The 40676-nt window shown below is 68.4% G+C and carries 34 protein-coding genes; 24 read left to right on the forward strand and 10 right to left on the reverse strand.

All coding sequences use genetic code 11. The features are described from left to right. Window positions 1–117 precede the first annotated feature (117 nt). Entirely contained in the window at window positions 118–468 is a 351-nt protein-coding gene (gene uraH / locus AC07Y4_RS25310; RefSeq protein WP_070061690.1) for a hydroxyisourate hydrolase, read from the reverse strand. 94 nt (window positions 469–562) lie between these two features. Here uraH and AC07Y4_RS25315 point away from each other — a divergent pair, with 94 nt between their 5' ends. The 9 genes from AC07Y4_RS25315 (at window position 563) to AC07Y4_RS25355 (ending at window position 12100) form a co-directional block, all read left to right on the forward strand. Next, a complete protein-coding gene (locus AC07Y4_RS25315; RefSeq protein ID WP_056574067.1) occupies window positions 563–1237 on the forward strand; it encodes a GntR family transcriptional regulator in 675 nt (224 codons plus the stop codon). Between the two features lie 8 nt (window positions 1238–1245). Beyond that, window positions 1246–2208, forward strand: coding sequence for an allantoinase PuuE (puuE, locus tag AC07Y4_RS25320; protein ID WP_062480836.1), 963 nt, complete (start codon window positions 1246–1248; stop codon window positions 2206–2208). After that, window positions 2205–3992, forward strand: a complete 1788-nt coding sequence (gene uraD, locus AC07Y4_RS25325; RefSeq protein ID WP_487850067.1) for a 2-oxo-4-hydroxy-4-carboxy-5-ureidoimidazoline decarboxylase — start codon at window positions 2205–2207, stop codon at window positions 3990–3992. Before puuE ends, uraD begins: the two co-directional genes overlap by 4 nt. A gap of 23 nt (window positions 3993–4015) precedes the next feature. Next, window positions 4016–5242, forward strand: coding sequence for a M20 family metallopeptidase (locus AC07Y4_RS25330; RefSeq protein ID WP_487850066.1), 1227 nt, complete (start codon window positions 4016–4018; stop codon window positions 5240–5242). Window positions 5243–5426: 184 nt separating this feature from the next. Next, on the forward strand, window positions 5427–7121 hold the full coding sequence (locus tag AC07Y4_RS25335) for a CehA/McbA family metallohydrolase domain-containing protein (protein WP_487850065.1): 1695 nt from the start codon (window positions 5427–5429) through the stop codon (window positions 7119–7121). A 221-nt stretch (window positions 7122–7342) separates the two neighbouring features. Next, window positions 7343–8836, forward strand: a complete 1494-nt coding sequence (locus tag AC07Y4_RS25340) for an NCS1 family nucleobase:cation symporter-1 (protein ID WP_487850064.1) — start codon at window positions 7343–7345, stop codon at window positions 8834–8836. A 27-nt stretch (window positions 8837–8863) separates the two neighbouring features. Beyond that, window positions 8864–9601: an aspartate/glutamate racemase family protein gene (locus AC07Y4_RS25345; RefSeq protein WP_487850063.1), complete on the forward strand. Its 738-nt coding sequence runs from the start codon at window positions 8864–8866 to the stop codon at window positions 9599–9601. Window positions 9602–9615: 14 nt separating this feature from the next. Continuing rightward, the gene (locus tag AC07Y4_RS25350) at window positions 9616–10377 is read left to right on the forward strand and encodes a GntR family transcriptional regulator (protein ID WP_095744177.1); all 762 of its coding nucleotides are present in this window, start codon (window positions 9616–9618) and stop codon (window positions 10375–10377) included. A gap of 232 nt (window positions 10378–10609) precedes the next feature. Continuing rightward, on the forward strand, window positions 10610–12100 hold the full coding sequence (locus AC07Y4_RS25355) for a nucleobase:cation symporter-2 family protein (RefSeq protein WP_070061682.1): 1491 nt from the start codon (window positions 10610–10612) through the stop codon (window positions 12098–12100). Between the two features lie 4 nt (window positions 12101–12104). On the opposite strand, the gene AC07Y4_RS25360 is transcribed toward AC07Y4_RS25355, so the two are convergent. Continuing rightward, window positions 12105–12962 carry an aldo/keto reductase gene (locus AC07Y4_RS25360; RefSeq protein ID WP_487850062.1) on the reverse strand — a complete coding sequence of 286 codons (858 nt, stop codon included), beginning with the start codon at window positions 12960–12962 and terminating at the stop codon, window positions 12105–12107. Window positions 12963–13235: 273 nt separating this feature from the next. Between AC07Y4_RS25360 and AC07Y4_RS25365 the strand changes: the two genes are divergently transcribed. The 9 genes from AC07Y4_RS25365 to AC07Y4_RS25405 all read left to right on the forward strand — a co-directional run bounded on the left by AC07Y4_RS25365 (window position 13236) and on the right by AC07Y4_RS25405 (window position 23509). Beyond that, entirely contained in the window at window positions 13236–14327 is a 1092-nt protein-coding gene (locus tag AC07Y4_RS25365; protein WP_070061680.1) for a tartrate dehydrogenase, read from the forward strand. A 197-nt stretch (window positions 14328–14524) separates the two neighbouring features. Beyond that, window positions 14525–15475, forward strand: coding sequence for an ABC transporter permease (locus AC07Y4_RS25370; protein WP_070061679.1), 951 nt, complete (start codon window positions 14525–14527; stop codon window positions 15473–15475). Next, window positions 15472–16356 (forward strand): ABC transporter permease, encoded by an 885-nt coding sequence (locus AC07Y4_RS25375; protein WP_369644307.1) that lies wholly within the window; start codon window positions 15472–15474, stop codon window positions 16354–16356. The genes AC07Y4_RS25370 and AC07Y4_RS25375 overlap by 4 nt, the downstream gene beginning before the upstream one ends. A gap of 6 nt (window positions 16357–16362) precedes the next feature. Then, window positions 16363–17355 carry an ABC transporter ATP-binding protein gene (locus AC07Y4_RS25380; protein WP_070061677.1) on the forward strand — a complete coding sequence of 331 codons (993 nt, stop codon included), beginning with the start codon at window positions 16363–16365 and terminating at the stop codon, window positions 17353–17355. A gap of 8 nt (window positions 17356–17363) precedes the next feature. Beyond that, window positions 17364–18179, forward strand: a complete 816-nt coding sequence (locus tag AC07Y4_RS25385; protein WP_139702719.1) for an ATP-binding cassette domain-containing protein — start codon at window positions 17364–17366, stop codon at window positions 18177–18179. A gap of 52 nt (window positions 18180–18231) precedes the next feature. After that, window positions 18232–19725 (forward strand): ABC transporter substrate-binding protein, encoded by a 1494-nt coding sequence (locus AC07Y4_RS25390; RefSeq protein ID WP_062479362.1) that lies wholly within the window; start codon window positions 18232–18234, stop codon window positions 19723–19725. A gap of 7 nt (window positions 19726–19732) precedes the next feature. After that, complete coding sequence (locus AC07Y4_RS25395; protein WP_487850061.1) at window positions 19733–21133, forward strand: amidase; 1401 nt, start codon at window positions 19733–19735, stop codon at window positions 21131–21133. Between the two features lie 26 nt (window positions 21134–21159). Further along, window positions 21160–22608, forward strand: a complete 1449-nt coding sequence (locus AC07Y4_RS25400) for an aldehyde dehydrogenase family protein (protein ID WP_487850060.1) — start codon at window positions 21160–21162, stop codon at window positions 22606–22608. Between the two features lie 4 nt (window positions 22609–22612). Next, on the forward strand, window positions 22613–23509 hold the full coding sequence (locus tag AC07Y4_RS25405) for an NAD(P)-dependent oxidoreductase (protein ID WP_487850059.1): 897 nt from the start codon (window positions 22613–22615) through the stop codon (window positions 23507–23509). Window positions 23510–23691: 182 nt separating this feature from the next. Here the strand turns inward: AC07Y4_RS25405 and pyrF are convergent, their stop codons facing one another. Genes pyrF through AC07Y4_RS25420 form a run of 3 tightly spaced genes read right to left on the reverse strand, consistent with a single transcriptional unit; the run spans window position 23692 to window position 25350 of the window. Beyond that, window positions 23692–24402 (reverse strand): orotidine-5'-phosphate decarboxylase, encoded by a 711-nt coding sequence (pyrF, locus tag AC07Y4_RS25410; protein ID WP_487850058.1) that lies wholly within the window; start codon window positions 24400–24402, stop codon window positions 23692–23694. A 41-nt stretch (window positions 24403–24443) separates the two neighbouring features. Further along, window positions 24444–24770: an EthD family reductase gene (locus tag AC07Y4_RS25415; RefSeq protein WP_487850057.1), complete on the reverse strand. Its 327-nt coding sequence runs from the start codon at window positions 24768–24770 to the stop codon at window positions 24444–24446. A gap of 37 nt (window positions 24771–24807) precedes the next feature. Continuing rightward, on the reverse strand, window positions 24808–25350 hold the full coding sequence (locus AC07Y4_RS25420) for a carboxymuconolactone decarboxylase family protein (protein ID WP_185993614.1): 543 nt from the start codon (window positions 25348–25350) through the stop codon (window positions 24808–24810). Between the two features lie 58 nt (window positions 25351–25408). Between AC07Y4_RS25420 and AC07Y4_RS25425 the strand changes: the two genes are divergently transcribed. The 3 genes from AC07Y4_RS25425 (at window position 25409) to AC07Y4_RS25435 (ending at window position 28593) form a co-directional block, all read left to right on the forward strand. After that, complete coding sequence (locus AC07Y4_RS25425) at window positions 25409–25732, forward strand: winged helix-turn-helix transcriptional regulator (protein ID WP_070061672.1); 324 nt, start codon at window positions 25409–25411, stop codon at window positions 25730–25732. Between the two features lie 140 nt (window positions 25733–25872). After that, the gene (locus AC07Y4_RS25430) at window positions 25873–26319 is read left to right on the forward strand and encodes a hypothetical protein (RefSeq protein ID WP_487850056.1); all 447 of its coding nucleotides are present in this window, start codon (window positions 25873–25875) and stop codon (window positions 26317–26319) included. Between the two features lie 144 nt (window positions 26320–26463). After that, window positions 26464–28593, forward strand: a complete 2130-nt coding sequence (locus tag AC07Y4_RS25435; RefSeq protein WP_487850055.1) for a tripartite tricarboxylate transporter substrate-binding protein — start codon at window positions 26464–26466, stop codon at window positions 28591–28593. A gap of 18 nt (window positions 28594–28611) precedes the next feature. Here AC07Y4_RS25435 and AC07Y4_RS25440 read toward each other — a convergent pair whose 3' ends face one another. The 4 genes from AC07Y4_RS25440 to AC07Y4_RS25455 form a co-directional block, all read right to left on the reverse strand. Further along, window positions 28612–29007 (reverse strand): hypothetical protein, encoded by a 396-nt coding sequence (locus tag AC07Y4_RS25440; protein ID WP_062479336.1) that lies wholly within the window; start codon window positions 29005–29007, stop codon window positions 28612–28614. 458 nt (window positions 29008–29465) lie between these two features. Continuing rightward, a complete protein-coding gene (locus tag AC07Y4_RS25445; RefSeq protein WP_495275272.1) occupies window positions 29466–35093 on the reverse strand; it encodes an alkaline phosphatase D family protein in 5628 nt (1875 codons plus the stop codon). A 30-nt stretch (window positions 35094–35123) separates the two neighbouring features. Continuing rightward, window positions 35124–36893 carry a hybrid sensor histidine kinase/response regulator gene (locus AC07Y4_RS25450; RefSeq protein ID WP_487850201.1) on the reverse strand — a complete coding sequence of 590 codons (1770 nt, stop codon included), beginning with the start codon at window positions 36891–36893 and terminating at the stop codon, window positions 35124–35126. A gap of 2 nt (window positions 36894–36895) precedes the next feature. Next, window positions 36896–37579, reverse strand: a complete 684-nt coding sequence (locus AC07Y4_RS25455; RefSeq protein WP_487850053.1) for a response regulator — start codon at window positions 37577–37579, stop codon at window positions 36896–36898. A gap of 208 nt (window positions 37580–37787) precedes the next feature. Between AC07Y4_RS25455 and AC07Y4_RS25460 the strand changes: the two genes are divergently transcribed. After that, window positions 37788–39500, forward strand: coding sequence for a phospholipase D-like domain-containing protein (locus tag AC07Y4_RS25460; protein ID WP_487850052.1), 1713 nt, complete (start codon window positions 37788–37790; stop codon window positions 39498–39500). Between the two features lie 168 nt (window positions 39501–39668). Continuing rightward, complete coding sequence (locus AC07Y4_RS25465) at window positions 39669–40049, forward strand: cupin domain-containing protein (protein ID WP_487850051.1); 381 nt, start codon at window positions 39669–39671, stop codon at window positions 40047–40049. A gap of 117 nt (window positions 40050–40166) precedes the next feature. Here AC07Y4_RS25465 and AC07Y4_RS25470 read toward each other — a convergent pair whose 3' ends face one another. Continuing rightward, window positions 40167–40400, reverse strand: coding sequence for an ATP-binding protein (locus AC07Y4_RS25470; RefSeq protein ID WP_082818010.1), 234 nt, complete (start codon window positions 40398–40400; stop codon window positions 40167–40169). Between the two features lie 38 nt (window positions 40401–40438). Here AC07Y4_RS25470 and AC07Y4_RS25475 point away from each other — a divergent pair, with 38 nt between their 5' ends. Next, complete coding sequence (locus AC07Y4_RS25475) at window positions 40439–40639, forward strand: hypothetical protein (RefSeq protein WP_495275273.1); 201 nt, start codon at window positions 40439–40441, stop codon at window positions 40637–40639. The last annotated feature ends 37 nt before the right edge of the window (window positions 40640–40676 follow it).

Here is a 40676-nt window from a genome sequence, read left to right on the forward strand (position 1 = left end):
CTTCCCGCCCGCCCAGCGCCTGGGCGCGGTCACGTGGACCGACACCTGGCTGTGGGACAAGAGCGGACGCTTCCAGCTCGACACCCTGACAGAAGGACAGCAACAAGGGGACTGACCTCAGGAGCCCCGATAGGTGGAGTAGCTCCACGGGCTCACGAGCAAGGGCACGTGGTAGTGCTGGTCGGTGTGCGCCACGCCGAAGTCCAGCGCCACCTTGTTCAGGAAGTTCGGCTCCGGCAGCGTCACGCCGCGGGCCTTGAAATAACCCGCCACGTCGAACACCAGCCGATAGGTGCCGACCTTGATCGAGTTGTTGTCGTAGAGCGGGCCGTCGCTGCGGCCGTCCGAATTCAGCGTGAAGCGCTTCACCAGCGTCGCGGCGTCGCCGTCGGTGGTGTACAGCGCCACCTCCATGCCGGCCGCGGGGCCGCCGTGCATCGTGTCCAGTACGTGAGTGCTCAAGCCCATGGGGCCTCCTTCAAAGGGTGTCGGATCGGTGAGATCGGGGTGCGGGAAATTCCGGTGGACAAAAGTGTATACAGTTACCGGCTTTGGGTCTATCATGAAAAACATGGAGTCCTCCACCACCCGTTCGATCGTCGATGCCCTCACGAAGGCCATCGTCGAGCACCGCCTTCAGCCCGGCACCAAGCTCGCCGAGCAGAAGCTGGCCGATCACTTCGGCGTGTCGCGCACCTTGGTGCGCCAGGCGCTGTTCCAGCTCTCGCAGAACAAGCTGATCCGGCTCGAGCCGGCGCGCGGCGCCTTCGTGGCCGCGCCCGCCGTCGACGAGGCCAAGCAGGTGTTCGCCGTGCGCCGCATGCTCGAGGCCGAGATGACCCGCGCCTTCGTGCGCAGCGTCACGCCCGCCAAGATCAAGGCGCTCAAGGAGCACGTGGCGCTCGAGAAATCGGCCGTCGGCGGCGAAGACGTGTCGGGCCGCACCGAGCTGCTTGGCGACTTCCACGTGCGCATGGCCGAACTCATGGGAAACCAGGTGCTGGCGCAAATATTGGGCGAGCTGATCTCGCGCTGCGCCCTCATCACGCTCATGTACCAGAGCACCAGCGCCGCCGAGCACTCCAACGACGAGCACGCCGACATCGTGAAGGCGCTGGCCGCACGCGACGAGGAACTCGCCGTGCGCCTCATGACCGAGCACCTGGAACACGTCGAGGCCAACCTCACCTTCGACCGCAAGGTCCCGACCAACGACATCTCCCTCGCGCTGTCCTGATCCACACCATGACCGTCTACGACACCACCCTGCCCTACCCGCGCGACCTGATCGGCTACGGCCGCAACCCGCCCCACGCCCGCTGGCCCGGCGGCGCGCGCGTGGCGGTGCAGTTCGTCCTCAACTATGAAGAAGGCGGCGAGAACGCCACGCTGCACGGCGACGCGGGCTCGGAGCAGTTCCTTTCCGAGATGTTCAACCCGGCGAGCTTCCCCGACCGGCACATCAGCATGGAAGGCATCTACGAGTACGGCTCGCGCGCCGGCGTGTGGCGCATCCTGCGCGAGTTCGAAAAGCGCGGCCTGCCGCTCACCGTGTTCGGCGTGGGCATGGCGCTGCAGCGCTACCCCGAGCTCACGGCCGCCTTCAAGGAACTCGGCCACGAGATCGCCTGCCACGGCTGGCGCTGGATCCATTACCAGAACCTCGACGAAGCCACCGAGCGCGAGCACATGCGCCTGGGCATGGAAGCGATCGAAAAGCTCACCGGCGAGCGCGCGCTCGGCTGGTACACCGGCCGCGACAGCCCGCGCACGCGTCGCCTCGTGGCCGACTACGGCGGCTTCGAGTACGACAGCGACTACTACGGCGACGACCTGCCCTTCTGGATGAAGGTGCAAAAGACCGACGGCAGCGTCGTGCCCCAGCTCATCGTGCCCTACACGCTGGACTGCAACGACATGCGCTTTGCGCTGCCGCAGGGCTACTCGCACGCCGACCCGTTCTTTCAATACATGAAGGACACCTTCGACGCGCTGTACGCCGAAGGCGACCCCAACGGCGACGACAGCCCCAAGATGATGAGCATCGGCATGCACTGCCGCCTGCTCGGCCGCCCCGGCCGTATCACGGCGCTGCAGCGCTTCCTCGATCACATCGCCACGCACGACAAGGTCTGGGTCTGCCGCCGCGTCGACATCGCACGCCACTGGAAGCAGGCACACCCCTTCGAAGCCGGAGCCGCATCATGAGCACCCCTCTCCTCACCCTTGCCCAACTCAACGCCGCCGCGCCGGCCGCTGCCGTCGCCATGCTCGACGGCGTGTACGAACACTCGCCCTGGATCGCGCAGCGTGCGCTGGCGCAGCGCCCCTTCCGCTCGCTCGCGCATCTGAAGCACGCGCTGGTGCAGGCGCTGGCCGCGTCGTCGGCCGACGAGCAGATCGGCCTGATCCGCGCCCACCCCGAGCTCGCCGGCAAGGCCATGGTCAGCAAGACGCTCACCGCCGAGTCGACCAACGAGCAGAACAAGGCCGGCCTGACCGACTGCACGCCCGAAGAGTTCGCGCAGATCCAGAAGCTCAACGCCGACTACAACGCCAAGTTCGGCTTCCCGTTCATCCTGGCGGTGCGCGGCCCGCGCGGCACGGGCCTGGCCAAGCGCGAGATCATCGAGACCTTCGCGCGCCGGCTGCACAACCACCCGAGCTTCGAACTTGGCGAGGCGCTGCGCAACATCCACCGCATCGCCGAGATCCGCCTGAACGACAAGTTCGGCGCCGACATCACGCTCGGCAACGACGTGTGGGACTGGCAGGAACAGCTGTCGGCGCACACCGACCCCGGCTATGCCGAGAAGGGCCAGCTCACCGTTACGTACCTGACCGACGCGCACCGCGCCTGCGCCGCGAACATCTCGGGCTGGATGCGCGACTGCGGCTTCGACTCCGTGCACATCGATGCGGTCGGCAACGTGGTCGGCCGCTATGAAGGCGCCAAGCCTGATGCCAAGACCCTGCTCACCGGCTCGCATTACGACACCGTGCGCAACGGCGGCAAGTACGACGGCCGCCTGGGCATCTTCGTGCCCATGGCCTGCGTGCGCGAACTCAAGCGCCAGAACCGCCGCCTGCCCTTCGCCTTCGAAGTCGTCGGCTTCGCCGAAGAAGAAGGCCAGCGCTACAAGGCCACCTTCCTCGGCTCGGGCGCGCTCATCGGCCACTTCGACCCGCGCTGGCTCGACCAGAAGGATGCCGACGGCATCACCATGCGCGAGGCCATGCAGCACGCGGGCCTGAAGGAAGAAGACATTCCGAAGATCCAGCGCGACCCGGCGCGCTACCTCGGCTTTGTCGAGGTGCACATCGAACAGGGCCCCGTGCTCACCGAGCTCGACCTGCCGCTGGGCATCGTCACCTCCATCAACGGCAGCGTGCGCTATGTGGGCGAAGTCATCGGCATGGCCAGCCACGCCGGCACCACGCCCATGGACCGCCGCCGCGACGCCGCCGCCGCCGTGGCCGAACTCATCCTCTACACCGAGCAGCGCGCCGCCAAAGACGGCGACTCGGTCGGCACCGTGGGCATGCTCGAAGTGCCCAGCGGCTCGATCAACGTCGTGCCCGGCCGCTGCAAGTTCAGCCTCGACCTGCGCGCGCCCAACAACGCACAGCGCGACGCGCTGGCCAACGACGTGGTCGCCGCACTGAAGGACATCTGCGAACGCCGCGGCGTGCGCTACGAACTCGAGGAAACCATGCGCGCCGCCGCCGCACCGAGCGAACCCGCCTGGCAGCAGCGCTGGGAACAGGCCGTCGACGCGCTGGGCATTCCGCTTTTCCGCATGCCCAGCGGCGCCGGCCACGACGCGATGAAGCTGCACGAGGTAATGCCGCAGGCCATGCTCTTCGTGCGCGGCATCAACTCGGGCATCAGCCACAACCCGCTCGAGTCGAGCACCAACGACGACATCCAGCTCGCCGTGCAGGCCTTCCAGCTCCTGCTGGACAACCTCGCCGCCGAACAAGCCCACTGACCGACCCCACAAGAACAACCACCATGACCGACTACGCCAAACTCGACGCCTGGATCGACGCCCACTTCGACGAGGAAGTGCAATTCCTGCAGCAACTGGTGCAGGTGCCCACCGACACCCCGCCCGGCAACAACGCACCGCACGCCGAGCGCACCGCCGAGCTGCTGAAGGACTTCGGCCTCGATGCCGAGAAGCACGCCGTGCCCGCGCAGGACGTGAAGGACTACGGCCTCGAATCGATCACCAACCTGATCGTGCGCCGCAAATACGGCAACGGCGGGCGCACCGTGGCGCTCAACGCCCACGGCGACGTGGTGCCGCCCGGTGAAGGCTGGACGCACGACCCGTACGGCGGCGAGATCGTCGATGGCAGCCTGTACGGCCGCGCCGCCGCCGTCAGCAAGAGCGACTTCGCCAGCTTCACCTTCGCGTTGCGTGCGCTCGAGGCCGTGGCCAAGCCCACCCAGGGCAGCATCGAACTGCACTTCACCTACGACGAAGAGTTCGGCGGCATCCTCGGCCCGGGCTGGCTGCTCGAGAAGGGCCTGACCAAGCCCGACCTCATGATCGCGGCCGGCTTCAGCTACGAAGTGGTCACCGCCCACAACGGCTGCCTGCAGATGGAAGTGACCGTGCACGGCAAGATGGCCCACGCCGCCGTGCCCACCACCGGCATCGACGCACTGCAGGGCGCCACCAAGATCCTGAACGCGCTGTACGCGCAGAACACGCTCTACCAGAAGGTCACGTCGAAGGTCGAGGGCATCACGCACCCGTACCTGAACGTGGGCCGCATCGAGGGCGGCACCAACACCAACGTCGTGCCCGGCAAGGTCGTGTTCAAGCTCGACCGCCGCATGATCCCCGAAGAGAACCCGGTCGAAGTCGAGGCCAACATCCGCCAGGTGATCGCCGATGCCGCCGCCGAAAGCGCGGGCATCACGGTCGAGATCAAGCGCATGCTGCTCGCCAACTCGATGAAGCCGCTGGCCGGCAACAAGCCGCTGGTCGACGCGATCCAGAAGCACGGCGGCGAGCTGTTCGGCGAGCCGATCAAGGCCATGGGCACGCCGCTGTACACCGACGTGCGCCTGTACGTCGAAGCCGGGATTCCCGGCGTGATCTACGGCGCCGGCCCGCGCACCGTGCTCGAGTCGCACGCCAAGCGCAGCGACGAGCGCGTGGTGCTCGAAGACCTGCGCCGCGCGACCAAGGTGGTGGCGCGCACGCTCAGCGACCTGCTGGCCTGAGCGCCCTGAACTGCGGCTGAAAGCGCATGCCTTCGGGCGTGAACTTTCATCGCAGTTTCATCGAAGCGTCACGACAGGATTTCAGACTCCGGGGTTCTCCGGCGGATGCGCTTTCACGCCATCGCCTCATTGAAATCCCGATGCGACGGCCAGCCATTCGCTGGCCGTTGCTGTTTGTGTCGCCATGAAAATCCTGCCTCCCGCGCCCCGCTTTCGCACGTCCCTTTTCTCCACCCTCGCGCTCGGCGCGGCCCTGCTGACCGCGTGCGGCGGCGGCTCCGGCGGCGGTGCGCCGTTCGCCGGCCTGCCCATCGCACCGCCGGCCCCTGCACCGGCGCCCTCGCCCGCCGCGCCACCTCCGGCCGCACCCGCCGGCCGCTGGACCGTGGGCGACCTGCATGTCCACACCATCCAGTCGGACGACACGCAGCAGATTTCCACGCTCAACCAGGTGCTCGCCAAGGCCTTCGACACCTTCGGCCTCGACTGGGTCGCGATCTCGGACCACCTGCGCCTGTCTTCCTATGACAACGACGGCCGCAAGCTGCCGGCGCAGATTCCGTTCTCGAAGGGCATGGCCGACTACCAGGTGCCGCGCATCAAGGCGCTGCAGGCCGGCGGCAAGTACACCGACAAGACGATCTTCGCGTCCTTCGAATGGGACATGGCCACGCACGACCACGGCAACGTCGGCATCCTGACCGACAGCCCGATGTCCGACGCGGCACTCAAGGCCGTGAGCCAGTTCGAATACCTGTTCACCAACCGCGACCCCGCGCTGTTCCCGGCCGCCGACGTGGCCGCCTGGAACGCCAAGGACGCACGCGCCTTCACGACGCACGACGACGTGATCAAGGCCATCGCCTGGCTCAAGAAGAACTACCCCGATTCCAGCTACCTGCAGATCAACCACCCCTCGCGCAACACCGGCAAGTACACGGCCGCCCAGCTGCGCGAGATGAACGACACCGCGCCCGACATCGCGTTCCTGCTCGAGGGCATGGTCGGCAACCAGATGGAGCCCGACCGCGGCGGCTACGCCAGCGACTACACGCCGGCCAACCTGCCCTCGCGCACCTACGGCGGCGTCGACTACCTCGTCGCCAAGCTCGGCGGCACCTGGGACGCCCTGCTGTCCGAGGGCCGCCGCATCTGGAACGTGGCCGATTCCGACTACCACTTCACGACCTCGAAAGGCCTGTACAGCAGCGGCTACGCGCCCGGCGAGTACGCCAGGAACCACCTCTGGGGCGACATCAAGGACCCGAAGTCGCTGCTCACTGCGATGCGCTCGGGCAAGCTGTTCGCGGTCAACGGCGGCCTCATCGACGCGCTCGACTTCAAGGTGCAAAGCGCCAAGGGCGCGGGCGAGATGGGCGCCGAAGTGAGCGCCAAACCCGGCGAAGACCTGAAGATCACCATCCGCTTCAAGAGCCCCGAGCGCAACAACTTCGAGTACCAGCTCGGCAGCGGCGTGTACGCCAACGTGAAGCCGGTGGTCGACCACATCGACCTCATCGCGGGCGACGTGACCGGCCGCGAACTCCCGGGCACGCCCGGCTACGCGCGCGACACCAACCCGACGACCCGCGTGGTCAAGCGCTTCACCCGCGCCGACTGGACGCTCGACACCGAAGGCTACTTCGCGGTGACCTACACCGTGAAGGCCGGCAACAACCAGTACTTCCGCCTGCGAGGCACCAACCTGGGCACCGACGTGCCGAACGAAACGGCGGGCGGCGAACCGCTGTTCGATGCACGCACACCCACGCCGGCCGGCGACGACCCGGTCACGCGCTTCAACGCGATCAATGCGCGCAACTACAACGACCTGTGGTTCTATTCGAATCCGGTGTTCGTGAAGGTGGCGGCGCAGTAGGCGGCGCCCCCTCGCCCCGGCCTCCAAGGCGCCATGCCCCTCGCGGGGCATGGCGCTTTTTCTTTGCCCCGGCCCGCCCCGCATCAGGGAATCTACGGATATATGATTCCCCGCATGGTCTTGATTGGGTTCAATTTTTGTATACAAATAACGCACCCATAAAGACGGCGCGAAATTTGCGTCAAAAAGTCCCTCATCCCAACCAAGTACGAGGAAAGACCATGAGCACAGTCGCCAGCCATGCCCCCGCGGGGGCCAGCGAAGCCGGCATCGCGCCGCACGCGGAATCGAACGCCCTCATCAAGCCGGGCTACGACCCGCGCCTGACCAACGAGGACCTCGCCCCGCTCAAGAAGCAGACCTGGGGGCAATACAACATCTTTGCGTTCTGGATGTCCGACGTGCACAGCGTGGGCGGCTACATCACGGCCGGCAGCCTGTTCGCGCTGGGCCTGTCGAGCTGGCAGGTGCTGGTGGCGCTGCTGGTGGGCATCGTCATCGTGCAGGTCTTCTGCAACCTGGTGGCCAAGCCCAGCCAGGTGACGGGCGTGCCCTACCCCGTGGTGTGCCGCGCCTCGTTCGGCGTGCTGGGCGCCAACATCCCGGCCATCATCCGCGGGCTGATCGCGGTGGCCTGGTACGGCGTGCAGACCTACCTGGCCTCGGCGGCCTTCATGGTGCTGGCGCTGCACATGGCACCCGGCCTGGCGCCGTATGCCGACGTGGCGCAGTACGGCTTCGTCGGCCTGTCGGCCCTGGGCTGGGTGGCGTTCATGGTCATGTGGGTGCTGCAGGCCTTCGTGTTCTGGCACGGCATGGAAGCGATCCGCAAGTTCATCGACTGGGCCGGCCCGGCGGTGTACGTGGTGATGGCCGTGCTGTGCGGCTGGCTGGTGTGGAAGGCCGGCTGGAGCAACATCGACCTGAACCTGGGCGGCATCAAGTTCCAGGGCTGGGACGCGCTGCCGGTGATGCTCTCGGCCATCGCGCTGGTGGTGAGCTACTTCAGCGGCCCGATGCTGAACTTCGGCGACTTCTCGCGCTACGGCAAGAGCTTCGACGCGGTGAAGAAGGGCAACTTCTGGGGCCTGCCGGTCAACTTCGTGTTCTTCTCGCTGCTCACCGTGATCACCACGGCCGCCACGTTGCCCGTTTTTGGTGAACTGATCACCGACCCGGTGCACACCGTGGGCAAGATCGACAGCACCACGGCCGTGGTGCTGGGCGCGCTGACCTTCATGATCGCCACCATCGGCATCAACATCGTGGCCAACTTCGTGTCGCCGGCCTTCGACTTCTCGAACGTGGCGCCGCAGCACATCAGCTGGCGCACGGGCGGCATGATCGCCGCGGTGGGCTCGGTGTTTCTCACGCCCTGGAACCTTTACAACAGCCCCGAGGTCATTCACTACACGCTGGACGTGCTGGGCTCGTTCATCGGGCCGCTGTTCGGCATCCTGATTGCCGACTACTACATCGTGCGCAAGCAGCAGATCGACGTCGACGCGCTCTACACCATGAGCAAGCAGGGCAAGTACTGGTACAGCGGCGGCTACAACCCGAAGGCGATCCAGGCGCTGGTGCCCTCGGCCATCGTGCCCATCCTGTGCGTGATGGTGCCGACGTTGCGCGGCGCCGCCAACTATGCGTGGTTCATCGGCATGGGCCTGGGCTTCGTGCTCTACGTGCTCTTGAACCGCAACAACAAGACTTGAAAAACTGACCGAAGAAGGGACCGCGCCGTGCGCATCAAGATCATCAACCCCAACACCACCTGGAGCATGACCGAGAAGATCGGTGCCTGCGCCCGCGCGGTGGCGCACGCCGGCACCGAGATCGTGGCCGTGAGCCCGGCCATGGGGCCGGTCTCCATCGAGAGCCACTACGACGAGGCGCTGGCCGTGCCGGGGTTGCTGCAGGAGATCGCGGCGGGCGAGCGCGACGGCATCGACGGCTACGTGATCGCCTGCTTCGGCGACCCGGGCCTGAAGGCGGCGCGCGAGCTGGCGCGCGGCCCCGTGGTCGGCATCGCCGAGGCGGCGATGCACCTGGCCAGCATGATCGGCAGCCGCTTCAGCGTGGTGACGACGCTGGGCCGCACCATGGGCCAGGCCTGGCACCTGGCCGAGATCTACGGCATGGAGCGCTTCTGCGCCAACGTGCGCGCCTGCGAGCTGCCGGTGCTCGAGCTGGAAGAACCGGGTTCCAACGCCCGCGAGCGCATCGTCGACGAATGCCGGCGCGCGCTGGAAGAAGACGGCTCCGACTGCATCGTGCTCGGCTGCGCCGGCATGACCGACCTGTGCGCGCACATCGAGCAGGTGCTCGGCGTGCCGGTGATCGACGGCGTGGCCGCGGGCACCAAGCTCATCGAATCGCTGGTGGCGCTGAAGCTGCGCACCAGCAAGCGCGGCGAGCTGGCAAGGCCCTTGCCCAAGCCCATGATCGGCGCGCTCGAAGGCTTCACGCTCACGCGCTGAGCCACAATCGGCGGATGCCCCGCGCCAGTTCCAAAACCTCCGTCCCTTCCGCCGCCCCCGTTGCCGCACCGGCCGAGAACGGCGCGGCGCCGGCCGACAAGAACAGTTCCATCGAGAGCATCGCCAACGACATCGCCACCGCGATCGTCGAGAAGCGCCTGCCGCCCGGCACCTGGCTGCGCGAAGAGGCGCTGGGCCGCGTCTACTCGGTGAGCCGCACCAAGGTGCGCGCGGCGCTGCTGATGCTGTCGAAGGACAAGCTCATCGAGATGATTCCCGACAAGGGCGCCTTCGTCTGCCAGCCCACGGTGGACGAGGCGCGCGAGGTGTTCGCCGTGCGCCGCATCCTCGAGCGCGAGGTGGTGCGCCTGTTCATCGCCAACGCGCGGCCGCGCGACTACCAGACGCTCGAGCAGCACATCAAGTTCGAACGCACCGCGCTGCGCCAGAGCACCACCATGGGCACGGTGCGCGAGAAATTGCTGGGCGACTTTCATGTGGCGCTGGCCGAAGCCACCGGCAACCACACGCTGGCCGAGATGGTGCGCGAGCTGGTGGCGCGCAGCTCGCTGATCGCGATGCTCTACCACTCGTCGAACGACCCGCACTGCTCGTCCGACGAACATTCCGACTTCCTGCGCCTGTGCCGCAAGGGCGACGTGGAAGCGGCCGTGACCTGCATGATCGAGCACCTCGAACGCATCGAGGCGAGTCTTGAGCTGGGCACCGAGAAGCCCGACCGCCAGCTCGACCTGGTCAAGGCACTGCTGGCCTGAACCGCTGAGCCCACGCGTCGCTGACGCACCCCACTCCCGATACCTGAGAGCCGGCCGAAACGCCGGAGGCGTCGGCGCGCGCCTCCTACAGCGCTTCTTCGCCGGATTCGGGTTTACCTGAATCCGGATTGCCGCATAAATTGTATACAGTTTCGCGTACACAACTGGTGTGCGCGACGGCTCTGCGACGCGCATCACTGCTCCGTTCCCCTCGCCGCGCCAGGAGACAACGATGACGGCAGATTCCCTTTCCAGCAATGTCCATCCCGTGGACCAGCGCCTGCCTTCGGGCAAGCTCGCGGCCCTCGGCCTGCAGCACGTGCTCGTGATGTACGCAGGCGCCGTCGCGGTGCCGCTCATCGTGGGCCGCGCGCTCAAGCTCTCGCCCGACGAGGTCGCGCTGCTGATCTCGGCCGACCTGTTCTGCTGCGGCATCGCCACGCTGATCCAGGCGCTGGGCGCCACGCAGTGGTTCGGCATCAAGCTGCCCGTGATGATGGGCGTGACCTTCGCCTCGGTGGCGCCCATGGTCGCCATCGCCAACGCCAACCCCGGGCAGAACGGGGCGCAGCTGCTGTTCGGCGCCATCATCGGCGCGGGGGTGATATCGATACTGATCGCGCCGCTGGTGAGCCGCATGCTGCGGTTCTTCCCGCCGGTGGTGACGGGCACGATCATCGCGGTCATCGGCATCAGCCTGATGCGCGTGGGCATCAACTGGATCTTCGGCAACCCCGTGGGCCCGACGGCGCCCGCGCTGGTCGACCCGGTGTACGCCAAGTGGCTGGCCGAAGTCACCTCGCCGGGCAGCTCGATCCCCGCGGTGCCCAAGGGCTTCGCGATCATGCCCACCGTGCCCAACCCCAAGTACGCCGACCTGTCGGGCTTCGGCGTGGCCGCGCTGGTGCTGGTGTCGATCCTGCTCATCGTGAAGTACGCCAAGGGCTTCATCGCCAACATCTCGGTGCTGCTGGGCATCGTGATCGGCGCGGTGGTGGCCTCGCTCACCGGCCTCATGACCTACGAGAAGGTCGGCAAGGCCGCCTGGGTCGACGTCGTGCTGCCCTTCCACTTCGGCATGCCGCTGTTCGACCCGATCCTGATCCTCACGATGACGCTCATCATGATCGTCGTGATGATCGAATCGACCGGCATGTTCCTCGCGCTGGGCGAAATGACCGACCGCAAGATCAGCCAGCAAGACCTGGCCAAGGGCCTGCGCACCGACGGCCTGGGCACGCTCATCGGCGGCATCTTCAACACCTTCCCGTACACCAGCTTCTCGCAGAACGTGGGCCTGGTGGCCGTCACCGGCATCAAGAGCCGTTATGTCTGCGTGGCCGGCGGCGTGATCCTGATCGTGCTGGGCCTGCTGCCGAAAATGGCCGCGCTGGTCGAGTCGCTGCCCACCGTGGTGCTCGGCGGCGCGGGCCTCGTGATGTTCGGCATGGTGGCCGCCACCGGCATCCGCATCCTGTCGGGCGTGGACTTCAAGACCAACCGCCACAACGCCATGATCGTCGCCGTGGCCATCGGCGTCGGCATGATTCCGCTCATCGCCCCCAACTTCAAGCAGTGGATGCCGCACTCGATCCACTCACTGATCGAGTCGGGCATCCTGCTGGCGTCGATCACGGCCGTGCTGCTGAACCTGTTCCTCAACGGTGCGAAGCACGACGAAGAAGCGGTGATCGCGGCGGCCAAGCACGCCGACGCGCACTGATGAACTAGATCATCGCCAACGGCGTCTTGCGCTGGGGCACCGGATAGATCCGGTCCAGCGCCACCAGGGTCGTCGCATCGAGCTGCAGCTCGGCGGCGGCCCTGTTTTCTTTCAGGTGCGCGCTGCGCACCGCCTTCGGAATCGCCGCCACACCGGGGCGCGCGATGACCGCGGCCAGCGCCAGTTGCGCGGCGCTCACGCCGAGGTCGGCCGCCAGGCGGCCCAGTGCCTCGTCGCCCGCCAGCGCGCCCTGGTCGATCGGGCTGTAGGCCATCAGCGGCATGCCGCGTTCGCGCTGCCAGGGCAGCAGGTCGAACTCGGGGCCGCGCTCGCCGAGCGACAGGTACACCTGGTTGGCCGCGCAGGCCGGACCGTTGCCGATGACCTGCGCCAGCTCCTGCATGTCGTCGGTGTCGAAGTTGCTCACGCCCCAATGACCGATGCGGCCGGCCTCCACCAGTTCGTGCATCGCCTCGACCGTGTGCGCCAGCGGGTGGTTGCCGCGCCAGTGCAGCAGGTACAGGTCGATGCGCTCCAGCCCCAGCCGCGCCAGGCTGCGCTCGCAGGCTTGGCCCGTGCCGCGGCGGCTGGCGTTGTGCGGGTAGACCTTGCTGACGATGAAGAGGTCTTCGCGCTGCACATCGCCCGCGCGCAGCGCCTCGGCCACGGCCTGGCCGACCACCGTCTCGGCGCCGCCCTCGCCGTACATCTCGGCCGTGTCGATCAGGCGGTAGCCCAGGCCGATGGCCTCGCGCACCGCGGCCACCTCGGCCGCGCAGCGGGTGGCGTCTTCGCCCATGCGCCAGGTGCCGAGACCGAGAACCGGCATCTCGCCGCCGGTGGGGAGTGGAAGTGTTCGCATGGGCACGATGGTACGCAGGCCCTTTGGGCGGACGCCCGGGTGCGGGTTTTCCGCCCCCGGCGCCTTCTAATTTTTCGAAGCTCAAGTCAGTTCGATGACCATCAATTGCTTATCTTCCGCCGTGTTCTGGCGTTTTGGCCTTCGCTTTTTGTCAATGCCCGGTGGGTGCCAACCCCCATCGCGCGCGCCCCACCCGCTCCTAGAATTTTTTGACGGCCCGGTGTCACAAGCGTCGGCGCTCTTATCGAAACGGTTCAGGAACAGGTTGAGTCAATGCAGCAGAAGCAAAAGCACAGGATTGCCGTCATTCCCGGAGACGGCATCGGCGTCGAAGTCATGCCCGAGGGCCTTCGCGTGCTCGACGCGGTCAGTCGGCGCTTCGGCATCGATTTCGCGTACGACCATTTCGACTGGGGTTCCGACCACTACGTGCGCACCGGCCTGATGATGCCGGCCGACTGGGCCGACAAGATCCAGGGCCACGACGCCATCTACTTCGGTGCCGTGGGCGACCCTGCCAAGGTGCCCGACCACATCGCCGTGTGGGGCCTGCTCATCAAGATCCGCCGCGACTTCGACCAGTACGTCAACCTGCGCCCCGTGCGCCTGATGCCCGGCGTGCCCGGCCCGCTGGCGCACCGCAAGCCCGGCGACATCGACTTCCTCGTGGTGCGCGAGAACACCGAAGGCGAATACACCTCGGTCGGCGGGCGCCTGTTCGAAGGCACGCCGCGCGAGATGGCCATCCAGGAAGCCGTGTTCACCCGCGTGGGCGTGGACCGCATCATCGACTACGCATTCCAGCTCGCCAACCGCCGCAAGCGCAAAAACCTGGTGGCCGCCACCAAGTCGAACGGCATCTCCATCACCATGCCCTACTGGGACGAGCGCCTGGCCGAGATCGCCACGCGCTACCCCGACGTGGCCACCAGCAAGTACCACATCGACATCCTGTGCGCGCACTTCGTGCAGCACCCCGACTGGTTCGACGTGGTCGTGGCCTCCAACCTGTTCGGTGACATCCTCTCCGACCTGGGCCCCGCCTGCACCGGCACCATCGGCATCGCGCCCTCGGCCAACCTGAACCCCGAACGCAAGTTCCCGTCGCTCTTCGAACCCGTGCACGGCTCCGCGCCTGACATCGCAGGCAAGGGCATCGCCAACCCCATCGGCCAGATCTGGTCGGCCGCGCTCATGCTCGACCACCTGGGCGACAACGACCCCGTGTACGCACAGGCCTCGGCGGCCGTGCTCTCGGCGATCGAGACCGTGCTCAGCGAAGGCCCGCGCACGCGCGACATGGGCGGCACCGCCAACACGGTGGACGTGGGCCGCGCGATTGCCGAGTGCATCGCTTCGGCATGACACCTCCCGACCCTCTTTTTCGCAGGAAGCGAAACGCGCTGCGCACACCCGCAGCGTGCCCCCGTGCTCAGGGCACTGGGTGCTTCCCGCAGCGAAATCAAGGAGGAGGCCGCAGGCCGGGGGACATTCGCGGAGGGAAGTACCCGGTGGCCTGGGCACACGCCCCGAACAGCGACAAACAACGGAGCCACTGAACCATGGGCCTGTTCCTGCTCAAGCGCACCTTGACGCTCATCGGCACGCTGATCGGCGCATCCGTCATCGTGTTCCTGGTGCTCGAAATTCTCCCCGGCAACGCCGCGCAGATGCTCATGGGCCCCGACGCCTCGCCCGACGCCGTCGCCGCCCTGGCCACCAAGCTCGGCCTCGACCAGCCCGCGTGGACGCGCTACTGGCACTGGATCGGCGGCCTGCTCACCGGCAACCTCGGTGACAGCTATGCCTACAGCTCGCCCGTCATCGACCTGATCCTGGAACGCCTGGCTCTGACCGTGCCGCTGGCCGTGATGGCGATGGCCCTCACCGTCGTCATCGCCCTGCTCGTGGGCGTGACGGCTGCCGCGCGCCACAACAAGCTCGGCGACGTCGGCCTCATGGGCATGGCCCAGGTCGGCATCGCCATTCCCAACTTCTGGTTCGCCATCCTGCTGATCCTCGTGTTCTCGGTGCAGCTGCAGTGGTTCTCCGCCGGCGGCTTCGAGGGTTGGGGTGAAGGCATCTTCGCGGGGCTCAAGTCCCTGCTGCTGCCCGCGCTGTCGCTCGCAGTGGTGCAGGCCGCCATCCTCGCCCGCATCACACGCTCGGCCGTGCTCGAAGTGATGCGGGAAGACTTCGTGCGCACCGCGCGCGCCAAGGGCGTGTCGCAGCGCATGGTGCTGTGGACCCATGTGCTGCGCAACGCGATGATCCCCGTCATCACCGTCATGGGCATGCAGTTCTCCGAGCTGCTGGCCGGCACCATCGTGGTGGAGAACGTGTTCTACCTGCCCGGACTGGGCCGCCTGATCTTCCAGGCCATCAGCAACCGCGACCTGATCGTGGTGCGCAACTGCGTGATGCTGCTCGCGGCCATGGTCGTCATCGTGAACTTCGTGGTCGACGTGCTCTATGCCGTGATCGACCCGCGCATCAAGGCGAGCGACATATGAGCGCCATCCTCTCCCCTTCCGTGCCCGCATCCGCCGCGCCCCTCGCGCCCGGCTTCTGGCGCCGCGCGGTCAAGCACCGCAGCTTCGTCATCGGCGGTGTGTTCGCCCTGCTGCTGCTGCTGGCGGCCTTGCTCTCCTTCGTCTGGACGCCCTGGTCGCCCTACGCGATGGACATGGCGAACAAGATGCAGGGCCCCTCGGCCACGCACTGGCTCGGCACCGACGCGTTCGGGCGCGACGTGGCTTCGCTGCTGCTCGTGGGTGCGCGTGCGTCCATCCTCGTCGGAGTGATCGCCGTGGGCATCGGCCTCGTGGTCGGCACGGCGCTGGGCCTGCTCGCTGCAGCGAGGCGCGGCTGGGTCGAAGAGGCGGTGATGCGCCTGTCGGACTTCACGCTCGCCTTCCCCGCGATCCTCTCGGCCATCATGATGACCGCCGTGTTCGGTGCCGGCATCGTCAACGCCATCATCGCGATCGGCATCTACAACATCCCGACCTTCGCGCGCATCACGCGCGCCTCGGCCAACGCGATCTGGTCGCGCGAGTACGTCGCCGCGGCACGCGCCTGCGGCAAGGGATCGTTCGCGATCACGATGCAGCACGTGCTGCCCAACATCTCGGCCGTGCTGATCGTGCAGATCACCATCCGCTTTGCCATCGCCATCCTGGCCGAAGCTGCGCTGTCGTACCTCGGCCTCGGCACGCAGCCGCCCCAGCCCTCATGGGGCCGCATGCTCAGCGAAGCCCAGACCCTCATGTTCCAGCAGCCGCTGCTCGCGGTGTTCCCCGGCATGGCCATCGCCTTCGCGGTGCTCGGCCTCAACCTGCTGGGCGACGGTCTGCGCGACCTGCTCGATCCGCGCCTGGCGCGCGCAAGGTAGACCGCCATGCCCCTTCTCGAAGTCAACGACCTCCACATCGGCCTGCAGACCCAGCGCGGCCCGGCTGAAGCCGTGCGCGGCATTTCCTTCTCGCTGGAGCGCGGCGAAACGCTGGGCATCGTGGGCGAGTCGGGCTGCGGCAAGTCGATCACCGTCATGTCGCTCATGGGCCTGCTGCCCTCCACCGCCAAGGTCACGGGCAGCATCAAACTCGACGGCCAGGAACTCGTCGGCCTGCCCGAAAAGCAGATGTGCCAGCTGCGCGGCAACCGCATCGGCATGATCTTCCAGGAGCCGATGACGGCACTGAACCCGGTGCACACCATCGCGCGCCAGGTCGGCGAGCCGCTGATGCTGCACCGCGGCCTCACCAAAGCGCAGGCGCGCAAAGAGGCCCTCGACCTGCTCGACCGCGTCGGCATTCCCGACGCCGCCTCGCGCCTCGACGCCTACCCGCACCAGTTCTCGGGCGGCCAACGCCAGCGCATCGGCATCGCGATGGCGCTGGCCTGCGGGCCCGACCTGCTGATTGCCGACGAGCCCACCACCGCACTCGACGTGACGATCCAGAAGCAGGTGCTCGACCTGATCCAGGGCCTGGTCGCCGAAATGGGCATGGCGCTGATCCTCATCTCGCACGACCTCGGCGTGATCGCCAGCAGCGTGCAACGCATGCTCGTGATGTACGGCGGCAGCGCGGTGGAAAGCGGCCCGACCGAGACGGTCTTTGCCGACCGCGCCCACCCCTACACGCGCGGCCTGTTCGCGGCGCGCCCCGCGCTCGGCGCCGTGCGCGCGGGCCGGCTGCCCACCATCCGCGGCAGCGTGCCCGAGCTGGTCGACATTCCGCGCGGCTGCGGCTTCGCGGGCCGCTGCGACTTCACGACCGACGCCTGCCACACCACGAAACCGCCGGTGGCCCGCCAACCCAACGGCCATGCGGTGAGCTGCCTGCACCTCGACGCCGTCGCCGCGCACGCCACGCTGGCCGCCGCATGAGCACCCCGATGACTTCGACGTCTTCCTCTTCGACCCCGCTGCTGCAGGTGACCGACCTTGTGCGGCACTACGCCCTGCCGCGCGAAAAGCTTTTCGGCCCGCCGCCCACCGTGAAGGCGCTCAACGGCGTGAGCTTCAGCGTGCAGGCCGGCAAGAGCGTGGGCATCGTCGGCGAATCGGGTTCGGGCAAGTCGACCATCGCGCGCCTCGTGATGGCGCTGGACACGCCCACTTCGGGCAGCGTCGCACTCGAAGGCCGCAACCTGCACGCGCTCTCGAAGGCCGAGCTGCGCACCGCGCGGCGCGACTTCCAGATGGTGTTCCAGGACCCGTACGGTTCGCTCGACCCGCGCCAGACCGTCGCGCGCATCGTCGCCGAGCCGCTCGAGGCGCTGGCCGAAACGCGCCGCGCCGAGCAGCGCGAGCGCGCCGCCGAAGCCCTCGCCGCCGTCGGCCTGCGCACCACCGACCTCGACAAGTACCCGCACGAGTTCTCGGGCGGCCAGCGCCAGCGCATCGCGATTGCACGCGCGCTCATCACGCGCCCCAAGCTCATCGTGGCCGACGAGCCCGTGAGCGCGCTCGACGTCTCGGTGCAGGCCCAGGTGCTCAATCTCATGCAGGACCTGCAGCAGCAGTTCGGCATCAGCTACCTGCTCATCAGCCACGACCTCGCGGTGGTCAACCACCTGTGCGACGAGGTGTGCGTGGTGTTCAAGGGCCAGATCGTGGAACGCGGCCAGCCCGCCGAACTTTTTGCCCACGCGCAACACCCATACACACGCACCTTGCTGTCGGCCGTGCTGCACACGCCATCGCGGTAGGCCCGAACGGGTCTAACCGGCAGCCTCTTTTTTCTTCCAGGAGAACCCCCGAATGTTGAAGCGACGCACCCTCATGGGCACCGCCATCGCCGCCGCGATCCCCGGCGCCTTTCCGCTGTTCGCGCAGGCCCAGACCGGCAAGAACATGCTGACCATCGGCATGCCGCTGGAACCGCCGGGCCTGGACCCGACGACCGCCGCCGCCTCGGCCATCGCCGAGATCGCGCACTACAACATCTTCGAGACGCTGACCAAGATCAACGCCGACGGCAGCGTGACGCCGCTCCTGGCCGAGAGCTGGACCGTGTCGCCCGACCTGAAGACCCACACCTTCAAGCTGCGCAAGGGCGTGAAGTTCGAGAACGGCGAGGCCTTCGACGCCGCCGCCGTGAAGTTCAGCTTCGAGCGCGCGGCCGGCGAGAAGAGCACCAACAAGGACAAGCGCTTCTTCAGCGAGATCAGCCTGAAGACGCCCGACGCCGACACGGTGGTCATCACCACCGCGCAGCCCAACCCCGACCTGCTCTTCATGCTCGGCCAGGCCACCGCCTGCATCGTCGAGCCCAAGAGCGCCGACACCAACGCCACCAAGCCCGTGGGCACCGGCCCCTACAAGCTCGACAGCTGGCAGCGCGGCTCGGCCTGTTCGCTGGTGAAGTCGCCGACGTACCGCAACCCGGCGCTGGCCAAGGTCAACAAGTTCGTCTTCAAGTTCATGTCCGACTCGGCCGCGCAGACCGCGGCGCTGATGGCCGGCGACATCGACATCTTCCCGCGCGCCGGCACGCGCAGCGTGGGCCAGTTCCGCGCCAACCCGCGCTTCCGTGTGCTCGAAGTGGGCACGCGCAGCAAGGTGATCCTGGCCATCAACAACAAGCGCAAGCCGCTGGACGACGTGCGCGTGCGCCGCGCCATCCTGGCGGCGGTGGACCGCAACGTGGTGATCCAGGGCGCGGCCGACGGTTTCGGCAAGGCCATCGGCAGCCACTACCCGATCGGCGCGCCGGGCTATGTCGACACCACCGGCATCAACCCCTTCGACATCGCCAAGGCGAAGAAGCTGCTGGCCGACGCCGGCGTGAAGACCCCGCTGGAACTGCGCATGACGCTGCCGCCGCCTTCGTACGCGCGCCAGGGCGGCGAGGTGATCGCGGCCCAGCTCGCGGCCATCGGCATCAACGTGAAGATCCAGAACGTCGAGTGGGCCCAGTGGCTCAGCGGCACCTTCGGCGGCGGCCACGACTTCGACCTGAGCATCGTCGCGCACGTCGAGCCCTTCGACCTCGTGAAGTACACCGAGCCCGACTACTACTGGGGCTACGACTCGAAGAAGTTCCGCGACCTGTACGCCTCGGTGCAGAGCGAGCCCGACGAGAAGAAGCGCAACGCGCTGCTCGGCGAGGCGCAGAAGATGCTCGCCAACGATGCCGTCAACGGCTTCCTGTTCCAGGCCGTGTTCCCCACGGTCGCGCGCAAGGAAGTGAAGGGCCTGTGGCCGAACATGCCGATCGTCGCGAACGACCTGGCGGCCATCTCGTGGGGTTGATGCAGCCATGACGAAACCTCTTTACGCCTTGGGCGTGCAGGAACTGCACGCCGCCTATGCCGCCAAGGAACTCTCGCCGGTCGAGGTGACGCGCGCGGTCAACGAACGCATCGCGGCCTGCGAGCCGCAACTGCGCGCCACCTGGCTGTTCCGCCCCGAAGCCGCGCTCGAACAGGCGCGCGCCTCTGAAGCCCGCTGGCGCGCCGGCACGCCGCGCGGCGCGCTCGACGGCGTGCCCGTGACCATCAAGGAAAACCTCGCGACCGAGGGCGACCCGATGCCGCTGGGCACCGCCGCCTACGAGCTCGTGCCGGTGAGCTACGACTCGCCGCCCGCCGCGCGCCTGAAGGCCGACGGCACGGTGATGGTCGCCAAGACCACGATGCCCGACCTGGGCATGCTGTCGTCGGGACTGTCGAGCTTTCACGACCTCTCGCGCAACCCATGGGACACCTCGCGCACGCCGGGCGGTTCCAGCGCGGGCGCCGGTGCAGCCGCCGCCGCAGGCTACGGCCCGCTGCACGTGGGCACCGACATCGGCGGTTCGCTGCGCCTGCCGGCCAGCTGGTGCGGCATCTTCACGCTCAAGCCCAGCTTCGGCCGCATTCCGCTGAGCTCGCCCTACATGGGCCGCTGCGCCGGCCCGATGACGCGCACCGTGGCCGACGCGGCGCTGATGATGGCCTCGGTCGCGCAGCCCGACGACCGCGACTATTCGGAACTGCCGCCGCCCGTGATCGACTGGAACGCCTTCGAGGTCGATCCGTCGTTCCTCAAGGGCAAGCGTGTGGCGCTGCACATGGACGCCGGCTGCGGCCTGCCGCTCGATCCGCAGATCGCGCAGGCCGTGCGCGATGCCGCGAAACGCATCGAGGCCGCCGGCGCACACGTCGAGGAAATCCCCGCCTTCATGACGCCGCAGATGCTGCAGGGCATGGACCATTTCTGGCGCATGCGCTCGTGCCTGGACATGCAGGCCATGAGCGCCGAACAGCGCGCGAAGATCCTGCCGTACATCCGCGAATGGGCCGAGAGCGCGGCCGGCTTCTCGGGCGCGCACGTCTTCGACGGCTACAGCCAATTCGTCGCCACGCGCGCGGCCACGGTCGCCGCCACCAAGGCCTACGACTTCGTGATCTCGCCGGTGTCGCCCAACATGCCCGCGCCCGCGGACCATGCCTCGCCCACCAACGACCCGATGCGGCCGCTGGAACACATCGGCTTCACGGTGCCCTACAACATGTCGGAGCAGCCTGCCGCGTCGGTCAACTGCGGCTACTCGGTCGAAGGCCTGCCCATCGGCCTGCAGGTGGCCGGCCGCCGCTTCGACGACCTGGGCGTGCTGCAGTTCAGCCGCGCCTTCGAACAGATTCGCGGCGCCCAGAAGCCCTGGCCTGAGCCGATCTGAACCGCCATACGGAGACACACCTTCCCATGACCGCCACCCACTACATCGACGGCCGCCGCGTGGCGTCCGAAGTCGACGCCACCATCGACGTGATCGACCCGAGCGACGGCCAGAAATTCGGCGAAATCGCGCGCGGCACCGCCGCCGACATCGATGCCGCCGTGCGCGCCGCGCGCCAGGCCATGGGCGAGCACTTCGACGGCCCCTGGGGCGCCACCACCGCGCTGGAGCGCGGCCGGTTGCTCGCCAAGCTCGGCGCCGCCGTGATGCAGCACCACGAAGAGCTGGCCCAGCTCGAGGCACGCGACACCGGCAAGGCGCTGCGCGTGGCGCGCAACGACGCGACCGCGCTGGCGCGCTACTTCGAGTACTACGCCGGTGCCTGCGACAAGCTGCACGGCGACACCCTGCCCTACGAGCGCGGCTACACCGTGCTCACGGTGCGCATCCCGCACGGCGTGACGGGCCACATCATTCCCTGGAACTACCCGATGCAGATCGCGGGCCGCAGCGTGGGCGCCTCGCTCGCCGCGGGCAACGCCTGCGTGGTGAAGCCGGCGGAAGACGCGAGCCTCTCGCTGCTGCGCCTGGCCGAGATCGCGACCGAGGTCGGCTTTCCGGCCGGTGCGCTCAACGTGGTCACGGGCTACGGCAAGGAAGCCGGCGCCGCGCTGTGCGCGCACCCAGGCATCGACCACATCTCGTTCACCGGCTCGACCATGACCGGGCGCAGCGTGGGCCTGGCCGCGGCCGAGCGCCACTGCCCGGTGACGCTGGAGCTGGGCGGCAAGTCGCCGCAGATCGTGTTCGCCGACGCCGACCTCGACGCGGCCGAGCCCGTGCTGCTCAACGCCATCATCCAGAACGCGGGCCAGACCTGCTCGGCGGGCAGCCGCGTGCTGGTGGAGCAGTCGATCTATGAAGAAGTCGTGCAGCGCCTCGCCAAGCGCTTCACGGCCGTGCGCGCGGGCACGCCCGCCGAAGACCTGGACATGGGCCCGCTCATCAACGAGAAGCAGTTCCGCCAGGTGCGCGACATGGTCGCGACCGCCGAGGCGAGCGGCATGAAGGTGGCGGCGCGCGGCACGGTGTCGCCGCAGGCACCGTCCACCGGCTACTACCAGGAGGCCGTGCTGTTCCGCGACGTGCCGCATGACAGCGACCTGGCCCAGCGCGAGGTCTTCGGCCCGGTGCTGGCCGTGATGCCCTTCGCCGACGAGGCCGAGGCGGTGCGCCTGGCCAACGGCACGGACTTCGGCCTGGTGGCTGGCGTGTGGACGCGCGATGGCGCGCGCCAGCTGCGCATGGCGCACAGGCTGCATTGCGGCCAGGTGTTCGTGAACAATTACGGGGCGGCGGGTGGTGTAGAACTGCCCTTCGGCGGCGTGAAGTCGAGTGGCTTCGGCCGCGAGAAGGGCTTCGAGGCCCTGCTCGGCTTCACGACCCTCAAGACCATCGCCATCAAGCACGGATGAATTCATGACCACCACTGAACAGCAACAACAAACCTCGCGCAAAGTCGGCCTCGTCGGCGTCGGCCTGATGGGCCACGGCATCGCCAGCAACATCGTCAAGCACGGCCACCAGCTCACGGTGCTGGAGCACGCGGGCAATCAGCCGATCGCCGACCTGCTGAAGGCCGGCGCCACCTCGGTCAAAGACGTGGCCACGCTGGCCGCGCAGGTCGATGTGCTGATCCTGTGCGTCACCGGCACGCCGCAGGTCGAGGCCGTGATGCTCGGCGACAACGGCGCGCTGACCACGCTGCGCCCCGGCACCGTGGTGATCGACTGCTCCACCGCCGTGCCCGCCTCCACCGCCAAGGTGGCGCAGGCCGTGCTCGCCAAGGGCGGCCGCTTCCTCGACACGCCGATGACCCGCACCGCCAAGGAGGCCGCCGAAGGCCGCCTGAACCTGCTGGTGGGCGGCGACGCCGAGGTGCTGGCCTCGTGCCTGCCGCTGCTGCGCTGCTTTGCCGAGAACGTCACGCACGTCGGCGATGTGGGCGCGGGCCATGCGATGAAGCTGCTGCACAACTTCGTGTCGCTGGGCACCGTGGCGCTGCTGTGCGAGGCCGCGGCCTGCGCGCAACGCGCCGGCGTGAAGCCCGAGGTGTTCGTCGACGTGCTCGCCAAGGGCGGCGGCAACGGCGTGGCGCTGGAACGCCTCAAGCCCAAGCTGCTGACGGGCAGCACCGATTCGCTGAAGTTCTCGATGGCGAATGCGAAGAAGGACCTGGGGTATTACAACGACATGGCGGAGCAATCGTCTTCGAGCCATGGCATTGCGCAGGCTGTGGATGCCTTGCTGGCGCACGGGGTCGAAGTGTTCGGGCCGGATCGCATGGTGCTCGATCTGGTCGAAGCGCTGCGCTGAAACTCTTCAGGGCGCGTGCGCAGGCCACCGGGTACTTCGCTGCGCGAATGTCCCCCGGCCTGCGGCCTCCTCCTTGATTTCGCTGCGGGGAGCACCCAGCGTCCTGCGCACGATGAGCGTGGCTGTGGTGCTGGCCGTTCAGGCGCTGCGGCGAAGTGCCAGCCCCAACCCGCCTGACCGCTTCAGTGTTGTTGGATGGCGGTAGCCAGTTCTGCGCGCACGGCCGCGAACACGGCCGCAGGATCTGGGGCACGCGATATCGGGCGGCCGATGACCACGTGCGTCGCACCAGCCCCGATGGCCTGCGAGGGCGTCGCAGCCCGCGCGTGGTCATTCTTTTCATCGCCTGGGAGCTGCGTGCCTGGCGTCACGATCAGGGCATCGGGCGGCAGGATCTCGCGAAGCAGCCTCACCTCCAACGGCGACGAAACAACGCCATGGCAACCGGCCGCGGCGGCCAGACGGCCCAGCCGTGCGACCTGCTCTGGAACCGTCGAGGCAACGCCCACCTCTTTCAGATCCTGGTCACCCATGCTGGTGATGACGGTGAGCGCAAGCACCTTCAGTTGAGGGAACGGGCTCGCGGCCTCGACGGCCGAGCGAAGCACGGCGGAACCGCCTGAGGCGTGCACCGTCACCATCGACGCACCCAGATGTCCGGCTGCGGTGACCGCGCCCGCCACCGAGCTGGGGATTTCCAGCAGCTTGAGGTCGAGAAAGACACGCTTCCCTGCCTCTGCGAGCTCGCGGACGACCGAAGGTCCTGCCGCTGTCAGCAGCTGCAGGCCGACCTTGTAGTGCGTGGTCGCTGCGCCCAGTTGCTTCACGAGGTCCGCCGCCAATGCGGCGGCTGGGAAGTCGAGCGACACGATGATGCGGCTGTCCGTACTCATTGGCTTGTTCTCCATGCCGACGCCCCGCGCTCGGAGAGAACTCAGGCCTCCGAACGCTCCACGACCACCTCGCTGATCTGCACCATGGGTTGAATGTCCGTGTAGTTGGCGATGTCGCCCCGGATCTCCTCCTGGTGCTGGGCAGAAGCTGCCCGGTACGCTTCGACAGAGGTGCAGACGAAGTCGCACTTGGCGATGTACGCAGGGTCGGTGCCCGCACCGCGCCCCGAGATGCCCTTGTCCACCATGTAGTACAGGCACGCTGCGCCGAGCAGTCGTTTCATCATGGGCATGTGCCTCTCGCGGTAGTACGCGTGATCGAATCGCGCGCCTGCGGCGTAGGGGTACATGACACTGACCTTGATCATCGAGATTTCTCCTGGGGTTGCACGCTGGTTGACAGCCTCAAGCGGGGAATCGTGCGCCCGACGCTTCCAAGGGCAGGCGCAGCCCGTTCGTGAGGTAGCTGACGGTGCGATAGAAGCCGGCCAGCATCAGCAGTTCGATGATGGCTTCTTCGCTGAAGTACGTTCGCAACGCGTCCCACAGGCCATCGTCGATGTCGGCGTGCGCGTGCAAGGCGTCGCACAGGCGCAGAAGCACCTGGTCCTCGGCCGACCAGCAGGCGTCGTTCGCCGAAGCCGTGACGGTCGCCTGAACCTGCTCTGGCGTCAGGCCAGCGAGCCTCGAGAAGACCGTGACATGGATGCCCCATTCATATTCGGATTTGCACAATGCCGTGGTGCGGTGAATCACGATCTCGCGCTGTCGGATGCTCAGGTGGCCTTTGTCCAGCAACCCGCCGGCAAAGAACTTCTGAAACAGACGCGGGTCGCGTGCCAAGGTCGTGAACAGCCGCAAGGGGGGCTGTCCCTTCATCACCCTGTCGAGTGACCTGGAAATGTCTTCACCAAATGGTGGCGTTGCTGGCTCGATGCGTGCGGGCATGCAGACTCCTGATTCAAGGGCCACGCCATCGTAGGTCCGTTGCTGTATAAAGTAAAGCATGACGACACCTCGCATCGGCCACCCAGTTCGCGGCTCCACCACCGGCCGCCCCCTCATGGTCGCGCTGGACCTGTTGGGCCGGCGCACGGCGCTGCGCGTGCTCTGGGAACTTCGGGAGGGCTCACTGACCTTCAGAGCGCTGCAGGACGCGTGCGAGACGAACACCCGATTGCTCAACACGCGGCTCACCGAACTGAGGGAAGTCGATCTGGTCGAACATGCCGAGGGTGGCTATCGACTGACGGACGAAGGGCGGCGGCTTTCGAAGGCGCTGAAGCCGTTGTCAGCCTGGGCGGACCAGTGGGGGCGCGGAAAGCGATGAGAAGCGGAGCATCCGCGGCGAATGGCTCCGCCTATGATCAGAAACGTTTTTGTGGAGGAGCCCGTGACCGGCATGTTCGCGCTGCCCAGCCTGTCTCGCAGGTCGTGCGGGACACATCGCGTCAGTGCCTTGGAAAACCTATGAGAAAAATCTTTCCTCTCTGCACCCTCGTGTTGCTGTCCGCCCTCTCGGGTCAGGCCCTCGCAGGTGCCAATACGGCGCGACTGAACTGCACGGGCAGTCACGCGGGGCAGGCACTCACCTTGGTGGGTGATGTTCCCGCCTCCATCGTGGAAGTCGATCTGAAGCTCTCCTACGGCGGGCAAACCATGCGCCTGGTTTCACCCCAGGCGGAAACCTCCGAGTCCACTGATTTCCGCCATGGCGTCTTCAGGTTGGAGGCTGCGCTGTCCGGTTCGAACAAGCTCCAGCTTCAAGCCAAGCCCAAGAGCATCAAGTACAAAGGCAGCATGGGTGCCGGCAAACTCAACGCCAGCTTTGGCGCCATCCTCAAGAATGCGCCTGAGCCCTTTCAATCCGCGCTGAAAGGGGCTGAGCTCACTTGCATCTATGCATACGAAGTTTGAGCGTGGGCCCACAAATCGTTCAAGCAGGCAAACAGCCGCCACGCGTTCAACCGCGAGCGCCTCGGCGAACTGCGATGCCTGCGATGGAATGGCCTCCATCTACGGCCACGACCCGAGGCTGAACCCTTGTTTCTTGCTCGCCCGATGAAGCGGCTGCGTCTCTTTGCCGCCCTGCTGTGGCTCGGCATCGCCCTCGGTCCGGCCCGCGCAGCGCCACCGACCTACCAGGCGCTGTACGCCAACCCGGAACGCGCGTTGCCGATGCAGCCGACCTGGCAACTGCAGCCAGTGGATGCACAGGCGCCACCGTGGGAAGACATCTTCACCTTCACCATCGGCATCGCCCCCAACCTGATCGAACGGGCGCGTTGGCTGAGCCTGAATCCGGGCAAGCACAGCGAGCGCGCCCCCGCGTTGTTCGACGGCCTCGACGGGCGCGTGCTTTTCCTTTCGCCGACGGCGCGCAGCTTCTGCGATGGACGCTGGCAGGTCGTGCGGCAGGAATACATCTCCGTCAATCCCGCACTGCAGCCGCTGCACCGGGTGTGGCTGGTGGAGCGAAAGCCCGGCGGCGGGCTGCGCACCACCACGGCCAACGGGCGCATCGATGCGCAAGGCCAGTGGGCCGTTCCGCCCGTGAGTTGCGATGGCAAGGACACGATCTCCGCCGACTCCCCCGCGGCCCTCTCTTACCTGATGCCCGATGGGTCCAGGCCCGTGCCTTCCGAGCTGCAGGTGGACACGGTGTTCGCACAGCCCGGCCTGCGCGATGCGCGGGGGCAGTGGCGCCCCCCCGCCCCGCCGCGGGACATCACCACGGCACGCTGGATGGACTACAAGCGGCAGATGGTGACGCCTGGCTCCACCGGCTCGGGCCTGATCGACGCGCGAGGACGCATGGTGATTCCGTTCATCTTCGGCGAGCGGCCCGATGCCACCGCCCAGCGGCGCATCCAACTGTGCACCGCCGACGGGCTGGACCTCCAGCGCAACGCCAGCACGCCGCAGGTGTGCCGCTGGCAACGACTGCGCGGCGGCAGCAATGCCGGCGCCGCGCTGCGGCCGGTCAAGGACGCGGCCACCGGCCGATGGGGCTACCAGAACGCGCGGGGCCAATGGGCGATCGCGCCGCAGTTCGAATCGGCGCGCCGGTTCCGTCATGGCTACGCCGTCGTCTCGGGCGCGTTCCCGCAGGACTGGCGGCCGCCCGGGTGGCAGGACGAACGGCCGATCATCCGGCAGTTCCACCGCGTGGGCCGCCATTGGGTGGCCGAAGCCCTGGTGCGCAACACGTCCACGGGCGGCGCGTGGGAAATACGCTATGGCCTGATGAACGATGCAGGGCAATGGCTTGCCGCCGTGCCGCAGCCCGCGCTGCACGTCACCGTGCTGGTTCCGCCCGGTGGCCGCAGCGGCCACTATGCCGAGATGCTGGCCAGCCACTTGCCCACCCTGCTGGGACGCAGCGTGCAGGTCGATCACGTGCCGACAGCCACCGAGGCCGACTATCGCCGGCTGATGACGGAGGGCGGCAACGAGAAGGTCCTGCTTGCGGCACTGCGGCTGCCGCGCGGAGGCATCGAGGGCGTGCACCAGGCCGCGCCGATCGATGCGCTGATGCATTCCCTTCGCCCCGTCACGCTGCTGGCATCGGAGCCTCTGGTGCTGGCCATCGACAGCACGAAGGCCGACACGCTGGGCATCCGCAGCACGGACGACCTGCTGGCCTACGCACGGGCCCACCCGGGCAGCCTGCGCATCGGCACGGGCGACGACGGCTGGACGGGCCACCTCGCCTTCGGCCAGTTCCGCGCAGCGAGCGGCGTCGACGTGCAGCGCGTGGTCTTCAAGGGCATGTACCCCGACTCAGACGTCATCACGAAGGAGCATGCGGTGGACCTGCTGTTCGCGCCCGTGAACGGCGTGGCGGTCGCCGTGCGACGCGGCCAGTTGCGTGTGCTGGGCACCACCGCCGACCCGGCGCACCCGCAAAGCTTCGAGGGCGTGCCGTGGCCGACGCTGGGCTCGAGCGCGCCCTTGAGCGGCTACACGACCTACGACCACTTCAGCCTCTGGGCGCCCGCGAATTCGGAGGCCGCGTCCAATCGCACCTTGCAGGAAGCCGTGGCCCAGGTGCTTGCCAAGCCCGAGGTGCGCAAGCAGTTGCAGGACCTTCGCGTGGTCGGCGGCGGCGGGTCGCCAGAGAGCCTGCTGGCGCTGGAAGACGAAGAGCGCGAACGCTGGATGCGTGCGCTTTCATCACCGGCGCGTTGAGGGCGTTGTCTCCCACCATCACTCGAACCGTATCTCGGCCACGGTCGGCGCATTCGGCTCCCTGGTCCTGGCATTCGCAATGGCACCGTCTTTCTCGTTCCTGAACCAGTAGCGGCACCCGGTTCGAGAAATCATCGTCACGCACATCGAGCCGTCGGCGTTGAGAACCCATTTGCCCGACGCCTTGCCGGGCCCGCTCTGGTTGACGAAGTCGACGCGGCCATCCGTATAGAACTGCCAGCGCGAGACCATGCCGGTCGACAGATTGCTCGAGACGATGGGTTTGCCGATCAAGGTGCTCTCGACCTCGGCTTTGCTCAGGAACACGCGGCCATGAATGGGTGCGGGCTCCTCGGAGATGGCCGGCACGACGGCGATGCACAGCAGCGCGCGGATGGCGTAACGGGTGAACATGACATGCCCCTCTGACGTCGCGCAGTCAGCATGCGTTCAGCCGAGCGCGTGCGTCCAAGCGCCTGGTTGGCCTGTCGGTAACGCCCGATGGCGTTACATGGCATTAACTAAAAAGCGCTACTTTTCTGCGCGCCAGATCCAGCCGGCGTACGCGAACGAGGCCTGCTTCTTCCTGCACGCCGCGGCCACGCCGGGAGGCGGTGGCCCGAGGTCGAGACGAGGAAGGCGGCGTTCTTTTTCTGCGACGACACGGCTTGTGCTCCGATGGCCCCTCGGCAAGGTGGCCGAAGGGCGTTGTGGGTGGCCTACGCAAACTCCGTGGCAACGGCGCCGGCGACGGCGGAAGAGCACTGTGAAGGCAACTGTGCAGTGGCTTGTATGGCACTGTGTCGTGCGTACGGTGCCTGTAAACGGCCTGTCGATTTCGCGGGCCCGTTTCTTCTGCCTGCTGTCGCGGATCACAGGCGCTGCTTGCGTGCGAAGCGCGCCGGCCCCTGCACCGTCCAGCCACCGCCGGCGGGATCGAGGTCGCGAAGGCACTGCGTGAGCCCGTCGTCCAGGTCGAGGGTGACGCCGAGCCGCCAATGGCAGGTGGCACCCCGCTCCACCTGCAGCACGGCGAAGCCGTTGCCGGTGCCCACGGCCGCCGTGACCATGGTGGCGCCGAAGGCACCCGGCACGGCGCCGAGCTCGACCCGGCCGTCGAGCCAGAACGCGTCGGGCCGCGCATTGACGAAGGTCCAGGGTGCATACAGGCCCGAGGACACGACCGAGATCACCTCCACCGGCCCGCCCGCCGCCTGCAGCCAGAGGCTCGACACGCTCGACATGTGGCGGTCGCCCGACAGCACCACCACGTGGCGCGCGGTGGTGTCGCGCAGCAGTTCGAGCAGCGCGCGCTGCGAGGCCGGGTAGCCGCTCCAGTCGTCCATCCCCAGGCGTTGTGCCGGGTCGCCGAAGACGGCCGCGCGCGGCATCGGGAACAGCGCCACCGGCGACACGATGAACTTGGGCAGCCCGGCGGGCGCGGCCTCGAGCCACTTCTTCAGGTCGCCCATGCCGGCCTCGGCACGGATCGCCGCCTGGTCCAGCGGCACGGCTTGCGCGTCCGTGCGCAGCGCCCGCCGCTGTCGCGTGCTGCGCGTGTCGAGCATGTAGAACGGGAAACCGGCCGGCGCCATGCGGTAGTCAAAGGGACGCGGGTCGCGGTGCGGGCCGATGCCTCGCACCAGCTTGTGCTGCTGCGCGACGTAGCCGTCGAGCGCGGCGCGCACGGCCGGCGTTCCATAGGGGTCGGGGCCCGGCTCCCAGTCGTCCATCACCTCGTGGTCGTCGAGCAGCGGACAGGTCGGCAGCGAGGCCATCACCTGGCGCAGCGCCTCCAGCCTGAAGGTGAGCGCATAGGCCTGGCCGACGTCGTCGCCGCCGGCCGGCACGAAGAGCCCGGCGGTCTGGTCGACATACACCTGGTCGCCGGCCAACACCAGCAGTTGCGGCTTGTGCGGTGGCGCGAGCACCTCGAGCCGCTGCGCGAGCCGCCGGTACGACGCCTGCGCGGGCACCCGGTCGACCAGGCCCGGCACGTACTGGCAACTGGCGAGCACGAAGCACAGCGAGGCCTGTGCGGGCTCACCCTCGCGCTGCACGGCGCCGGTCCATGCGGGGTCGAGGCGCACCACGGCGCGCTCGCGCTGCGCGTCGGTGGCGGCGTCCAGCGTCTTCATCACCTGGTTGCGGATGGGCTCGATGGGCTCGTCCTGCGGCTGCGCGAACAGCCCGGCCGGCAGCCTCCGGCCCAGCACCTCGAGGGGGCCGCGCGCCATGGGCAGGTCGTCGTGCGCCGTCAGCACCGCGAAGCCCTGGTAGTCGGCAAGCCGATCGTCGAACAGGTCGATCTCCACCGCCTCCTGCAGGAGCTTGTCGCGCGTGGTCTCCAGGCCCACCATCCATTCGAAGTCGAAGCACCAGCGCCCGTCGCGGCGCCACGCAGGCACGAAGACCACGGCGCGCGCCGACACATGCGCGGGCGGCGGGCGCAGCGCCAGCCGGCAATGCAGCCGGCCCGCGTTGCCCGCCGCGCGGCTCGCGTGACCGAGCCACGGGCCGGTCCACGGCAGGCTGGCCCGCCAGTCGGGCGGCACCGGATGGCCGCGGCCGGGCTTGTGGTCGAAGGCTTCGAGGAAGCGCACGATGTGCGGGAACACGTCGATGCAGGCCTTCTCGCCGATCAGCGTGTCCTGGTGGCCGTAGTCACCGAGCACCAGCAGCTGGTGCGGGGTACCTTCGCCGAGGAACAGGTCGCCCCCGGAAGGCTTCGAAGCGTCCGACGGTTCCGGCAGCTGCGGAGGCTCCCGCGGCAGGCCTTCGTCCTTGCCGAACACGCGCTTGAGCAGCCAGAAGCTGTCGTACGAGCCGCGCCAGTCGAACACCGCGTTGCGCTGCCCGTGCAGCATGAACACCGGAAAGCCGAAGCGCTGGCCGACCTGCTCGAAGCCCACTGCATGGCCCTGCCCGCCGGCATCGGTCAGCACTTCTTCGCGGGCGTAGTTGCCGACCTGGGCGAGGCCGCGCACCTTCACGAAGCCGTAGATCGAATCGAGCGCATCGAGCGTGTCCTTGCCGATGTTGTGCAGCCGCATGGTCTGGCCGAAGATGGCGTCGGCCCGGTGCCGCACGGCCGCGAAGCCCGGCGCCTCGCGCAAGCGCTGCGCCTCCCCGTCGTCATCGGGGTAGGGAAAGGTCGCCAGCAGGCCGTCGACGAGCAGGCGCTTCATGCGCGTGAGCGTGGGTCGCGTGTCGAACTCGTCGATGCCGATGAACTGCTGCAGGTAGCCCGCCACATAGCCCCGGAAGCGGTTGAAGGCCGTGGCGCGCAGCAGCGGTCCCACCTGCGACAGCACCACCGCGCCGATGGAGGCATGCAGCCCCGGCAGGCGCAGCACCGCCACGCTGAACATGGCGGCGCCGATGCAATGGGCCACCACGTCGATCTGGATGGGCGCCGCTTCGTCGGGCGTTGCATGCGCCGCCTGCACGGTGCGCAAGGCGTCCGGAATGTCGATCTCGGCCACCTCGTCGAACGACCAATAGCGCCGCGGCCGGTTCGGAAAGCCGATGCTGGTGCGCAGGTCGAGCACCCAGACCTCGCGCCCGGCCGCGAGCAGGCTGTGCACCAGGTTGCCGGGGATGCTCCTGTGCGCGAAGGTGGAGCCGCTCGCGCCGTAGCCGTGGATCAGCATCACAGGCCGCGTGCCCGCGCGGCGCACCGGCGGGTGGTAGCGCGACAGCAGCCGCGGCGGCGCGCTGCCCGGGCCGGCCGCGGTGACGAGCTCGACCGGCTCGGGCCGCACGCCGTACACCTCGCCGGGCAGACGCTCCCAGTCGCGCTGCGGCGAGTCGGGCGGCGGCACGAAGTGCAGCAGGTGAATGTGCAGCACGATGCGCAGCACCCACAGCGCCAGCTCGGCCAGGTCGGCCAGCTGGTTGGGCATGTCCTGCTGGTGCTCGACGCGCAGCAGGGGTTGCAGCGTCTCGACGAAGTAGGAAGGGTCCAGCACCAGACGGCCCAGCGGCTTCGGCGCATCGGGGCCGAGCTGCTGCAGTTCGCCCTCGCTCAGCTGCCGCCACGGGTTGCCGCCTTCGACGAACGCGATGCGTTTGGTGAGCCGCAGCCGATCGCCCTCCTTCAGCGGCGCGCCGTGCGCGATGCGCGCCACCGTCCAGTCGTAGTCGATGAGGCGCACCTGCCCCAGGTGCGAGCACAGCGCCAGCAGGTCGGCCATGGCGGGGCCCTCGAAGACGGCATCGTCCTCGTCGATCGCGCCGCCGGCCGAAGCGGCGCGCGCGTCCAGCAGGCTTTGCACCAGCGCCAGCAGCTTCTTGCGTGCCAACCCGTGGCTGCGCAGGATGCGTTCGATGCTGTCGCTCTTCTCGCGCACGAGCATCGATGCGGTGCCGGTGCAATGCGCGACGGGCGCGTCGTCGCCCTTGCCGAAGCGCAGGACCACCACCGGCTGGGACAGCACGCGCGGCGCCGCGCGCAGGGACGGCACGTCGAACGGCTCGAATTCGACTTCGGCGCTCAGCGCGAAGGCCTGGCCGTCGATGTGCACGCGGCCCGTCATGCGCTCGCGCAGCGAGACGCGCGTGGGCGCGGGCGCATGGGGACGGGTCAGGTCGCGGCGCAACGGGCGCTGCGACGGCGGCGGCTGCGGCGAACCGGCCAGCGCCAAGCCCCAGTCCTCGGCCAGCACGGGCACCGCGCGCTCGGCCAGCGCGGCGATGGTGAGCGAGGGGTTGATGCCGAGCGACACCGGCACGATCGAGCCATCAAGCACCGCCAGGCCCGGCAGCAGCGACGGCACAGCAGAAGCACCCGCAGCGCCGTCGTAGACGCGGCCCCAGCTGTCGACCACGCCGCGCTCGCACCCGTCGGCCATGCGGCAACCGCCCAGCGGGTGCACGGTCAGCACCGAGCCCACGCCCTCCAGCTGGCCGACCAGGTCGGCGAGGCTGCCGAACGGCGGTATCGGTTTCCACAGCGGGTTGGCCAGCACGCGCCCGCCGAGTCCGCCCACGCCATCGTGGGCCGCATGCAGGGCGCGCATCTGCGCCTCGAACACGGGCAGCGCGGCCACCTTCGGCCACGTCACGCGCACCTGCGCGTCGGCCAGCACGGCGCCCTCGCCGCCATGACCGACGAAGCGGATCTGGCCGGCCGCCCCGTCGTCGCCCATCATTCCGTAGACCGGCGTGCGGCGCAGCATGTCGTCGTCCACGGCCAGGGGATCGCGCCCTTCGTCTGGCGCGTGCAGGTCGAGGTCCATGTGCGCGAGCGCCTGCAGCGCGTCGGTCGTGGTCACCACCTCGGCCAGCAGGCGGCGCAGCGGCGCGGGAATGGCGAACTCCTCGATCACCAGCGGGCGCTCGCCCCGCGTCGCGCAGGTGCGCAGCAACCCGGTGATGGTCGGCCCGATGCCGCGCTGCGCCGGCGCCTCGCCTTCGGGCGCGCTGGACAGCGCTTCGTCGTTCTGCGCCGCCGCCACCGCGATCATGTCGCCGTTGGCCGAGAAGCCGCGGCCCACGGCCTGCGATATGGGCAGGCCCGGGCCCCTGGAGCGCAGCAGCAGCTCGGTGGAGCCCAGCGTGCCGGCAGCCACCACCACCCGCCGCGCGCGCACCACGTAGGGCCGGGCGTTGTCGGTGCGTGCCTTGCGCCGGTCCGTGAAGAAGAACTCGACGGCATAGCCGCCCCCTCCCGGCAGGGCCGCGATGCGGTGCGCGGTGCCGCCGGTGAACAGGCGCGCGCCCCGTGCGTGGGCCAGCGCCAGGTAGTTGGTGTCCAGCGATTTCTTGGCGCGGTGGTTGCAGCCGCTCACGCAGTCGCCGCAGCGCAGGCAGCGGTGCATCGCCACCTGGGCCGGCGTGCGCGTGCCGTCGTCGAAGGCGATGGCGACATGGGCCTTGCCGCCCGCCGCATGCAGCCGCGCGCCGGCCTTCAGCAGGGAGTCGAGCTTCGACACGCTCTCGGGAATCTGCTCCAGGCCCAGCATGGCCTCGGCCTTGCCGTAGCCTTGCGCCAGCGCGGCAAGATCGAGGCCCCCGGGCCAGGCACCGCCCTCGAAGGCATCGGACGTGGCGCGCTCCATCACCGCCGCATTGATGAGCGACCCGCCGCCCAGCCCGTTGCCGAGCAGCGCGTTCACCTCGCCGCCCAGGCGCAGGTCGAACAGCCCCGAGGCGTTGCCGCGCGCGGGCCGGCCGTCCTGCATGCTGAAGCGCACGTGCCCCGGCAGTTCGGCGAAGGTGGCCGGAAACTCGCCCGGCAGGTATTCGCTGCCGCGCTCCAGCACGTAGACCTTGATCGGCACGGCGCCCGGTGCGATGCCGGGCGTCGCGTCCAGCGACAGCGCGCCCGCCAAGCGTGCCGCCGCCACCGCGCCGCCGTAGCCGCTGCCGATGACCAGCACATCGCAGTGCAGCGCGTCGGGCGGCGCCGCGGCGATCTCGCGCACCAGCACCTCGGCGCCCTGCGAGAGCAGGCGGTCGCCGGGGTCATCCTCGTCGTCGCGGCCACCGTCGTTCATGTTCGGCTCCTCGCGGAATGGATCGCGGATTCAGGAATGCTCGATGGCTGCGGCCAGCGCGCGGCCGAGCGTCTGGTCGTCGACAGGTTTGCGCAGCAGCGGCAGCGCCTGCCGCCGCGCCGCCTCGACCACCGCGGGGTCGGTGTCGGCCGTGACCATGACGATGGGTAGCGCGGGGCGTGCCGGCTGTGCACTGCGCCGCGCCCGCAGGCGCTCGGCGGCATCGAAGCCCGAGACGCCGCCGCCGAGCCGGCAGTCGAGCACCACCGCATCGGGCTCGTCGACCTGCGCCAGCGCCTCGTCGAGCGTGGCGGCGGACAGCACGCGGCAGCCCATCGCGCCCAGCGCGTTGAGGTAGGCGCCGCGCACCATCGGGTCGTCCTCCAGCACCAGCACGCAGCGCCCTGCCAGGCTCCACGGTGCACCGGTGCCGTCGCCCTCGCAGCCGTCGGCGCCGACGGGCGCGGCGCGCGGCAGCCGCAGGCGAAAGCAGGCGCCCGCGCCGAGGCGGGACTCGAGCTCGACCGGCACGCCCAGCAGCTCGGCCATCCGCCGCACGATGCCCAGGCCCAGGCCATGCCCTGCGGCAGGCGCGGTGCCGGAGCCCGTGGCCTGGAGTTGCACCAGGTCCTCGAACACGAGCCGGTGGTTCTCGGGGGCGATGCCGGGGCCGCTGTCCTGCACGGTCAGTTCGACCCCGGCGTCCGATGCGTCCTGCGTGCGGACCCGCACCTCGACCTGCCCGCCCGCGGGCGAGAACTTGATCGCGTTGTCCACGAGGTTGGCCAGCATGCGGCGCAGCAGGTCGGGGTCGGTGCGCACCGCCAGGCCGGGCGGACAGTCGGTGTGCAGCGCGACCCGGCGCGCCGCCGCCGCGGCACCGAAGCTGGCCATCACGGCGGTCAGCAGCCGGTCGATCTGCACGCGCTGCGGCTGGGCCACCACCACGCCGGCGTCGAGTTTCGAGACGTCGAGCAGCGCGTCGAGCATGGCGCGCAGCTGCTCCAGGCTACTGTCGACCACCTCGACGATCGCGCGCGCATCGGGCGCCATCGCCACGTGGCGCAGCGCCCCCACGTTGAGCGCCATCGCCTGCAGGGGCTGGCGCAGGTCGTGGCTGGCGCCGGCCAGGAAGCGGCTCTTGTCGTTGTTGGCGCGCACCGCCTGGTCGCGCGCAATGGCCAGCTGCGCGCGCTCGAACTCCAGCGAGGTGGCCAGCGCCTGGTTCTCGGCGCGGATGCCGAACGACTCCTCGAAGGTCTGCAGGTTGCGCCGGGCAAAGCGCGTCTGCACGCCGAAGAACATCAGCACCAGCGCGGCCACGCCCCCGCCGAGCCAGCCGCCGGCCGCCAGCCACATGGCCGCCGTGGGCACGAAGAGCAGCCCTGCGTAGGCCAGGAAGGCGGGCATCACTGTCGCGCTGGTCGACACGGCGCCCGCGCCCCAGGACACCAGGATCATCGTGAGGACCGCGTCCAGCGTCGGGTCGAGCCGGGCCATGAACAGCGCCGCGGAACCGTTGCAGGCACCGATCAGCACGTTCCAGCGCACGGTGGCGCGCAGCCGCGCGGCGATGGGGCGGGCGCGGTCGGCGGCCATGCGCGCGAGCGCGGCGGCGCGCCACTCGCGGCTGGCGATCACTGCCGCGAACCAGCCGAGCACCCAGGGCGTCGGCACATCGCGCCAGACGATGGCCGCGACGACGACGGCGGTGAGCAGGATCTGCCAGCGCAACCCCACGGCCTGCTCGGCGACGACCTGCAGGCGCCGCTCGTCCAGTTCGTCCAGCGCGGCCGGCATGCTCACGCAGCCTCGAGCGCCCATGCCGCCTGCGCGTCGAAGACGCGGCACATGGCATCGGTGCGGTTGCGCGCGCCCAGCGCCCGGTAGACCATCGACAGGTGCACCTTCACGGTGCCCTCGGCAATCAGCAGCTGGCGCGCGATCAGCTTGACCGGCATGCCCCGCATCGCCAGCGCCAGCACCTCGCGCTGGCGCGGCGACAGCTCGACGCGCAGGAAACCCGCGAGGTCTTCGCGCGGCAGCTCGTCGGGGTCGCGCGCGCGGGTCACGTCGTCGGCCAGCACGAACTCGGCCGGCAGGTAGATTTTGTGGCGCAGCACCACGCGCAGGGCGGCCTCCATGTCCTCGAGCCGGTACGACTTGGGAATGAAGCCGGCCGCGCCGGCCTCGATGACCTCGCGCACGCGCTGCGGCGAGCTTTCCGCCGACTGCATGCACACGGGCGTGGCCTCGAAGTGCGCCTTCACGGCCTCGAGCGCTGCCAGCCCGGACAGCTGGGGCAGGTGGTAGTCGAGCAGCAGCAGATCGATGCCGGTGGGGTCGCGCTGGCAGGCCTGCTCGGCGTCCCGCACGGCGTCGAAATGGAAGGGACGGCCGGGTTCGATCTCGGCGGCCATGCGCTCCAGCAGGAGGCGCGTGCCGTTCCAGACGATCTCGTGGTCATCGACCAGCAGAACCTTCATACAGGCCTCTCGTCTACGGTGACCCTCCCCGTCCTGAATGCAGATTAGCGCAAAGCCCCCCAAGAAGCGAGCGTGCTCACCTACACCAAAGGCCTAGTCGGATGGCCACGCCGGGGACTAGGCGCTGCGCGCAATGGTTGCGGCGCGCGCCCCGCGGAAAACTGCCTGCATCGATCGCCACTTCGCATCCGATGCACCGAGGTCCGCCATGAACACCCCCCAGTCTCTTGCCGCGCTGCGTGCCGCATGGGAGCCCCTTGCGTGCCGCTTTTGCATCCTGGCGCTGCACCATGTGGCGCTCGCCCGCTGGCTCTGCGCCGCGGCCATGCTCGCCGTCTCGCTGCTGGCGGGCTGCGCCGCATTGCCCGGCGAGGTACCCCGTGTCGCGTCGCACGCGCGCACCGACCTCGGGGACAGCCCCCTGGCGCGCATCGCCGCCGCGTCGCTGCCGGCTGCGGACAGTGCGATGCCCGCAATGTCCGATGTGTCCGGCGTGCGCCTGCTGCCCGGCGGCGACCAGGCCTTCGACGCACGCATCGCACTCGCGCAGGCCGCACAACACACCGTCGACGCGCAGTACTACGTGGTGGCCCCAGACAGCGCGGGGCGGCAGTTCCTGCGCGAGCTGCGCGACGCGGCGCAGCGCGGCGTGCGCGTGCGCCTGCTGGTCGACGACCTGTACACGGGCGGAGACGACGAGATGCTGGCCGGGCTGGCCGCGCACGCCAACGTCGAGGTGCGCGTCTTCAACCCGCTGCCGGTGCGCAGCGGCGGCCTGCGCACACGCGTGCTGCTGTCGCTGCACGAGATCGGCCGCGTGAACCGGCGCATGCACAACAAGCTCTTCATTGCCGACAACAGCTTCGCCATCACCGGCGGACGCAACATCGCCGACGAGTACTTCGGGCGCAGCAAGCCGGCGAACTTCATCGACATGGACGCGCTGCTGGCCGGGCCGGCGGTGCGCGCGCTGTCGGCAAGCTTCGACGCCTTCTGGAACGGACCGTTGTCGTACCCCTTCGAAGCCATTGCGGCCGAAAGCGCCCCGGCAGCGGCTCCTGCGCGCGAACGCTTCGCCGCGCTGGTGCGCGACCTCGCGCATTTCATGCCTCCTGCCGACGAACCCGATGCGCTGGGACGCGGCCCGGTCGGCGCGCAGCTGGCGCAGGGGCGCGTCGCGCTGGTGCCTGCGCAGGTGCGCGTGGTTGCGGACGCGGCGGTGCCAGGCCGCTTCGCTGATGATGCCGGCGGCAACGTCGAAGAAGCCGCAGCGCCGCAAGGCCGCGAGGGCGCGGTCATGGCCGCGAACCTCGACCTGTTCCGGACCGCGCGCTCGGAGGTGCTCGTCGTCTCGCCCTACTTCGTGCCCATGCCCCGCATGATCGAGGCCCTGAGCCAGGCGAGCCGCGAGGGCGCGCGCGTGTCGCTGATGACCAATTCGCTCGCCACCACCGACGAACCGCTGGTGCACTACGGCTACGCGCGCTACCGCAGCGCCCTCTTGCAGATGGGCGCCATGCTGTACGAGCTGATGCCGGCCAGCGAAGCGCATCCCGCCTGGAGCGACACCGAAAGCAGCCGCGGCTCGCTCGGTCGCCTGCACGCCAAGCTGGCGGTGGTCGACCGGCGCTGGTTCTACGTGGGGTCGATGAACATGGACCGGCGCTCGGCGCACTGCAACACCGAACTGGGCCTGATCGTCGACAGCCCCGCGCTGGCCAGCGAACTGGCCGACCTGATCCAGCGCGTGCGCATGCCCGCGAGCTTCACCGTGAGCGAGGTACCTCTGCGAGGCGGCCTGCAATGGAGCTTCCTGCGCGACGGACGTCGCTGGGTGCTTCACCGGGAGCCCGAATCGAACTGGGCCCAGCGACTGCGCTGGTCCGTGCTGTCGCTGGTGGTGGACGAAGATTTTCTGTAACCCGGCTTACGCAAACTGCCACATGACGCTCTTCGAAAGAGCGGCGCTTTCGTGCAAGAAATAGATCACTGCACGCGTGGCCCAGGACTACCATTCCATCGTTCACGTGCGGTTCGGCACGAGACTGCCGCGGACTGTTTGCTCACTCGTGTCGCAAGGAGAGTCGCGATGGCAAGTCCGATGAACGTCAACAAGCTTCAGACGAAATCCCATGACGAACCGGATGAGGTTCGGGAGCCTGAGAAGACCCGGGTTGAAGTGGTCCGCCTCGAGGGCTACACGCTCGGACGCTTCAAGTTCGAGCCCGGGTGGCGCTGGTCGAAGTGCATCAAGCCGGTCGTGGGCACGGACAGTTGCCAGGTGGCTCACGTCGGGTATGCGGTGTCCGGCCGGATCACCGTGCAAATGAATGACGGCTCGCAGACTGTCATCGAGGAAGGCATGTCGTACACCATTCCGCCGGGTCACGACGCATGGGTCGAAGGCAACGCGCCGTTCGTCGGGCTGGAGATGATGAGCGCGGAGGAATACGCAAAGTCCCAAAGCTGAGCCGAGGTGAGAGGCCTCGGGAAGAGACTTCTTCGGGATGGTCGAACGGGGCGTGGCACCCGCGACCGTCCGGCTCACGCGCCCGGGTCTGCGGAGTGCCTGGGCGGCGAGGGCGTTTCAGCCCTTTCGCATGGTGATCGCATGAAAAGGGCAAGTCACTGCGCAATCGCTGCAGCCCGTGCACCGATCCGCGTCTTGAAGCGTCGACAACTTCTTCCATTGCTCGACTTCGAGACTGAGAAGGTGAAGGTCGCACGCAGCGACGCACCAGCCGCAGCCCGTGCAACGCGCGGCGTCGACAACGGGCAGCCAACCGGGTCGGTGCGGGCGGCGAGGCTGATGTACGTCCATCTGTGATTCCAACGAGCCGTATCGGTCCGGAAGGTAGCATGCTGCTGGCGCCAGTCTGCCAACAACGGACGTTCGCGCCTGCCTTCCAATTTGCCAAAAACCGATCGACGGACATGACACAGCGACACTTCTTCGCGTTGCCCGACGACCTGTTTCCGGTGTTTGAAGCAGTCGAAGGCAAGACCGCTGCCTCCTACACTGTTGATTGCCGCCGAAATTTGACCCAGTTAACGCAGTAATTTCCGTCTAAGACTGACCCACGTAAAACCCTACCCT

The sequence above is a fragment of the Variovorax sp. GW460-12-1-14-LB1 genome, from assembly GCF_059423605.1.

Bases quoted from the DNA above. Each gene is read 5' to 3' on its own strand.
- AC07Y4_RS25425 (WP_070061672.1), top strand. From the start codon at position 25,409: ATGACGACACCTCGCATCGGCCACCCAGTTCGCGGCTCCACCACCGGC.
- uraD (WP_487850067.1), top strand. From the start codon at position 2,205: ATGAGCACCCCTCTCCTCACCCTTGCCCAACTCAACGCCGCCGCGCCG.
- puuE (WP_062480836.1), top strand. From the start codon at position 1,246: ATGACCGTCTACGACACCACCCTGCCCTACCCGCGCGACCTGATCGGC.
- pyrF (WP_487850058.1), bottom strand. From the start codon at position 24,402: ATGAGTACGGACAGCCGCATCATCGTGTCGCTCGACTTCCCAGCCGCC.
- AC07Y4_RS25430 (WP_487850056.1), top strand. From the start codon at position 25,873: ATGAGAAAAATCTTTCCTCTCTGCACCCTCGTGTTGCTGTCCGCCCTC.
- AC07Y4_RS25360 (WP_487850062.1), bottom strand. From the start codon at position 12,962: ATGCGAACACTTCCACTCCCCACCGGCGGCGAGATGCCGGTTCTCGGT.
- AC07Y4_RS25395 (WP_487850061.1), top strand. From the start codon at position 19,733: ATGACGAAACCTCTTTACGCCTTGGGCGTGCAGGAACTGCACGCCGCC.
- AC07Y4_RS25460 (WP_487850052.1), top strand. From the start codon at position 37,788: ATGAACACCCCCCAGTCTCTTGCCGCGCTGCGTGCCGCATGGGAGCCC.
- AC07Y4_RS25450 (WP_487850201.1), bottom strand. From the start codon at position 36,893: ATGCCGGCCGCGCTGGACGAACTGGACGAGCGGCGCCTGCAGGTCGTC.
- uraH (WP_070061690.1), bottom strand. From the start codon at position 468: ATGGGCTTGAGCACTCACGTACTGGACACGATGCACGGCGGCCCCGCG.
- AC07Y4_RS25470 (WP_082818010.1), bottom strand. From the start codon at position 40,400: ATGGACGTACATCAGCCTCGCCGCCCGCACCGACCCGGTTGGCTGCCC.
- AC07Y4_RS25455 (WP_487850053.1), bottom strand. From the start codon at position 37,579: ATGAAGGTTCTGCTGGTCGATGACCACGAGATCGTCTGGAACGGCACG.
- AC07Y4_RS25400 (WP_487850060.1), top strand. From the start codon at position 21,160: ATGACCGCCACCCACTACATCGACGGCCGCCGCGTGGCGTCCGAAGTC.
- AC07Y4_RS25355 (WP_070061682.1), top strand. From the start codon at position 10,610: ATGACGGCAGATTCCCTTTCCAGCAATGTCCATCCCGTGGACCAGCGC.
- AC07Y4_RS25385 (WP_139702719.1), top strand. From the start codon at position 17,364: ATGACTTCGACGTCTTCCTCTTCGACCCCGCTGCTGCAGGTGACCGAC.
- AC07Y4_RS25340 (WP_487850064.1), top strand. From the start codon at position 7,343: ATGAGCACAGTCGCCAGCCATGCCCCCGCGGGGGCCAGCGAAGCCGGC.
- AC07Y4_RS25380 (WP_070061677.1), top strand. From the start codon at position 16,363: ATGCCCCTTCTCGAAGTCAACGACCTCCACATCGGCCTGCAGACCCAG.
- AC07Y4_RS25475 (WP_495275273.1), top strand. From the start codon at position 40,439: ATGCTGCTGGCGCCAGTCTGCCAACAACGGACGTTCGCGCCTGCCTTC.
- AC07Y4_RS25375 (WP_369644307.1), top strand. From the start codon at position 15,472: ATGAGCGCCATCCTCTCCCCTTCCGTGCCCGCATCCGCCGCGCCCCTC.
- AC07Y4_RS25390 (WP_062479362.1), top strand. From the start codon at position 18,232: ATGTTGAAGCGACGCACCCTCATGGGCACCGCCATCGCCGCCGCGATC.
- AC07Y4_RS25440 (WP_062479336.1), bottom strand. From the start codon at position 29,007: ATGTTCACCCGTTACGCCATCCGCGCGCTGCTGTGCATCGCCGTCGTG.
- AC07Y4_RS25465 (WP_487850051.1), top strand. From the start codon at position 39,669: ATGGCAAGTCCGATGAACGTCAACAAGCTTCAGACGAAATCCCATGAC.
- AC07Y4_RS25335 (WP_487850065.1), top strand. From the start codon at position 5,427: ATGAAAATCCTGCCTCCCGCGCCCCGCTTTCGCACGTCCCTTTTCTCC.
- AC07Y4_RS25370 (WP_070061679.1), top strand. From the start codon at position 14,525: ATGGGCCTGTTCCTGCTCAAGCGCACCTTGACGCTCATCGGCACGCTG.
- AC07Y4_RS25420 (WP_185993614.1), bottom strand. From the start codon at position 25,350: ATGCCCGCACGCATCGAGCCAGCAACGCCACCATTTGGTGAAGACATT.
- AC07Y4_RS25435 (WP_487850055.1), top strand. From the start codon at position 26,464: ATGAAGCGGCTGCGTCTCTTTGCCGCCCTGCTGTGGCTCGGCATCGCC.
- AC07Y4_RS25365 (WP_070061680.1), top strand. From the start codon at position 13,236: ATGCAGCAGAAGCAAAAGCACAGGATTGCCGTCATTCCCGGAGACGGC.
- AC07Y4_RS25315 (WP_056574067.1), top strand. From the start codon at position 563: ATGAAAAACATGGAGTCCTCCACCACCCGTTCGATCGTCGATGCCCTC.
- AC07Y4_RS25445 (WP_495275272.1), bottom strand. From the start codon at position 35,093: ATGAACGACGGTGGCCGCGACGACGAGGATGACCCCGGCGACCGCCTG.
- AC07Y4_RS25350 (WP_095744177.1), top strand. From the start codon at position 9,616: ATGCCCCGCGCCAGTTCCAAAACCTCCGTCCCTTCCGCCGCCCCCGTT.
- AC07Y4_RS25330 (WP_487850066.1), top strand. From the start codon at position 4,016: ATGACCGACTACGCCAAACTCGACGCCTGGATCGACGCCCACTTCGAC.
- AC07Y4_RS25405 (WP_487850059.1), top strand. From the start codon at position 22,613: ATGACCACCACTGAACAGCAACAACAAACCTCGCGCAAAGTCGGCCTC.
- AC07Y4_RS25415 (WP_487850057.1), bottom strand. From the start codon at position 24,770: ATGATCAAGGTCAGTGTCATGTACCCCTACGCCGCAGGCGCGCGATTC.